Raw genomic sequence first — 54,364 nt, 5'->3', positions numbered from 1 at the left:
GGTAGACCCTCGGCGGCCGTTATCGGCGCCGAATCCAGAGTCCTGCACTGTGGCGCACTGCCAGTATGGTCGAGCGCATATGGGCTAGACGGGTGAGCTATCTGGAAGAGCAAGCAGCGCTTCACCCTTGGCGGCAGCCCTTTGAAAGGCATCTCGCTGGGTAACCCTGCCAACATACTCCAGGAAGGCGTCACGCTTGGGCAGCGTCCCGAGCCCCAGACCCCAGCCAATATGCGATCCGACGTAGACGTCGGCTGCAGTGAATCGCTCTCCGGCAATGAAAGTGCTTGAACGCACTGCGCGTTCGAGTTGGTCCACCGTGCGCTCATAGCTGCCGTGGCCGAAGAAGAACTCCTGCTCCGCAGCCGGCACGAACCCGGCTCGATGGTTGGTGACAGCCTGCTCGAGCGGTCCCGCAGCGAAAAACATCCACCGGTAATAATCAGCGCGCTCCGCTGCAGTGGGCGCCAGCCTTGCGTCCGGGAAGGTCTCGGCGAGGTACGCGCAGATGGCAGCACTTTCGGTTATCACGCGGCCGTGATGCACGATCGCGGGCACCTTGCCCATCGGGTTTACCTCCGTGAAGAAACGACTGCGCTCGTCAAAAACGTCATACGAACGCGCGAGCGCTGCGCCACCCCATCGGTCCGCCTCGCTGGAGCGTTCGTAATCGAGCACAACCGTTTCGTACTCGCACCCTGCCTCTTCGAGCATCCAGTGCACAATGCGGCCGCGGGAGTTGGGGTTGGTGTAAAAGGTCAGTGGCAACGTTCCACTCATCCGAACCGAATCTTTTGCTCCGTTACGCTCTCTCGCCTGCATGGTTACTCTCCTCTGGACATTCCGCCCGCTACGTGGGTGACGGGACAAAGATAAAACATTGACCGCATGGTCGCATCGACTTGACACGCCAGATAACTTGCGGAGTACGCCAATCGCGAATACAGTGCGGTCCATTGCGCGATTGCAGACGAAAGTTGCGATCAAATCCTCGCTGAGCGGACGGCCTCCTCTATCCAGCACGGGCGCAGCGAAGGGTTTCTTCGCGTTCGCGAGGAATCTTCGATGTGGGCGGGGACCAGGCAGTCGAAGCCCTTGATTGCACATGGCGCCATCGAAGGGAAACTCAATGAAGGATGTTCGCGGGGAACGTTGCAAAGTGCCGGAGGCCTTCTGGCGAGCCGTTGAGCTACAAGGACTGCGCGCCGAGGCGGTCCTTAGCGCGGCCGGTCTTCCTGTCATGCTCCGCCACGATGCAGCGGCGAGCATCAGCACCGCTCAGCTGTTCGCAATTTGGCGAGCCATCGAATTGCTGTCAGGTGATGCAAGCTTCGGCATCAAGATGGTTCGTGACACCAGCACCGCAACGCATAAGCTTGCGTTCCTCGCCGCGACCTATGCCGAAAATTATCGTGATGGTCTGGCGAGGGTTATACGATTCAAGCGGCTTTGCAGCCCCGATAAGCTCCATTGCGACGAGAAGAACGGCCGGGTCTCGATCACGATCGAATGGCCGCCGGGCACGGAGCCGGAGCCTGATCTCTCAGTCGATGCCAGCTTTGCAATGCTGATTGAGTTGGGACGGCGAGGAACGGGTCAAAATCTAGCCCCCGTCGCGGTTGAGTTCAAGCGGGCCGGCCCCGTCATGGACTTGCACGGCACCTACTTCGACTGCCCCATCCGTTTCGGGGCGGCACAAAACCGGTTCGTTCTGGCTTCCGCCGATCTTGATCGGCCGTTTATCCATCACAACCCGGAGCTGTTGAATATGCTAGCCCCCGCCCTTGCGCAAGCGATGGGCGAACTGGAAGCGGAAAGCACGTTGGTGGAGCAAATCAAAACGGTGCTCAAGCGGATTATGCCGAGCGGCCGTCCCGAGATCGCCAGTGTCGCTCGCGAGATCGGCATGAGCGAACGCACTTTACAGCGTCGGATCACAGCGGAAGGCACGACGTTCCGTGCGCTCATCGGCGATGCTCGTCAGGAGCTTGGCATGCAACTGCTGTCGGACCCCGCTTTGGATATCCAGGAAGTAGCTTGGCTCTTGGGATACCAGGATACAAACTCGTTCTACCGTGCCTTCCGGGAATGGGCGGACACGACGCCAGGGAGATGGCGTCAAATGAAACAACGATCGGCAAATAGCAGAAAGCACCTTGGTTGAGCAAATCAAGACGGTGCTCAAGCGGGTTATGCCGGGCGCGACGTGCGACGTGCGGGGATTCGCATGTAGCGATGGCGGCCACGCCGCCGCCCTGCCTCATCCTTGCAAACCGGACCGGCATCGCGCCCGGATCGCCGCCGTCGCACCGTCCGGTCAGAATGCGTAGTTCACCGATACCAGCGTGACGAGCGGATCCAGCGTGATCTTCGCGACGCTCTTGACCACGGCACCGTTCGGCAGCCGGGTGGTCAAATTGGCTTTCGTTCCGAACGGCAGGTACGAGACTGACAGCCCGGCCGACCAATGCTTGTTGAACTGGCAATTCAGTCCCGCGTTGAAGACCGGCGACCATGCACTGTCGACGTCCGCGCTCGTCGACAGGCCCGTCGTCGCGCCGTGCGTCAATTGCGCGCTCAACGCCTGCTGGAACGCGGGACCGACATGCGCATTGGTGAACCAGATGTAGCTGACGCCGATGCCGAGATAGGGTCTCCATCGGGCATCCGCCTGGCCGAAATAGTATTTCAGCAGCAGCGCCGGACTCCACTGGCGAACATCGCCGAGCGGATTGATCGCCGCGGACGACAGCACACCGGTGCCCGAGAACTGGAATTTCGGCGGAATGCCGGCGACCGTCTCCACGGCGACATGGTCGGTCAGGAAATGTGTAAACGTAATACCGAGCGTGTCGGCGTTATCGACGCTCGCGCCCGTATCGGGCACGGCGTGCCCGCCGATTTCAAGCGGATCGCTCGAGGTTTGAGGGGCGATTCTCAACCACCCCATTCCCATCACGTTACTTCCCGCGGACTGCGCATGCGCTGCCGCACTCGCAACCAGCATGGCGGCAGCCGCCGCCAGTTTCATCGACTTCATCGAGCGGTATCTCCATATTTATTTTCTCGACACGGGCGCGTATGCCGGCCGTGTCGTGCCGCCACTATGGCGGCCGACCGGGGCTTTGGAAATGTTTGAAACGGACGCGAAAATTGTCCGCGTTCGCTACCACACGGAACCGGCGGATTGCCGTAACGTCGTCACTGCGGACGCAGCCTGCGGCGCATCGATGCACGGCATTGCCCGATTCCGGGCCGCGACGAGAACCGACGACCAGATGCAAGGATGAGCAGCAGCACCATGCGATTGAACCCGACGCAAGCCGGCCCTGGCGCCGGCCTGCCGTCGTCGCCCGTCGATCTGGCCACCCTGTCGGAAAAGCGCGCGTCCCCGTCGAAGCTCGCGGCGCTGATGGAAGTCGCGGCGCATCTGGAACTCGACACGTCCGCGGTGCTCACCGGGACCGACCTCGATCCGAACGACGTGTCGAACCCGTTCACGCTCACGTCGGCGCAACAATTCCTGACGGCCGTGCGCAATGCGCTCCGGTACTATCCCGGCTCCGACCTGGGTGTGCGGGTCGGCAGGTTGCTGCATGCGTCGAGCTACGGGATGTACGGGTATGCGACGCTGTGCGCCGAAACGCTGGGGGAGGCGTTCGATGCGGCGGTCCGGTTCCACCGGCTCGCGAACGGCCTGCTCGGCATTCGCTGGGGCATGGAAGACGATCTGGCGTCCTGGCATTTCCCCGCCCGCGAAGACGTGGCGCTGCCCGAACTCGACGCGCGGCTGTACGCGTTCCTGCTCGACATGCAGTTCGTGCTTCACGCGACTTTCGTCAAGGACGTGATGGGATCGTGGTGCGTGCCGGTCCGCGCACGGTTTGCATGCAGGCAACCGGCCCATGCGGCACTGCTTGCCGAAGCGCTCGACTGTCCGGTTGCATTCGATCAGGAATGCCATGCATTGAGCTATCCCGCCGCGTGGCTGTCGAGGGCGCCGCAGCTTGCCCACCCGATCACGGCGGCCCAGGTCTCGCGGCACTGCGCGCAACTGCTCGACGAACTCCAGGATCGCTCCGGAATCACGCTGCGTGTCTACGACGAACTGACGCGCATCCCCGGCAGATTCCCGGACATCGATGCGATCGCCGGCACCCTGCACATGACGTCAAGGACGTTGCGCCGCAAGCTCGACGCCGCGGGCACGTCCTACAACGAACTGCTGACGGGCGTGCGCAGGGCACTGGCGATCGACTATCTCGGCACGACCGCGTTGAGCACCGAAGACATCGCATCGGTATTGGGATTCAGCGACGCCGCGAGTTTCCGGCATGCATTCAAGCGCTGGACCGGCACGACGCCGAACGAGGTGCGCGGCAACGCGGATCCAGCGCCGCGGCCGTGGAGCACGACGGGTTGACGCCGCGATCGCGGCGTTATCGCCGGCATGGCGGATGAAGCGGCACGCTACGCCAACGCCCGCCGCTCGTGCAGCCGCAACGCGGCCCACGCGATCCCGGCCGAGAAGATTCCGACCACCCCGCCGAACGTGCCGATCCACGGCAGTCCGAACGCTCCGGCGATATGGTTGCCGAGCAGCGCGCCGGCGCCGATCCCGACGTTGTACAGCCCGGAAAAGATCGACACCGCGAGATCGGTCGCCTCCGGTGCCAGCTTCAGCACCCACGCCTGCATCGCGAGACCGAAGCAGACGATCGCGCCGCCCCACACCAGCGTGTGAACCGACAGCGTGACGATGTTCAGCGCGCTCGGGAACAGGATCAGCAGACAGGCCGACAACGCGATGATCGACGCGAGCAGGAAGTCGGCCGGCCGCTCCGGAAACACGCGGTTGAAGCAGATCGCGGCCGGCATGCCGGCGACGCCGAACAGGATCAGCACGTAGGTAATCCGGCTGCTGCTCGCATGATTGACGCTCTGCACGAACGGCTCGATGTACGTGTACGACGTGAAATGCGCGGATACGACCAGCACGGTGATCGCATACAGCGTCACGAGCGCGGGCTTCCTGAGAAACGTACCGATGCTGGACAGCGACCCGGCGCCCTGGCTGGGGAGTGTCGGCAACGTCGCGCGCAGCAATAGCAGCGCGACGGCCGCCGCGCCGCCGATCACGAGGAACGTGTCGCGCCAGCCGAGCGCCTCGCCGATCACGCGTCCGAGCGGAATGCCGGCGACCATCGCGATCGCCGAGCCCATCGCGAGCAGGCTCAACGCGCGGCTTTTCCGGTCGCTCGGCGCGAGGCGCACGGCCAGCGGGACGGAAATCGACCAGAACACCGCGTGCGCGCACGCGATGCCGAGCCGGCCGATCATCAGCACCGTGAAATTCCACGCGACGCCGGTGACGACATGGCTGCCGACGAACACCAGCAACGCGCAGCTCAGCAGCTTGCGGCGCTCGACGTGACGCGTGACGAACGTCAGCGGCAGCGACACCACGGCGACGGCCCACGCGTAGATCGTCAGCATCAGGCCGACGGCGGTCGGCTGCATCTGCAGGCTGTCGCCGATCGCGCTCAGCAGCGCGACGGGCACGAACTCGGTGGTATTGAAGATGAAGGCAGTGAGTGCCAGGGCCAGAACGCCCCACCACGACTGTTCGGAACTGACGGCGTCCGGGGTTGCCATACGGGAATTCGACGAAGGTTGGGTGCGCGGGCAGCCGGCCCGGCGCATCGGCGCGATTGTACCAGCGGCATATGACACGCCGTGGCGGGCCGCATCGCCGCGACATGGCGATGACACGGCCATGCGCCGATAATGTGACGAATTGGGTTTGACGGACGATTCGCCCGAACACCATCGGGCCAGGAGATTCACATGCGCATTGAAACGTCGTTTCTGTTCGATCTCGACGGCACGCTCGTCGACAGCGTCTATCAGCACGTGCTCGCGTGGAAGGAAGCGCTCGATGCGGAAGGCATCGAGCTGTCGGTGTGGCGCATCCACCGCAAGATCGGGATGAGCGGCGGCCTGTTCCTGAACCAGCTGCTGCGCGAGACGGCCGGCGACATCGACGCCGAGCGCGTCGAACGGCTCGCTCGGCTGCATGCGGCCGCATACCAGCGGCTGCGCGCGCAGGTCCGGCCGCTGCCGGGCGCGCGCGAGCTGCTGGCCGCGCTGTCGAACGCGGGCATCCGCTGGGCGATCGCGACGAGCGGACGGATGGAAACCGCCGCGATCAATCTCGAAGCGCTCGGCGTCGATCCGGCGAGGAACGTGGTCGTCACGCGCGACCAGGTCAAGTATGCGAAGCCGGACCCCGACCTGTTCCTGACCGCCGCCGCGAAGCTGAACGTGCCGATCGAGCATACGGTCGTGGTCGGCGACAGCATCTGGGACATGCTCGCCGCGAGCCGCTGCCGTGCGCTGGGCGTCGGGTTGCTGTCGGGCGGTTACGGCAGCGACGAGCTGGAACGCGCGGGCGCGCTGCGCGTGTATGACGATCCGGCGGATCTGCTGTGGCATCTGGACGAGATTGCGGCGCGGCCGTAGGCCATTCGCCTGACCCGCATCGCCCGGATCGCCGCCCCCCTTCGTCGGATTCAGTCCCTTCGGACCCGCGTCCGGACAGTTCCCGATCGTCCGGCCGCGAACATGCGCAAGCGCCGCGCCGGCCGGATCGCGCCGGCTCAATCGTCGTCGACCCGCTTGTCCACCAGATAGCGCCCGCGCTCGACGCCCGCCCGCAGCGCCTCGTCCTCGGTCGGCCATTCGAGACCGGCCGGCTCCGGCACGATCAGCTCGATGCGCGCGCCGTCGACATACACCTGCACCTCGACGTCCCACGCGCCGCGTTCGTTGCACCGCGCCCATACGCGAATCTCGTGACCGCGATACGGGTCGCGAACCTGTGCGTCCGGTTGATGTTGCATCCTGGCCCCCTTGTACTTATCTGCGATGGCGATGCAAAAAATGCGCGCCGCATGATCGCCGCGCGCGCCGCGGGCCCCGTGCGCACGCGCCGTGCCCGGTATCGGCCGGCCCGGCACGCGCCTTGCGTCCCTTTTGAGCATCGAACGCTCCAGAACACCCGACAAAATAAGGAGGCCACGATGATCGGCCATATCGAACTCCTCGGACGCCTGCTGCTCGCCGCGCTGCTCGGCAGCGTGATCGGACTCGAACGCGAGCGGCTCAACTGGGCGGCCGGATTGCGCACGCACATGCTGGTGTGCGTCGGCTCGGCCCTCGTGATGCTGGTTTCCACGTTCGGCTTCGAGGATGTGCGCGGGCAGAACGGCGTCGTGCTCGATCCGTCGCGGGTCGCCGCGCAGGTGGTATCGGGCATCGGCTTTCTCGGCGCCGGCTCGATCCTGCTGCGCGGCGAAGTCGTGCGCGGGCTGACGACGGCCGCGAGCCTGTGGGCGGTGGCGGGCGTCGGTCTGGCAGCGGGCGGCGGCATGTATGTCGCGGCGCTCGGCGCGACGGCGATCGTGCTCGTGATCCTCGCGGGCGTGAAGCCGCTCGAGCACCGCTTCATCGCGCAGCGGCAGCAGCGCACGCTGCGGCTCGTCGTCGAGCGCGGCGGCCTGACGCTCGGCGCGCTGCACGACACGCTCGGCACCGGCCGCGTGCGCGTGAAGCGGTTCATCGTCCAGCAGTCGGACGACGATCCGGATACCGACGACATCTCGGTGTCGTTCTCGCGCACGAGCGGCGCGGAATTTGCGGCGATCTGCGAGGCGCTGCAAAGCATCGCCGGTGTGCGGACCTGTCATCCCGACACCTCGACAAGGAGTCTCGCGTGACCCAGACCGACCTGCTCTCCTACCTCGTGACGAGCCAGCTGGCCGCGCGCATGCGCGGCGGCGCGTGGCTCACGACCAGCCAGGTGGTCGGCGCGCTGCGTGCGTGGCTCGCGTGTCATCACGCCGAATGCGGCTGGCTCGACCGGATCAGGATCGCCAACGCGTCCGCGACGATCGCGCAAGGCATCCACGAGATCGTGGCCGCGCACGGCGATCCCGACAGCGGCGCGGGCACGCTGCGCGTGGTCGTGACCCACCTCGGGCTGTCGGCGAACGAACGCAGCGCGCACGTGCAGCGGCTGCTCGCCGCGTTCGGCACCGGCGCGATGCCGGTGATCCTGATGGGCGGCATCAACGCGTGGTTCGTGCGCGGCCGCGCGCTGCAGGCGCTCGTCACGCGGTTCCGCCGCGCACCGGCGCCGCGCACGTTCCCGACGCTGTACCCGGTGTTTTCGCTCGACCGTATCTGGATCCATCCGGGTGAACTGCTGGTCGATGTCAACGTACATCGCAGCGTGCGCGCGCGGCACGCGTCGGATCACTATCCGCTCGTCGCGAGGATGCGTGCAACACCGGGCACGCCGCTTGCGCGCTGAGCGCCCCGGCCTGACGGAACCTCATGGAGCTTGCCGATGCGAACCGACGAACTCGCCGGAACGGCCCTCGGTTACTGGTGCGTATCGAGGCGCCGGACGGCACGATGCGGCTCGATCGGTGTCTTGCGGCATTGCCGGTCGCGGTGCTCGTGGCAACCGATACGAAGGGCCCGCAGCCGTAATCGATTTGGTGCAAAGACGGGTGGCACCCGAGACCCACCTTCTCGCTGCGTTCCAGCAAGTCCGCTCAACACGCCAACAACATCGCCGTGGCCGCGTCCGGACATACGCCTTGAAACTGGCTCGACGCCAGCAGCGGCCGCGGGACATCCTCGCGGGCAACGGGCACGAAACCAAAACCGGTGAAATAGTCTTCCGCGGTCGTCGTCAGTAACCCGATCGACCGGACGGCGCGAGCGCGGCACGCCGCGATCAGCCGCGCAACGATCGCGCGACCGAGGCCGTTCCCTTGCGCATGCGATGCGACGGCAATCGACCGAATCAACGCGAAGTCTTCGTAATATTCGATACCGCCGCATCCGGTCACGTCAGGCGGATCGGCGAGCACGATGAAGTTTCCGAGGTGCTCCGCGACACCCGCGACAGGCAGGTTCGACGCGCGAAGCAATGCCTCGATCGCGGCCAGGTCGGCCAACGCTGCAGAGCGAAGTTGCATGACATCGACTCCCGATTGGTTCGGCGGCACCGGTACGGTTCAGATCCCGCGCTGATTCACCCGCTTCGACAACGCCTCCGCGCTTTCCTTGCGCTCGCTGTACCGATCGACCAGATACGGGCCGATGTCGCGCGTGAGCAGCGTGAACTTGACCAGTTCCTCCATCACGTCGACGACGCGATCGTAATAGGCCGACGGCTTCATCCGCCCCGCTTCGTCGAATTCCATGAACGCCTTGGCCACCGACGACTGGTTCGGGATCGTCAGCATGCGCATCCAGCGGCCCAGCACGCGCATCTGGTTCACCGCGTTGAACGACTGCGAGCCGCCGCTGACCTGCATCACCGCGAGCGTCTTGCCCTGGGTCGGCCGCACGGCGCCGACCGACAGCGGAATCCAGTCGATCTGCGATTTCATGATCCCCGTCATCGCGCCGTGCCGCTCCGGCGAGCACCACACCATCCCTTCCGACCACAGCACCAGCTCGCGCAGTTCGACGACCTTCGGATGGCTCTCCGGCGCATCGTCGGGTAGCGGCAGGCCGCTCGGATTGAACACGCGCACCTCGGCGCCCATCGCCGTAAGCAGGCGCTCGGCTTCCTCGACCAGCAGCCGGCTGAACGAACGCTCGCGCAGCGAGCCGTACAGCAGCAGAAGACGCGGCGGATGGGTGGACGGCGATGCCGGCCGCAAGCAGCTCGCGTCCGGCACGCGGAAGAGTTCAGGATCGAGTTGCGGCAGATCGGTCAGTCGGTCAGTCATGAATGGATTTCCGTGGTTGGCTCAGGCACGCTCGTACCAGCCCTTCGACCGGTTCACGATGCGCACCACCAGCAGCATGACCGGCACTTCGATCAGCACGCCGACGACGGTCGCCAGCGCCGCGCCGGAGTGAAAACCGAACAGGCTGATCGCGGCCGCGACGGCGAGCTCGAAGAAATTGGACGCGCCGATCAGCGCGGACGGGCACGCGACGTTGTGCTTCTCGCCCACCGCGCGATTGAGCCAGTACGCGAGCGCCGCATTGAAGAACACCTGGATCAGGATCGGCACCGCGAGCAATGCGATCACCAGCGGCTGCTTCAGGATCGCTTCGCCCTGGAACGCGAACAGCAGCACGAGCGTCGCGAGCAGCGCGGCGATCGACCACGGGCCGATCTTCGCCATCGCGGCATCGAACGCGGCCTGTCCGTTGCGCAGCAGCCGCTTGCGCCAGATCTGCGCGAGGATCACTGGAATCACGATGTAGAGCACCACCGAGGTAAGCAGCGTCGCCCACGGCACGGTAATCGCGGACATCCCGAGCAGCAGCCCGACCAGCGGCGCGAACGCGATCACCATGATGCTGTCGTTCAGCGCGACCTGCGACAGCGTGAACAGCGGATCGCCGCCCGTGAGCCGGCTCCACACGAACACCATCGCCGTGCACGGCGCGGCGGCCAGCAGGATCAGGCCGGCGATATAGCTGTCGAGCTGGTCGGCCGGCAGCATCGGCGCGAACAGCTGCCGGATGAACAGCCAGCCGAGCAACGCCATCGAGAACGGCTTGACGAGCCAGTTCACGACGAGCGTGACGCCGATCCCCTTCACGTGCTGGCGCACTTCATGCAGCGCGCCGAAGTCCACCTTCACGAGCATCGGCACGATCATCACCCAGATCAGCAGCCCGACCGGCAGGTTGACCTGCGCGTACTCGATGCGGCCGATCCGCTGGAACAGGCCGGGCAGCACCTGGCCGAGCGCGATGCCGGCGACGATGCACAGCGCGACCCAGACCGTCAGGTAGCGTTCGAAGAAGTTGATCGCGGGCCTGGCAGCGGCGTGGCGAGGCGGGATGACGTTGGATGTGTTCATCGGACAGGATTCGGGCTGGAGAAAGGCACGCGGCACGCCGGTTCACGCATGCCGCCGTGCGACCGCTCAGTTACGGGAGATGGCGACCAATGCCGCCTGCAGTTCGGTGTCGCTCATGCGCTCGAGCGGCAGCGCGAGCAGCTGCAGCATCCGGAAGCCGAGCGCCTCGCGCGTCAGTTCGAACGCGAGCTGCTTGCCCGCATCGCCGCCCGCCGCGTTCGACGGATCGGCGTAGCCCCAATGGACTTTCACCGGACTGCCGGGCCAGTACGGGCACGTCTCCGCGGCCGCGCTGTCGCATACCGTGATGACGATGCGCATTTCCGGCGCGTGGTCGCCGACGAATTCGTCCCAGCTCTTGCTGCGGTATCCGGTGACGTCGACGCCGGCGCGCGTCAGCGCGTCCAGCGCGAACGGATTGAGCCGGCCGCTCGGCGCGCTGCCGGCGCTGTAGGCGCGCACGTCGCGGCCGAGCTTCGCGGCCCAGTGGTTGAGCATGCCCTCCGCGAGCACGCTGCGCGCGGAGTTGTGGGTACAGAGGATCAGGACGTTGGTGGTCATCGGCGGGGGCGTGAACGTGTGCTTACGTTGGGTCGGAACAGGAGGTCGAACAGGCGGAAGCCGGCGAGCACGGATTGCCGCCGCAGCAGTTCTCGGTGAGGTAGCCGATGAGCCCGTTCATCGTCGCGAAGTTCGCGCAATAAAACACGAAGCGGCCTTCCTGGCGGCTCGTGACGAGCTGCGCGTGGGCCAGTTCCTTCAGATGAAACGACAGCGACGACGGCGGCACGTCGAGCAGCGTCGCGATCTGCCCGGCCGCCAGGCCCGACGGGCCGGCCTGCACGAGCGCGCGGAAGACGGCGAGGCGCGACTCGTGCGCGAGGGCCGCAAGTGCGGCGATGGTCTGGTTCGTTTCCATGTTTCGATAATACTCGAAATATGGAAGCGATGGAAAGCGGCGCGCAGGTTGCCGATGATTGCCCCCTTGATTCCTGCTACGTAATCGATCTTGTGCAAATCGGCCCGCGCATGATCGTTTTTGTACGCCCGTAATCGGTTTGCGCACGGAACGTGCCGTCAATGATCGATTTTGCGCGGCGACGTCACGACCACTCTTCCGGCGGCATCGCGCCGCCGTCGTCCTCCCAATGCGGGTCGCCCGTCTCCGCACGCCCGCTCGTCGTCTCGGGCTCGTTCGTGCCGCCGTGTTCGGTCCGCTGCTTGCCGCCGCGCGACGTTGTCGCACGCACGCGTGCCCGCGTGCGCGTCGGCGCCACGGTTCGCTGCTCGCCGCCGCGGCCCTCGCCCGTCGAAGCCGCATCCTGGGTCTGTCGCGCATTCGAAGCTGCGTTCATTTCGCTCTCCGATGTGATTGAAGGAAGCCGATCGCCCGAATGCGGCAAGTTCGGTGCCGCGCGCCGGGCAAGCGCCTTGCTGCCCGCGTTCGTACCGCGCCCCTTGCCGGCGGCGACCTGTACCAGGCGTACCTGAGCGCGTACAACCATCACCGCCGGCATGTGCCGGTGCGCGGCACCGTCACGCACGCGTACCGGGTCGACGGCACCTACTACTCGGTCGCCGAGGCGGAAGGCCCGGACCCGGCCGGGCTCAACGACTCGCAGGGCTACATGACGGCCGTCGCCGCGCGCGCGGTGGTCGCGATCGAGAGCAACGATCCGGGGATCGGCACGGTCGCGGCCGTGTTCGTCGGGATGGGCGACGTGTCGTCGTGCGTGATCGAGGTCGTGCCGGGGCAGCGCGTCGACAAAGGCGCCGAGATCGGCTGTTTCCAGTACGGCGGCTCGACCTGCTGCCTGCTGTTCGAGCCCGGCGTGATCGAGCGCTTCCTGTACGCGCCGCCGTTCGACGGCGATACGCCGGTCGTGCAGGTCAACGCATCGGTCGCGATCGCGCACTGAGCGACGCGGAGCGACCTCATGCGTCGGCACTGCTGAATCCGCGCCCGACGTGCCGCTGCATGCACTGCACGATCGACAGCCCGTTCGGCGTCAGGGCAAACCGGCTCGCGCCCGATTCGTCTGAATGCATCTCGATCAGGTGTTGCTCCATCAGCGAGACAATATCTTCGTGGTCGGCCCGGATCTGTTCCGGCGCGCGGTGTACCAGGAACAGCGCGGCAAATTCATGTGCGGTCAGCATGTTGTCTCCCTATTGACTGCGTGGGGCGATACGGCGGCTGCATCGCGATGGCGCAAGCGCAAATCGTGCGCCGCAATCGGGGATACACGCAGGGAGCGTGCCAGTATGTGGGACGAAGAAGCCCCATGAGCAGCCGGCGCCCGGCGCGATGTGTCACTGCAGGCCGTTCGGGAGCCGCTGCAAAGTTTTCAACGGCGTGTAATGGCGCGCCAAGGGGGCACGATGCGTTGCATGCGCGCAACCCGCGCCGCGTGAATCACGACTTCCGCGAGCGGATCAGCCCGGCGCGTGCCGTCTTGCCCGCCGCCTTATCGCGCACGCGGAAGTAGCCGCTGTGGAGCTCTACGCCACCCTTGCCGTCGGCGAGCACTTCCGCGCACGCGGCCTCGATGCGGGAGCGGCCGCGGTCGAACGCGTCGCGCAGATCGGCTTCGAGCGCGGAACGCGCGCCGAAATGATCCTCGAGCGCCTCGACCGTGATCGCGCAGGTGTGCGGCTTCCCGTCGACCTCGACGACGAAGCGCATCTGCAGCGCCGCGCCGTCGAACACGGGCGGAGCGTCGGTCAGCGTCACGCGGCGAACGGAATCGGCCGGCATCGCTCATCCCCCCCGCGACGCGAGGCACTGCACCAGCGCGCCGTTGAATGCGGGCAGGTCGTCGGGCTTGCGGCTCGTGATCAGGTTGCCGTCGCGCACGACCTCCTGGTCGACCCACTTGCCGCCCGCGTTGCGGATGTCGTCCTGCAGGCTCGGCCAGCTCGTCATCGTGCGGCCCTCCACCAGCCCGGACGAGACGAGCAGCCAGCCGCCGTGACAGATCGCCGCGATGGGCTTGCCCGCGCCGACGGCCGCGGTCACGAATTCGCGCGCGGCCGGCAGCATCCGGATCGCGTCGCCATTGACGACGCCGCCCGGCAGCACGACCGCGTCGTAGCCGCCTTCGCGCGCATCGTCGAACGTGCGGTCGACCTTCACGCGATCGCCCTTGTCGACGTGCCTGAATCCCTGGATCTCGCCGCGCTGCTGCGAAATCACGTCGACGTGCGCGCCTTCGGCCGTCAGCGCGCGCTGCGGTTCGACGAGCTCGGCTTCCTCGAAGCCGTCGACCGAGAGTATCGCTACCTTGCATTGATCCAGCTTGCCGATCATGGAACGCTCCCTGTCGTGTTGCGGCACCGGTCGCGCAGCAATCGGCGTGCCGCGCCCCCTGTGGACTCAAACCATACGACCCCGCTTCGGTGGGGCGCGACCCGCAATCGGCGAACGATGGCGTGTGCATGTGCCGCCCGGTGGTGTGTACGGGCCGTGTGACGTCACGCCGTGCGGCGTCTGCAAAGATTTCAACGGAATGTGTAACGCGTCCGCATTCAGCGGGGCCGCGAGCGGCCTTCGTGCGAGGCTGCGCGCCCGGACCGCCCCGCCGCGCTCACTGCAGGTGACGCGCGGCGTCGAGCATCGCGTCGGTCAGTTCGACCGTCAGCGTCAGGTCCTCGGTCACGTCCGGCAGCGCATCGAGCGCGGCCTGCACGCTCTCGTGCAGCATCGCGTGCACGCGCATCCGCGCGCCGTCGTCGAGGTCCGCATAGCGCTCCATCGTGTCGCAGTCGAGCGCGAGCACGACCGCGTGCCGCGCGGTATCGGGCGGCGCATCGGGCACGAGCACCCACGCCGCCTGAAACGTGATCCTGCCGGTCTCGACGTCGAGATGCACCGTCGTATCGAGATCGTCGGTGTCGACCGCTTCGGTGTCCTGCTCGTAGTCGTCGAGCGAGATCCGGTCATTCGATTGCATGATGTCCTCCTGCGTGGTGGCGGCGCGCCGCGGCGATCAGCGCGACGGCCGCGCACGCGAGAATCCGGCGCGCGGCGGATTTCGATTCGGATGCTGCGTTCATGAAACGTTCTCCCTCAATGGAACCGCTGTCGTGAAGTTCCTGCGCATACGGTTCAGCAAGGCCCGTGCCATCGGCGATGGGCGGCACGCGGTTTGCGGCGCTCACGCCCAGCGATCCATCTCGATCCCGTACGGAGCCCGCCATGCCTTCAGCTTCCGCTTCCCATCCGCACGGCAAACGCGCGACGCGCCGCCCGGGCCATGCGCGCGGCCACGATCCGCATCACCGCAAGCGCTGGTCCGCCGAGGTCATGCAGAAAAGCGATGTGCTCGACATCGAGCCCGAAATCTTCAAGTCCGACGACCCGGGCAAGATCGCCGCGTCGCTCAAGCGCTCGGCCGAACACAGCCGCCGCCGCAAGGGGACGCCGTTCCAGTCGGCGATGTCGATGCTGAACTTCTATGTGAACCGCGCGGGCCGCAACCTGCCGAAAACACGCCGCGCGACGCTCGAACGCGCGAAGCGGAAACTGCGCGAGGCGTTCGGCCGCAAGCTGTGACGGCACCCGATTGCCCGCATGCATGAAACGCTGTGGTATCTGATCGTCGGCACGGTGCTGCTGGGCATGGGCGTCGCGACGTCGGCGCTGCGCCCACAGCTCTTCCTGCCAGCGCAGCGTGTCGAGCGCGAGCAGCGGCCCGACCGGAATCAGCGCGCCGAGATGCTGGCGGTCGCGCATCACGACGAGCGCGATGCCGATCTTGCCGCTGTCCTTCAGCGCGTCGCGCAACAGCGCGTAGACCTTCTCGCCCTTGCGGTCCGGCACGAGGTAGCAAGGTGGTAGTAAGGCGTGTCGAGATACAGGAACGACACCGCGCCCTCGTCGACGAACGTGAGGATGTCGACGGTCTGCGTCGATTCGGGGTTCGCCGCGCGGATCTCTTCGTCGGTCAGGACGACGTAGCGCTCCTTCTCGTACTCGTAGCCGCGCACGATGTCCTCGCGCATGACTTCCTTGCCGGTGCGCTTGTTGATCTGCCGGTAGCCGACGGGGTCCATCGAGCGCTTGTCGAGCAGCCGGAACGACGGCTTCACGGTGCGCGTCGCGGGAAACAACTGCACGGGCACATGAACGAGCCCGAAGCTGATCGCGCCTTTCCATATCATCCGCGGTGCCATGTCTGCCCTCCTTTGCTGCGTGCGTGCGCGCCGCCCGAAGCGGCGGGCGCCCGTGCGCCGCTACGCCGGCGGCTCGGTCGCCTGCTCCTCGCGCGCCCGCACGCGATGCCGGCCAAGGTCGTCCGGGAACGCGCGGCGCGGTGCGTCGGGATCGGCCGCACGCCCGACCCATTCGGGGAGCCATGCGGGAGCCGTTCGGGGGCCGTTCGGGGCCCCGTTCCGGGATCCGTCACGGACGAGCCGTGCGGCGCGTACCGCCGCGGTCCGGCCGTGGTGTCGCTGCGGTGTCGCTGCAGGCTGCGTCAGCTGCGTCAGGGCGCGCGCAATGCGCGATCGAGTTCGGCGCGCGTCACGTCGAGCGCGACGTTGCATTCGATCTCGGCGTCCTCGACGCGCGGCTTTTGTTCGTCCACCGCGCGCCGCGCGAGGTCGCACAGCTGGGTGCGCACGCGCAGCCGGTCGGCCGCGCCAAGTGACGCATAGCGCGTGAGCACATCCGGATCGAAGCGCAGGTCGACCACGCAGCGCCATTGACGCGCGTTTTCCTCGGCCGGCACGCGCACCCACGACACCTGGATCGTCAGTCGCCCCGATGCGTCGTCCGCGTGCACGACGAGGGTCGACTGCGACGGAAATCCGTTCGCGAGCGCATGTTCGAGTTCCGCGATGCGCTGCGAACGGTCGGGGGCGACCGTCATCGTCGCACGACGCCCAGCAGCAGCGTGACCAGGAAGATCACGACGAAAATGTAGAACAGGATCTTCGCGATCTCGGCCGCGCCCGCCGCGATGCCGCCGAAGCCGAACAAGGCGGCGACGATCGCGATGATGAAGAAGATGATGGCGTATCGAAGCATGAATGCCTCCTGGAGTCCTGAAGAACGGCGATCGTCGACGCGTGTCGCCGTCGATCAGGAATCGTGCTTGTGCCTGGGTTTGCCATGGATCGGCGTCGACGCCATTTTCTCGAGCTCCTTTTCGGTCATCGACTTGGCCATCGACTTCGAAGGCGGCTTCAGGTCCTTCATTTTCGTTTCGCCGCGCTTGGCCGACAGGGCGGCCCCGGCGGCGCGCTGCTGTGCCTGGGACTTGGCTGGCATGGCTTTCCTCCTCTCGGTGGCGCGCGCGACGGCCGCAGCCCGCGGGCCGCGCGCGGTTCGGACGGCATCGTCACGCGGGGTCGCGCCGGCGCAGTTCGGCCGGCGGAATCTTCATCGCCTGGCGATACTTGGTCACCGTACGACGCGCAAGAAGGATGCCGCGGCCCGCGAGGTTCTGCGCGAGCGCGACGTCGGACAGCGGCTCGGTGTGGTGCTCGGCCGCGATCATGTCGCGGATCAGCACCTTCGCGGCCGATGCCGAACACACGCCCTTGCCGGCCGCCTCGAGCTTGCGCGGGAAGAAGTGCTTGAACTCGAACGTGCCGTGCGGCGTGGCCATGTACTTGTTGCCCGTCGCGCGCGACACGGTCGATTCGTGCAGGTCGAGTTCTTCGGCGATGTCGCGCAGCACGAGCGGCTTCATCGCGATCTCGCCGTAGCGGAAGAAGTCGCGCTGCCGCGCGACGATGCATTCGCCGACGCGCTGGATCGTGTCGAAGCGCTTCCGCACGTTGCGGATCAGCCAGCGCGCTTCCTGCAGCTGCTGGCCGAGCGGTGAATCGCGCTCGCCGCTCGACTGCGCGAACAGCGTCGCATAGCGTTCGTGCAGCCGCGCACGCGGCAGCACGGCCGGGTTGATCGTCACGATCCATTCGTCGCGCACCTGGCGCACGATCACGTCGGGCACCACGTAGTCGCCGCGTGTGCTGCCGTAATGGTTGCCGGGGCGTGGATCGAGCCCGCGTACCAGCGCGCACGCGGCATGCATCGTCGCCTGGTTGCAGCCGACGCGCCGCTGGATCTCCGCCGTTTCGCGCCGCGCGAGCCGTTCGAGATGTTCGCGCGCGATCGCCTTCGCTTCCGCGAGCGCCGGCGTGCCGGCCGGAATCGCGTCGAGCTGCAGCACCAGGCACTCGGACAGCGAGCGCGCTGCGATGCCCGGGCGATCGAGCATCTGCACGAGCCGCAGCGCGACCGCGAGATCCTGTTCCGACAGCAGCAGCGCCGGATCGGCCGCGACCAGCAGCTCGGCCAGCTCCTGGCGCAGGTAGCCGTCTTCGTCGAGCGCGTCGATCACGATGCGCGCGGCCTCGCGATCGCGCTTGTTCAGCGGATAGAGCCGCAGCGCGTCGTGCAGCTGCTGGTGCAGCGACGGCTCCGCCGCCATCCATTCGCCGGGTGACAGGTCGCCCGCGTCGTCGGCCTGGCGGCCCGTGCCGCGCGGCGCCGGGGCGGCCGTGTACGACACCTCGCCGTCCGGCGGACGCACCTCCTCGCGCTCGGGCACCGGCTCGGGTGCCGCGGCTTCGGCGGTACGTTCGGGTGCGTCGGCGGCGGCTTCGTCGTCGCCCTGCCCGTCTTCGAGAAATGGATTCGAGTCGAGCGCCTGCCGCAATTCCTGCTGGAATTCGAGCGAAGACAACTGCAGCAGGCGAAGCGACTGCTGAAGCCTCGGCGTGAGTGCCAGATGCTGCCGCATCTGCAGCGCAAGCGTGACTGACATCGATGCCCTCCTGACGGTGTGCGCAATTCGCATACGGGAATCCACGCAGCTTCCATGCCAGCCGGGCAAATCGCCGTCCGGCGCGGTTCTCGTGCGTTCGTACCCCGTCGCGCCGCGTCGTCGGAGCCGCTTTTTTACAAGCGGCGGGAAGTTAGGGGGCACGGAATTCGCGCAGGGCCATGCGTGGGCGCCCCCCGGGGTGGCCGGTGCGTTGTGTCGCTGCCGAACGGTTCGCGCGGTCTCGCCATCGCGCTCCTCAGCGCGCATCACGCTGCGCAGCGCGTGACGCGCGCGCGGCGTCCGGTCAGTACAGCGCCGGCGGCGGCGTACCCGGCATCGACTGGCCACCCTGCACGCCGTTCGGCCCGGGCGGCGGCACGTCGGCCGCTTCGCCGCCTGTCGCGCCCGGAGGCATCTTGTTTTGCGGCGACGGACGCGTGTCGTAGCGCGTGTTCGCATCCGGCATCGTCGTGGTCGGCGACGCGCCATGGCCGTCCGGCGGCGCCGGCGGTGCGCCGCGCGTGCCGTAGGTGGCTTGCGGTTGCGTGCATGCGCCCAGCGCGCACGCGGCGGCGAACGCACAGGCGCCCATGCGTAGCGTCTCGATCGGTTTCATCGGAATCCTCCCTGGAGTCGGCGGCACCGGAGCCGGCCGTGACGGCACGGCTCAGAGCCGGTTGAAATGGAAATCGCCCGCATACGCGGTCGGCGCGCGGCGCGCCATCATCGTGTCGAACTCGGCCGCGACGCGCGTCAGCGCGCCGCGTTGCCGCTCGACATCGGCCTGTTCGAGCGCCGCGAACGCATCGGCATCGAACGTGACGGTCAGCGACGCCGGATGGCCGTCGACACGAAAGCCGAAATGCAGTGCGCCGGCCGGCTGCTCCTCGACATGGAACGGCATCGCGCGTGCCTCGAAATGGCGACCGAGCGTCTCGGCCACGTCGCGCAGCATGCCGGGTTTCACGGTGATGCTCATCGTGTGCCCTCCGTGGATGGGATAAACGCCACCGGCGGCACGCCCGTCGGCGGCGCGTGAATCGGCGGCTCCCGCGTCGGCGGCTCGCGTTCCGGTGGCGGGTGCTCCGGCGGGTCGCCCTCCGGATCGTGATACGGTTCCGGCGTGCCGGGCGGCACGTCGTCCGGCACGGGCGGCACGGGAACCGGGTCGACGTTGGGCACCGGCGGCTCGGGCCGGTGCAGCGACTGGGTGGGGTCTCGGTTCATGGGCATTCGATCGTTGCGTCGTCCTCACGGGACCGGATCGCTTGCGCGGCGTGCGCCGCTCGATGGTCCGCGTACGGCAATGCCGCAAACTGCGTGCCGTCTTGCGCGCCGCCTTTCCGCGCGCCGACGCGCGACCGCGCATGCCACCGCGCCGTACGCCGTGCCTTCGCTACACCGCGCGCTGCAATTCTTTCAAGGGCATCGCGCTACGCTTCGTACGCGGCCATCACGAGCCACAGCTCGTGGTCGTCGTCGCGCACGCGCGCGGCGAGCGCATACGGATCGGCCGGCTCGCACGCGCGCTGCAGCGCGAACCGCGCCGGCTCCGTCGAGCCGAACGTCTCATCGAGCGGCCGCACATCGGCCTTGCCTTCGAACATCCGGCGATCGGGCCGGTAGATCAGCGGCTCCGGCTTCCATGCGCTGAAATGGCTCTTCACCGAGTCGAACCTGCCGCCGCATACGTTGACTTCGTAGCGCACCCCAGGTCGCCGTTTTGGAATCGTCATCGTGCCTCCCGCTTGATCCGCGTGTGTGTGCGGCGCGTCGCGCCGTGCGTTGTCGTGTCGTCACTTGCCAAAGCGGCAAGTCGCGTGCCGCCTGAACGCAGCGGGCATGGCCGTTGCGCGCTCAGCGCGTCATCGTCACCGACACGGAGGCTTGCCATGAAGGATTCGACCCGGTCCGGCCGCGACGCGCCGGCGCACGAACAGCATCCCGACCCGTCGCCGCCGCTGAAAGACCAGGACCAGACGAAGACGCGCCACTCGGAGCGCCATATCGACAAGCAGCTCGAGGACACGTTCCCCGCGAGCGATCCGCCCGCGACCGGCGGCGTCACGCGCATCGAACCCGACACGCCGCCGGGCACGCACGACGACGGCCCGTGGCAGGACCCGGCCAAGCGCCGCGGAGAATGACGGCCGATACGATGCGGCACGCCGCTTGCTGAACCGGACAGCGCCGCTTCAACTCGCAAGGAGAACTTCATGCATCGCGTCAACGAAATCATGTCGCAGGACGTCGTGCACATCGCGCCGACCGACTCGATCCGTCATGCGGCGCAACTGATGGAGCGCTACGACATCGGCGCGTTGCCCGTATGCGACAACAACCGGCTGATCGGCATGGTTACCGACCGCGACCTCGCGGTGCGTGCGATCTCGGCCGGCAAGCCGCCGGAAACGCGGATTCACGAAGTCGCGTCGGCTCCGATCGAATGGTGTTTCGAGGACGATTTGCTGGACGAAATCCAGCACTACATGGCCGACGCGCAACTGCGCCGCCTGCCCGTCGTCGACCACGACAATCGCCTCGTCGGGATGCTGTCGCTCGCGGACATCGCGACGCGCACGGCCGGCTCCGCGCGCGACGACGTCGCGAACACGCTCGAGGGCGTATCGCAACCGAAACGGACGTGACGGGGCGACCCTCGCCCCGCCTCGACCACCCGCGCGACCCGCAGGGCCCATCCCGGGCACGGTCGCGCCCCATGCAGCCTGGAGGACAACCATGCAGACTCCCGATCAAGGACGGACCCGCATCATCGGCAAGGGCGCCGCGACGGCAGCGGGCCCCGGCCCCGACGTGATGGCAGCCGACACGCTCGAAGGCGACAAGGTCTATACGACCTATGGCGACGACGTCGGCAAGATCAAGGACATCATGCTCGACGTGCGCTCGGGCCGCGTCGCGTACGCCGTGCTGTCGAGCGGCGGCCTGCTCGGCATCGGCGACAAGTTGCTCGCGATCCCATGGAGCGCGCTCACGCTCGATACCGAACGCAAGTGCTTCCTGCTGTCGGTATCGTCCGAGCGGATCAAGAACGCACCCGGATTCGACAAGGACCACTGGCCGGCGATGGCCGACCCTCAATGGGCCGAGCCGCTGCACGAGTACTACGGCAGCACGCCGTACTGGAGCGGGGGCGACGAGCTCGGGCTGACCGATCCGACCGAGGAACTGAACGATCCGCGCACGCGCGGGCGGCATTGACCGGTCACGATTTGGCGGTGGTTTAGCCGACAGGCCCCGCGAATGCGGGGCTTTTTTGGGGTTCTTGGGTGGATTTCGGCGCCGGCAACGGCCGGTTGAGGGTGGCGGCATCGGGCCACGCCGCGGCAGGGGGATTCAAACTTATGTGCGACTCAGCATGATGGCCGTCGTGCCATAGGCGGGCCACTGAACAAAGGCACATGGAGAGGCAAGAAGCCGGCCTTGAAACGAGGTCCCCGCGACCCCGTCCCAACACCGTTGCGGTCGGTCTTGTCCCCCTGACAAATGAATCGGCGGCTCATGCTGGAAGCCCGTTGGCTGGAGTCTCTGCATTGCAAGCCCGCTCGACCTCGTCTGGCCACACAGGTTCACGGCACGTCAGTTGCGCGACGTAATACATGGTGGCCTGGATAAGACTCGGCATGGTGGTAACAGCTAACAGGAGCCACAAGATGGGATTGTTCGAACGGGTTATGTCGGAGACATCCTCAAACTGCATTCGCAGAGAATTCCGGAACGATACTTCCGTGGAGAGAAACTCAGCGACCGGCGGCACCGATGACGGACCTCCCTCCATAAACCGCCGGTAGTATTCGAAGTCTTGGTATAGCTCTTCCATGACTTGCTGGCCGGCGTTGGTGTTTTCAGCGAACGCGAGTACGACTCGTTTTCCGATGGAGAATGTGTCCACAACTTGCCCGGCTTCATCGAGGACGAGACAACGCACGACCCGAGGTGCGGTTCCCGCGAGCCCAGCTTTAGGTTTGCGTTCAACGTAAAAAAACGCACGTTCCCATGGAACCGAGAGAACGCCTCCCGGCCCGTTGTGGCGAAATGCGTATATCGTGCGGTTCAGACGGTTAAACCGTATCGGCTTGCGGGTGTAATTGAAGCAATCGACGAGCAGCGCTCGCACCGTTACTGCAAACCCACCGATGCCAGCCAAGGTGAAAACGACCAGCAGGATGTATAAGATATCCTCCTGCCCTTTTGCACGGACAGCGATCGGAATATGTGTCGCCATCCACATAAACATCACGACTAGACCTAAGAAGACGGTACCGGCGGTCAAGAATGTAATTAACCCCCAACCCTTTTCGCGATAGAGTCCGTCACATACTTCGAGATAGGAGTCTGTCGCCTTGAAGACCGTACCCACGCTCTTTGGCGTCTCTGCGCAGCGTTCGGTCACCAGAAGCCTTGCCGACGACTCAGAATCCATTATCGGTCTCTTGAGCCTGTGCCCTTCTTGACGAATGCTCCGTCGGCTCATGCTGTGAGTCCATTAGTTGATTGCTCAGCGCTACACGCGCGTTCGATACTTTCGGGCCACACCGGTTCTCGGCAAGTCAGTTGGGCGAACCACTGCATCAGGGAGAAAATGAATGCGGGAAGTACCCCAATCCCCATTAGCAGCCACACCATCGGATTGCGCGAGTTAGTCAGGGCAGACCAGCCTTCAAAATTCAACCTAAGCGAATTGCGCAGGGATGCTCCCTTCGGCAGGAACTCTGTCACGGCAGGCACGGAAGCGGGGCCTTCCTCCATAAACCGCCGGTAGAACTCGAAGTCCTGGTAAAGGATTTTCATGACCTCCTGGCCTCCGACACTGTTCTCATCGAATGCCAAGACGACTCGTGTTCCTACCGAAAACGTGTCCTTGACCAGTCCCTTGTCGTCAAGAACAAGGCAGCGAACCATACGCGGCGCGGTGCGCGCGAGGCCCTGTCCGGGTTTGCGTTCAACGTACAGGAAGGCACTATCCCAGGGTATCGATACAACCCCGCCAGGACCATTGTGCTTGAACGCATAAATCATCCGGTTTCGCCGGTCAAAGCGGACGGGCTTGCTGGTGTAGTTGAAACAGTCGCGCGTCAATGCCCAAATGCCAAGCCCCGAGAAACCGAACCCGACAAGCAGGAAAAAGCCCAACGCACCATAGATAAGGCCCAGCTGTCCCCGCTGCTCATAGATTGGAGGTATATGAGTCAGCATCCAAAGCAGACCTGCAGTGAACGTCAACGAGCCGAGCCCCGGCAGCATAAACGCAAAGACCCCCCAACCCTTTTCCGAGTAGGTTCCATTGCGCACCTCGAGGCATGTATCGCTCATCGAGAATACGGAACGGTCATCCTTGGGCGTGTCAGACGCGCGCTGTGCGATTGCGAGGCGAGCCGCCTGTTCTTCCTCGCTTACCGGCCGATTCAGGCGGTACCATGAGAGTCCATCAAATACCATCTCTTTTCACCATCACGACAGTCACGTCTTAATGGAACCCAGAGTCTGGGATGCAACCAGCTTCGGTAGCGGCTCGCATTTACATTGGCACAAATCGTTCTCCAATGCGACCTGCATACCCATCATCGTCATCGTGCGCGGCGAACCGTCGCTTATGATGACGCCCGTCGTGCCGCAAGCGGGACACTGAACCAAGGCGCCCAGATAAGCGAAAGGTTGGCCTTGAAACGAGGTCCCAGAGATACCGTCAACCACAACACCGTTGCGGTCGGTCTTGTCGCCCTGACGAATGAACCGACGACTCATGCTGTGAGGCCGCTAGACGGCGTCGCAGCATTGCACGCCCGCTCGACGTCCTCTGGCCACACAGGTTCACGGCAGGTGAGTTGCGCGATGTAGTACGCAACCGAAAGGATGAACGTCGGTAGCACAGCAATAACCGTCACCAGAAACATTACCGGATTCCCCGACTTCAACAGGTCTGATGCACCATCGAACTGCAACCTTAGAGAATTTCGGAACGAGACCTCTGTAGTGAGGAATTCGGCTACCGGAGGTACCGCGGATGGCCCCCCTTCCATGAAACGCCGATAGTATTCAAAGTCTTGGTAGAGATCTTCCATCGCCTGCTGTCCAGCCGGGCTGTTCTCGTCAAATGCCAGTTCTACATACTTCCCGACAGAGAAGGTGCCTACAACCAATCCCTTGTCGTTAAGCACAAGGCAACGGACCACACGAGGTGCCGTTCCCGCGAGGCCGGCTTTGACCTTGCGCTCAACGTACAAAAATGCGCTATCCCACGGAACCGAGACGACGCCGCCTGGCCCGTTGTGACGAAAGGCATATATCGTGCGGTTCTGACGGTTAAATCGTATCGGCTTGCGAGTGTAATTGAAACAATCGACGAGAAGCGCTCGCACTGTTACTGCAAGTCCACCGATACCAGCTACGGTGAAAACGGCCAGCAGGATGTATACGATACCCTCCTGCCCTTTTGCACGGACCGCGATTGGCATATGTGTCGCTATCCACATAAACATCGCGATCAGACAAACGAAGAGGACGCCGGCTGTCGAAAACACCAGTACCCCCCAGCCCTTTTCACGATACAGGCCGTCACATACCTCTAGGTAGCAATCGGTTGCCTTGAAGACCGTGCCCACGCTCTTTGCCCTGTCAGTGCACGGCTCGTTTATGTGCAGCCGTGCCGATGACTCCGTTTCTGTTACCGCTCGATTGAGCTTGTACCGGGAATGTCCGTCAAAAGCCATACTGGCTCCAGTCAAGAAAAAATTACAGAGAATGCCTTCCGGTCTTCTTCCAGGCGCTCAAATCTTTCGCTAGTCGCCTTGATACCGAAATAGCACTGCTCGAGCCAATCGTCCACTTCGCGACTCTTAAAATAGTTGATCAACACGCCGATAAGAGCAGCGAGAAGGAGCAACGGCAAAGTCAAAACACTTCCTAAAAACGCGGCGACGACCAAAGCCCCCCCGACAAATGCCGATGTAGTGTAGAGCACAAACATCAGAATGTTGCCGTGCTCGAGTTCATCGTAGGCGTGGTATGCATCGATAGCTGCTGATACCAACCCGACAATAGCCCCACCGAATCTCGCAACGATTCCCAGCAACCGCCCCATCTTGGCCACGCCTTCGGATAGCTTGACGCCGGTTTTCTCCAACTGCTCAAGCGCAGATGAACCATACTGCGCAACGCCTGCCACGAGTCCACCAACTGCGTTGTCAAATTTGATGCCGGCTTCCGTTCGATTGAACCGGTTCGCTTTCTTCAACTCCTCGCGAGCAAAACGAAGATTGATTGCGCTGAATATCGCACCAACACCCGCAAACCCGGGCTCTCCCTTCGTCATAAGCCGGAATTTCGGCATGTAAATCGTCTCGACCACATCGGGCGTCAGCGTCGCGCTGGCCAGCTTTTCGAAGCCGGGTTTTGCCTTGACGCTTGCCAGGGCAGTTGCCTCTGTCGCCGGGCTTTCGACTGGCACGAACTGCTTCGCCTTGATTTGCGGGTCGGCATCCCCGCCTACGGTGGCCTTGTCCTGAAGCTGCTTTTTCAAGTCCTGCACACTGACCTTCTGCCGTCCCGGCATCATTTCCTGCATCTGCATGGCGATGTAGTTCACCCACTGGTTGGCTGAACCGTAGACGGCCTTAAACTCAAACAGCTGTTTCGTTCGCATGCACAGCGTGACGTACAGCGCCTTCGCCGCCGCCGTCTCCACCCCCGTACTGACCGCTTGAACGACCGGTCCGCCTGTCTCGTGCAGCAGTCGCGCCAACGCCTTCGCAACGGCCACCTTGATGCCCTTATCCTTCGACTCTTCTACCTGCTCGATCTTGCTGAATGACTCGATGAGCTTCGCCACAAACTCCCTCAGCTCCATGTACGGATAACCGGAAACTTCCTTGACCTTTTCCGCCAGCACCGGACTATTCAGAACAAACGCCCTCAGCAACGGATTGCGAGTATCGGATACGCTGCCTTTGGCCCATTTGACAAGCACGTCGACCGTTTCCTTGCGGTCCGCCGAGCCTTCGATGCATCGCGTAAGTGTGTTGGTGTAGTTCAACCCGCAACGCCAGTTCCCCGGCTCATAATCCAACTCGAAAACATTCAACAATGCGGAACTGGCCAGCCACGCCTGATGGTCCTGCGACAGCGGCACAAGCGTACTCGTCTGTTCCTGCTTCAGCGCCTTCGCCATCTTCTCCCGAAAGTCGACGATGGCCTGCTGCCGATAGTGGGTCGTATAGGGTTTCCATGCCTCCGGCCCGGCGGTAGCAAGCTCCGCGTTCTTCTTCTCCTCAATACTTTTCAGTTGCTTTTCGAGTGCCTTGCCACCATCAAACAGCGCACCGAGCCCCATCCCCTCATAGGTGTTGGCTTCCAGCATGCTGGCGCCACGCTCCACGTCCTCTTTTGCCGAAACCGCGACCGCTTTTTGCAGTGCGTCGATTGCGCTAGCTGCCCAGATGCCGTGCTCATACGGCTCGAGCGCAGCCCCGAAAGCGAGTCGCTGCTCGAAGTTGAGCTCCTGCGTGATACCAACCGGATCCCACAACGCAAAGAACAGCCCCTTGTTCGGCAGGATGGAATCCATCGCCTTTTTCAGGGCCGGCTGCTGTCCGGCACGGTCATGGTACGGAAAGCATCCCGTGACGAGCGCATCGGGACGGCCGCCCTTGTATTCGCTCAGTAGTCCATCAAGATGATCCAGACTATCCGCGTGCGGCTGGTTCATGCTGCCGTTGTACCAGGCGGTCGCATCGAACTTCTGCATCCGCTTGTCACGGCAACCCATGAAATTCTTCGCATAGGTATCGCGGACTCTCTGCGTCCAAAGCTCGTCGCTGAACGCCAGATACACAATTCCGGCATGTTCCGCGTCTTCAATGGTGATGCATTGGGCCAGTTGCGCATGCCCGGGTTGTTGACAGCTGAATGGCTTCTCGAAGCTACGGTCGAGCTTGATGCCGACCGGATAGTCGTACAAGTACCCTTCCGCCGTAACCGCATAGATCTGCCACCGCTGTGTTTTCGGATAGAAGATATACACGTAGCCGTAGCGCAGGGTGCGCAGCGTGTACTTCGCCTTCTTGAGCGCGATGCCGACGACGCCGTCGCCAAACTTGCCGCCCATGAGCGACATCGCGCCAGCAGAGCTGTGAGCCTTGGAGGTGGCCACGACCCCGTAGCGGACGGGCAGGATCGGCAACCCCTTCTTCTTGCACATGTTGCATGAATTCGGCGCGCGCGAGCTTGTCTGCATCGCGGATTGCGTGAGCTGGGAAATACTCGCAAAGTTCGTGTCGAGTGCCATTCTTTTTCTCTCTTTTGCCGCCACCCGGGCTCATTGATATTGGATGCTCTCACGCGCAATCGTTTCCCAGTCTGCCGCGCTCCAGTTCGATACCGCTTCGGTATACGGGCCTTTCCGCGGCGTTTGCAGGACGGACTGGACACGCGGGTGACGATCGAAGCACGGGGAAACGAGTGTGCCGTGAAGGGCAAAAGCAAGCAGGTCCCCGCCGGCGAGTCCATGAGATTCACCTTTCGCCAGCTGTGCATCGAGCAGCGCCGGCATATCGGGACGAGACACCGTACCGTTGCACCGGAGCAGGTCGAGCGCGCGCTGAACCAGCTCGATGCGGGCAATTCGCGCGTGCTGGTCTACGGTAGTGCCGAAATCCGCGTCCGGTTCGGCTACGCCGCTCACCACCGCCCAGTCGCCTGCAGGATCGAGGTACGTCCACGTTTCAACGGGCCCCAGAAGCGCCCCCATCTGCTCGGCCTTGAGAATGCGGCGCAGGTGCGGAAACACGCGCGGGTCGTAATAGCGGAAAACCGCATCGCCCGATGTCGGTGCCTGCAGTATCAACCGGTCAGCCAGATGCCGCTGCAGCCGGCCCGTCGCCTTTCCGCATTCGACAATCGCGCAAACGACGGGCGGCAAACCATTCTCCAGGTCCGACTCGGCGCGTTCTCTCAGCGCTGGCAATTGCAGTTCGGGATGCTCGGCGCAGTACAACACGGGAGCCACGCCCTCGAGCTCGGGACGCGCCTCCGGAACCAGCTCACCGACTTCATAGATCGGCGGCACGCCAGACAGCTCAAGCTTTCCGTTGACAGCCTCAACGATGACGTAATGAACCATGCCCATGCCCTACACGAGCGCCGAGCCGGCCTGCGCTGCGGCGGCGAACTGTTGGGCGCACGACTTCGAAGACGCCAACTGCGCCGACACGTTTTCGCCAGCCGGGCCATCGAAGACGAGGGGGCTGCCCTTGACCTCGACCGTACCAGGCGCATGGACGTAGATGTTGCCCCCGGCGATGCGGATGGTGGCACCGCCGGCGCTCAGCGTGATTTCCTTCTCGGCCAGCACGTTGACGGCATCTGCAGTGGAAACGACCTTCACGGTCTTGTCGGCCGTGATTTCGATGTTGTCCGACTGTGCCTGCACTTCGACCTTGCCTTTGCCGGCAAACAGCTTGATACCGGCGTTCTGCACGAAGAAGCTCAATTTCTCGCCAACGCTGGCAATCCACGACCTGGCCGCCGAAACGTAGGTGCTCTCGCCGCTGACCAGATTGACGTGCTGGGTCGCTGCCGCATGGAGCGACTTCTGCGTCGACAGGCCCATGTCCGCCGGGCTCGCGAGCAGCATGACGGGTTGCGAAAACGCGTTGGCACTCCCCGTGCCTCCGCCCGCTGTCCTGCCCCCCGCCATATTGCCCTGCGCATCGCTCTGCGTCGCCGCGGCGAAGTCCTTGATGGCGTCCTGTGCATCGTCCAGGGTGTCGGCCTTGCCGTCGGCTGCTGCAAGCGACCGATGCTGAATCACGCCGCTCGAATCGAGAAGGTGCTGCGTGGCTTCCTTCACATCCAGCGGCTGACTCGACGTGCCAGCGCGGGCATAGGTCGACACGTACAGTCCATGTCCGGCCCGCAGCGCGCCTGACGCCTCGGTCTTCAGCTCGAAGCCCGTGCCAAGGTAGTTGCCGCGCGAATTGCCGTTGTGGTCGATGAGATAACCGACGTGCAGATACGAATTCGCCGTCGAACTGTAAAGCTGCGCCCGGTTCTGCGACGTGGCGTCGTCGAATACGAGTTGATTGAAACCTTGGCCGCCGTACTCCTGTGACTTGAAACCGGACAGCAGGCCATTCGAATGCCAATGCGGCGAATTGACCGAGTGAAAGAGCACGCCGCTGACGACCGGGCGGTCGCAATCCCCGTCGAGGTAGTTGACGGCGACTTCCTGACCGATTCGCGGGACGAACACACCGCCGAATCCTTTGCCGGCGTGCGGCTGTATCACGCGCATCCAGCAGGACGACGCCTCGTTGCTGCTGCCCAGACGGTCCCAGTGCATCTGCGCCTTCACACGGTTCAGCTCGTCCGTGTACACCTCCTCACCCGCCGGTCCCACGATAGTGGCCGTCTGCATGTGCATGACCGGCTTTCTGTGCTCGAACGGGCTGCGGAACGGTACGGAGCGGCGCTGCACCTCGATTTCGGCCAGCACGAAGCTTTCATTGCCTAATGGGTCTCTGGACACGAATGCGGCTTGCCGGTCCTTGTACTCGGCACGCAGACGCGACAGGCGCCGCTGCAGGCTGCCCGGGAACGGGCGGCTGTTGCCCAGCGGCAGATTGTTCTGGATAGCCCAACGCACGCCGAGAATCGCAAACTCGCGGTCCTCGGGCTTGTCTTCGTTGTGCTCGGGATGGTCTTCGAGCGAGAACCATCGACCGGCGTCCATGCACGGCACACTGCCCACGCCGAAAAACCGCTTGCTGCGGGAGGCCATCTCCTCAACGCGAATTCGCATGGCACGCTCGCCACGGTCGCGTGAATCGCCGGTAACCGGGAAGCTATAGTGACCTGCGTATTCGTAGACCTCCAGCTGCTGCGGGATCTCGCCTTGGTCGACCGAGGACAGGTCCGCCCGCTGCAAGGCGCGTGTCGGACGTTTGTAATCCACCGTGCTGAACGCATAGCCGACGCTCTGCGTCCTGCGTTCGCCGCCCCATTCGACGAGCGTGCCGGCCTGACCGTCCCGGTCACCGCGATAGAACGGTACCCGCTGGGTTGCGAGAGCCTTGCCATTCAGGAGGTCGTCGGACACCACAACCGTATGCGACTTGCCGTCCTCGGCATGCTCGACATACGTGAACCATCCCTCCGACTCCATCAACCGATGGACGAAATTGTGGTCGGTTTCGTACTGTGTACAGTAGGATCGCACCGCGCCCGGGTCTTTCACATCGAGCCGGAAGTGTCCGCGTGCCTGCGCATGGCCGTTGAATACCGCGGTCAGGATGTCTGCGGTCGTCAGTTCCTGAAAGATGCGCGCATCCTTTCGATACTGAAGGAAACGCATCCATGATGCGAACGAAAGCTGGTAGTAGCTGAGCCCTCCATCCGCGCCGAGACGTCGCGTCGCATGGACGTAACCGTGCCACGGAAGGTACGAGTCGTCGGCCTGACGCACCCATAACGTGACGGGTTGTGCCATCAGCCTCTTCAGTTGGAGCGCATGCTCCTTCGAAACAACGTCGACAATGAGTTCGAAGTCCCTGCCCAATCGGGATTCGCCGACAACCCGCTGCGGCAAAAGCACTTTCGCCCCGAGGGGAGTGTCCAGGATGAGCGTCCGGTCCGTCTGCTCGATACCAGCATCGAGCATCAACGAATTGGGCAACCTACCCATATCGAATATCTCCTCGGGCAATGAAAATAAATATAAATTGGGGAAGCCGAATGGCAGACGAGATTTTGCCACACTGCCCAACCCCATTTCATAACAAACGTTAAAACGTCAGCACAGAAAACCGGCAACATTTCCCGAATCAGCAGATTTTCGATCGCGGCCCAACAGTATTGGTATTTTTTACCTTCTTCACGGCTGAAGCAGTTCGAGAGCCAATCCGGCGCAGTTCATGATGAATCATCTGGCGCGCCCATCGAGCTGTAAGCGGCATTCCGCAAATGTTTCCTATATCGACTTCCGCAGAATTCCGAGTAACCATTTGGTTTCCAGGAAAACATTGCCCTTACAGGTCGCATTTAACTGTCAACTGTCGGAAATAACAGGCCATGGAAGTCTCATAAGGTATTGCCTTCCGATGGCGTCGGCGGTGCTTGAATTGCGCACCTTCGGACTGCTCGATTGTGGATCGCCGCGGACAACGAGTATCTCGTTCGCCAGCACGCCAGATCAGTCACCTTTTTGTCCGCGAGCGCTCCGCCGCGGATACGACTACCTGGCTCGCATCCCCCGTCCCCACGCATCCATGCCTCATTGATAACCAAACAACATCAATCCTTCCAAAATTCGCACTTAACGTTTCCCCGTCTCCGGGCGAACATTGCCGAAACGACAATCGACCGCTCCCCGCGCATTTTCCCGATTCCCTGGAGACACCCTGATGCACCCCTCGCCCAGCCTTCCGACCGGACGTTCGAAGGCCGCCGCGGTATTCCGCGTGACGGCCGGCAACTTCCTCGAGCAGTTCGACTTCTTCCTGTTCGGCTTCTACGCGACGCAGATCGCGGCCGTGTTCTTTCCGGCCGCGAGCGAGTTCGCGTCGCTGATGATGACGTTCGCGGTCTTCGGCGCGGGCTTCCTGATGCGGCCGCTGGGCGCGGTCGTGCTGGGCGCCTACATCGACGACGTCGGCCGCCGCAAGGGCCTGATCGTCACGCTGGCCATCATGGCCAGCGGCACCATCCTGATCGCGTTCGTGCCGGGCTACGCGACGATCGGCCTGCTCGCGCCCGCGCTCGTGCTGATCGGGCGGCTGCTGCAGGGCTTTTCGGCGGGTGCCGAGCTGGGCGGCGTGTCGGTCTATCTCGCCGAGATGGCCACGCCCGGCCGCAAGGGCTTCTTCACGAGCTGGCAGTCGGCCAGCCAGCAGGTCGCGATCGTCGTCGCGGCCGGCCTCGGCTTCGCGCTCAATCAATGGCTGAGCGCATCGGCGATCGCCGCGTGGGGATGGCGCGTGCCGTTCTTCGTCGGCTGCATGATCGTGCCGTTCATCTTCATGCTGCGTCGCAACCTGGAGGAAACGCAGGAGTTCAAGGCGCGCCGGCATCGTCCCGGCATGAAGGAAGTGTTCGGCACGCTGCTGCGGAACTGGGGCGTCGTGGTCGCCGGCATGATGCTGGTCGCGATGACCACCACGAGCTTCTACCTGATCACCGTCTACGCGCCGACCTTCGGCAAGACCGTCCTGCACCTCAGCACCGCCGACAGCCTGCTCGTGACGCTGTGTGTCGGCGTGTCGAACTTCGTGTGGCTGCCGATCGGCGGCGCACTCTCGGATCGCATCGGCCGCCGGCCGCTGCTCGTCGGCATGACGTTGCTCGCGATCGCGACCGCCTATCCGGCGCTGTCGCTGCTCGCTCACGCGCCGTCGTTCGTCAACATGCTGCTCGTGCTTCTGTGGCTGTCGTTCATGTACGGGATCTATAACGGCGCGATGGTCGTCGCGCTGACGGAAGTGATGCCGGTGGAAGTGCGCGTCGCAGGGTTCTCGCTCGCCTACAGCCTCGCGACGGCCGTGTTCGGCGGCTTCACCCCCGCGATCTCGACGGCGCTCATTCACATGACCGGCGACAAGGCCGCCCCCGGCTACTGGATGAGCCTCGCCGCGGTGTGTGCACTGCTGGCGACGTTCGTACTCTATCGCCGCCAGCCGGCGACGCTGACGCCGGCGCACTGAAGCCTCAGGCCGAACAACCTGCCCCGACTTCGCACGACCCAGACCACGTCCACGACCATGAAAAACCCGCTCCTGAAACTGTGCGCGACCGCGCTCGTCGCCACCCTCGCAGTCACCGCGAACGTGCAGGCCGCCGACCTGCACGTGATGAGCTCGGGCGGCTTCACCGCCGCCTACAAGCTGCTCGGCCCGCAGTTCGCGTCGAACACCGGCAACACGCTCGACACCGCGCTCGGCCCGTCGATGGGCAAATCGCCCGAAGCGATCCCGAACCGGCTCGCGCGCGGCGAGCCGGCCGACGCGGTGATCATGGTCGGCTACGCGCTCGACGATCTGATCAAGCAAGGCAAGGTGATCCCCGGCTCGCGCGTCGAGCTGGCCGATTCACGGATCGGCATGGTCGTGCGCGACGGCGCGGCGAAACCCGACATCAGCACGGCCGAGAGCCTCAAGCAGGTGCTGCTGCATGCGAAGTCGATCGCCTACTCGGACAGCGCGAGCGGCGTCTACATCGAGCGGGAATTGTTCAGGAAGCTCGGCATCGAGGACCAGGTGAAATCGAAGGCGAAGATGATCCCGCGGATTCCGGTCGCATCCGTGGTCGCGAACGGCGACTACGAGATCGGTTTCCAGCAGGTGAGCGAACTGCTGCCCGTCCAGGGCGCGACCTTCGTCGGCAAGATTCCCGAATCGCTGCAGTCCGTCACGCGCTTCGCCGCCGGCGTTCCTGTCGGCGCGCAACATCCGAAGGAAGCGAAGGCGCTCCTCGACTATCTCGCGTCGCCCGACGTGCAGCCGGAAGTGAAATCGACCGGGCTGGATTCCGTCTCCGCTCGTTGAGCACGAACCGCGGGAAGGCGTGCATCAGACAGCCTTCCCGTCGCGCCCGGCATCGTCGATACCGTTCGGGCCCGCCGGCCCGGCCGTGCTCAGCATCAGTGCGAGACGCGCACGATCGCACGCCCCTTCCCACGACGACACGAAGATCACCGCGCACGCATTGCTGATCACGCTCGTCAGCGCGCGCGCTTCCGACATGAAGCGATCGATGCCGACCAGAAGCGCGACGCCGGCCACCGGCAGGTCGGGCATCACCGCGAGTGTCGCGACGAGTGCGACGAGCCCGCTGCCGGACACGCCGGCCGCACCCTTCGACGTCAGCAGCATCAACGCCAGCATCGCCGCGATTTGCGGCGCGGAAAGCGGCACGTCGCACGCCTGCGCGATGAACAATGCGGCGAGCGTCAGGTAGATCGCGGTGCCGTCCAGGTTGAATGAGTAGCCGGCCGGCAGCACGAGCCCGACGACACCCTTGTCGCAACCCAGCGACTCCAGCTTGACGATCAGCCGCGGCAATACCGGCTCCGTGGACGACGTCGCGAGGACGATCAGCAATTCCTCGCGGAGATAGCGCAACAGCCGCCACAACGCGAAACCGTGCAGTCGTGCGAGCGGTGCGAGCACCAGCGCGACGAACAGTCCGCAGGCCACGTAGAACGACGCCATCAGCCGCGCGAGCGAGCCGACCGAGCCGATGCCGAAGCGGCCCACCGTAAACGCCATCGCGCCGAATGCGCCGAGCGGCGCGAGCCGCATGATCATCGCCAGCACGCGAAAGACGACCTGCGCGACACCGTCGATCAGCGCCAGCACGGGCCGCCCGGCCTGCGGATACGCATTCAGCGAAAAACCGAACAGCAGCGACAGCAGCAGCACGGGCAGCACCTCGCCCTTCTGGAACGCGCCGAGCATCGTGTCCGGGATCACGCTCAGCGCGAACTCGACGAGCCCGTGCGGCTGCGCATGCTGCACGTATTGCGCCAGGATGCTCGAATCGAGATGGCGCACGTCGACGTGCATGCCGGCGCCGGGCCGCAGCACGAACGCGGTGACGAGCCCGAATGCGAGCGCGGCGGCGGTCAGCAGATAGAACAGCGCCAGCGCGTGGACGATCGTACGTCCGATGGCTTTGCCGTTCGCGAGCGACGTGATGCCCGAGACGATCGTGCAGAACACGATCGGCGCGATCATCATCCGCACGAGACCGACGAATGCATCGCTGAGCGGCTTGAGCATCGCGCCCGCCGACGGCCAGACGTGGCCGACGCTCACGCCGAGCACCATCGCCAGCAGCACCTGCACGTAGAGCGAACGAAGCGGTCTTGCCAGCCTCACGATGCGGTCTTCCTCGATGTTCCTGTTGTATCGGTCGTATGCGTCACTGACTTCGATCCATCGCCGCGCGCGGTGCCGCCGCGCTTCGCGCCGACGACCGCCCGGTGAAACTCCTCCGCCGCCGGCGTCAGCGGGCGTCCCCGCCGTTTCACGATGCCGACCCGGCGCTTGACCACCGGCTCGACGAGCGGCACGCTCGTGAGCAGCGGATGATCATCGCCGGGCATCGCCATTGACGGTACCGCGGCAACACCGAGCCCCGCCTCGATCAACCCGAGCATGGTCGTCACGTGGCGCGTCTCGCACACGCTCGGCGCGCGCGGCGCGACGGCCGTCAGCGCCTGGTCGAGCAACAGTCGGTTGCCGGACGTCTTGTCCACCGACACATACTCGTACTCGTAAAGCTCGTTCCAGGTCACACGCTTCTTGCGCGCGAGCGGATGGTCGCGCCGGCACGCGGCGACGAACCGCTCCTGCAGCAGCAGCTTGAACTCGATCTCGGGCTCCTGGCTGCCCATGAAACTCACGCCGAAATCGGCCTCGCCGCTGATCACGGCACTCAGCACCTCGTTCGCGCTCGCATCGAGCAGCTTGACCCGGATGCGCGGAAAGCGGCGATGATAGCTCGCGATCACGTTGGGCAGAAAGTAGTAGGCGACCGACGGCACGCACGCGATCGTCACGTGGCCGAGGCGACTCGATGACACGTCGCGGATGCCGAGCAGCGCGACGTCGAGATCGTCCAGCAGTTGCTCGGCGCTCGGCGCGAACACGCGGCCGACGGTGGTCAGCGTGACGCTGCGCGTGGTGCGCTCGAACAGGCGCACGCCGAGCGCTTCCTCCAGCTTGTCGATCCGGCGACTCAATGCGGGCTGCGAAATGCTGATCGACTCGGCGGCCTTCCGGAAGCTGCCCAGCTCCACCACGGCGCGAAACGCCTGCAAGTCGGTCAAATCGAAGTTGATTCCCACGGGGCTGGTCTCCGCATCTCAGATGGCGGGTATTGTGCATGATCCGGGCACGCGCACCCAGCCCGGAGATGCCCGGCTCCGACGCCCCGCTATGCCCGATGCCGCAACGCATCGATCACGATCGAGAACGCACGCGACGCCTGGCGGCGGCTCGGATAATACGCGTGATAGCCGGGAAACGCCGGACACCAGTCCGGCATCACGATCCGCAGCCTGCCGTTGCGCACGTGGTCGAGCACGATGCCCTCGGTGACGAACGCGATGCCGACTCCGTCGAGCGCCGTCTGAACCAGATGCGCCTCCGTGTTGCAGGTGATTCGGCCGTTCACGCGCGCCTGGATTTCGTTCCGGCCTTTCTTCACTTCCCACGCATGGATGCCCTTCGTGGTCGAGCGCCGCGCGCGGCTTTCCCGGCACAGTGCCGGGCGTGGCAATTGCTGACGGCACACACAACGAGGCCCGTCGGTGCGTCCCGACATCGGGAGCACCACCAGGAAAGGGATCTCGCTGATCAGCGAAAAGGGGGCCCGCCCGGGATGAGCGGCGGCGTCGAAGCCGGTGGGAGGTCAGTCGTCGCGCTGCGTCACGAGCGCGATCTTGTGCGCGAGCTCGCGCACGTCGACCGGCTTGCACAGATAGCCGTCGAAGCCCGCCGCGAGCGCACGGCGCTCGTCGGCGAGGCCGGCATGCGCGGTCACCGCAAGCACCCGCAGGTCGGGCGGGCTGCCGCCATTCGCGCCGCCGCGGCGCAACGCGTCGAGCAGCCAGAAACCGTCGCCGTCAGTCATCGCGAGATCGGACAGCACGACAGTCGGCTTCATGTCGGCGGCAACGGCGACCGCTTCGCGGCCCGACGACGCGATGGCAACGGCTGCCCCCAGCGTCGTCAGTGCGGCGGTCAGGCTCGCACGCGTGGTCGCGTCGTCGTCGACGATCAGGATGCGCTGCGAATCGAGCATCATCGGATCGCGCCGACCGTCGGCGTGCATGCCGCCCCACGCCATCGCGCCCATCGGCTGCCAGCCGGCCGGTAGCGTGACCGTAAACGTCGCGCCGCGATTGCGGCCTGCGCTCTCCACGCATACCGTGCCGCCGTGCAGCTCCGCGATGTGCCGCACGATCGACAGGCCGAGCCCGAGCCCGCGCCGCGACGATGCGGGCGAATCGTCGGCACGGCGGAACATGTCGAACACGTACGGGATGAACTCGGGCGCGATGCCTTGCCCGGTATCGGCGACGGTCAGCATCGCGTGCGCGGCGTCGCGCGACAGCGTGACCGTCACCGTACCGCCGTCCGGCGTGAATTTCAGCGCGTTGGACACGAGATTCGAAAGCATCTGCCGCAATCGCTCCGCGTCGCCCGACACCACGCAGGCATGCGCGGTGCAGTCGAATTCGAGCGCGATGCCGGCCAACGATGCGGCCGTCCGGAACGCGCCCGTCGCATCCGCGAAGAGCCGCACGACGTCCACCGGCACCGCGTCGAGCTGCAGTTTGCCGGTGGCCAGCGACGACGCATCGAGGATGTCGCCCACCATGCGCGTGAGCGAACGCGCGCTGCGGTCGATCGCGTCGATCGCCTGCTGCTGCAGCGCGTCGTCGCCGGAATTGCGCAGCACCTCGATCCAGCCATAGATTACGTTCAGCGGCGTGCGCAGTTCGTGCGACACAGTCGCGAGCAGTTCATCCTTCAGGCGATTCGACGTATCGGCCTGGTCGCGTGCGTCGCGCGCGCCCTGCAGCGAGCGCTGCGTGCGCAGGTCGCGGCGGCGCTGCGCGCCCGTCTCGCGCAGCGTCAGCGACAGCGCAACGCAACCGCGCGCCTCGCCGCGCACCGGACACGCGGACACGGTTGCCCGAAAGCGCCGGCCGTCGCGTCGCACGCACAGCAATTCGAGCGGGCCGATCGCGTCGCGCATCGCGTCGAGCGACTTGGCGAGCGGCTTGTGGCGCAGCCAGCGCATTGCAATCAGCGTTTCCAGCATACGACCGCGCGCGTCACTTTCGTCATACCCGAAGATCCGCTGCGCGGCCGGGTTCCAGCTGACGATGCCGCCATGACTGTCGATCCCGATGATCGCGTCCGGCGATGCGTCGACCACCGCGCGCTGAAGCCGCGACGCATCGGCAAGCGCGCGCTCCGCGCCGCCATCGCGCAACAGCAGCACCGCGCCGTCGATATTGCCGTTCGCGTCCGCGATCGGCGATGCGGTCTCGACGATCGGCACCGGTGCGCCGCCGTCGGCGTCATGCAGACAGTGGCGGTCGGACATGACGTGCGCACCGCCGAGCGCACGATCGAGCGGCGTCGTCCGCACAGGCCGGTCGTCGCGATCGAACACGCGCAGCACGTCGCGCACGGGCCGGCCCGCCGCGTCGTCAATGTCGAAGCCCGCCAGTTCTCCCGCGGCCGCATTCGCATAGGTCACCCGGCCCTTCGCATCGATCGCGATCACGCCGTGCGGCAGCGCCTGCAGCACGGCTTCGAGCTGCCCCCTCGCGGCGGCCTCGCGCCGGCGAGCGAGGTCGTTCGTGAGCCGCGCGTGACGCAGCATCGCCGCGACCGCGCAAACCAGCGCGCCCACCAGCATGAAGGTGCCGAGGCGCACGAGACGGTTCGGCAGCGGTTCGGTATACGAGGCAGGATCGGACAGGAACAGCGTCCACACGAGTAGTCCGCTGACCGCGGTCGACACGATGCCGAACAGAAATGACGTCAGCCATACGGCACCCGCGAGCAGCGGGTAGTACAGGACCAGCGGCAGATTCACGCCGCCGAAGCGGATCGCCAGCGCTTGCAGCACCGTCGCGGTCGCGACCAGCATCACGGCGGTAGCGTAATTTCCGGCCTGCGGCCATGCACGTTCAATCATCGGACACGCTCCTGCCGGATGACCGGCGGCCGCCCGCCCGGGTGAAGGAACAGGCGCGGCAGATGCTCGCAGACCGCCACCACTGCCTCGCCCGCTTACCCGGGAGGCTCACCACCCGACCGCATGCGTCGCGGCATCAGGCGTCCGGCTTTTCCGCTTCGTCTTCCAGTTGCGCGAGCCGGTTGTAGATCGTCTTCAGGCTGACGTCGAGCACTTCGGCCGCCTGCGCCTTCACGCCGCCGCATTGCGCGATCGTGCCGAGAATCAGCTTGCGATCGACTTCCTCGAGCGGCGTGCCGAACGGCACCGTCACGCGATCCTCGTGCGCGTCGACCATGTTCGAGAGCTCGTCCATGATCGGCGGCGGCAGCGTGTCGATCACGTCGGTGTCGCTGAAGATACTCGCGCGCTGCACGAAGTTGCGCAGTTCACGCACGTTGCCGGGCCACGCGTAGGTCTTCAGCGCTTCGCGCGCGGCCGACGAGAAGCGCAGGTTGCGCCCGCTTTCCTCGTTGTAGTGCTGCAGGAATGAGTCGGCGAGCATCGGGATGTCGTCGCCGCGCTCGCTCAGCGACGGCAGCGGAATCGGGAACACGTTGATCCGGTGATAGAGGTCGGGCCGCAGCTTGCCGTCGGCCATCGCAGCTTCCGGATCGCGATTGGTCGCCGCGACGATACGCACGTCGACGTCGATCTCGCGTGTCGAGCCGAGCCGCGTAAGCCGCCCGGTTTCCAGCACACGCAGCAGCTTGACCTGCGATTCGACCGGCATCTCGGTGATTTCGTCGAGGAACAGCGTGCCGCCGTCCGCACGCTCGAAGAAGCCCTTGTGCTGCCGCTCCGCGCCGGTGAAGCTGCCGCGGTCGTGGCCGAACATCTCGCTTTCGACGAGGTTCGCGGCGATCGCGCCGCAGTTCACCGCGAGGAACGGGCCGCGCCGGCGCAGGCTCAGGTCGTGCACCGTCTGGGCGGCGAGCTCCTTGCCGGTGCCCGATTCGCCGGTAAGCAGCACCGACGCTTCGGTCCGCGCGACGCGGCCGATCGCATCGTAGACGGCCTGCATCGCGGGCGAGCTGCCGAGCATCCGGCCGAAGCGCCCGAGGCGCTTCAACTCCGAACGCAACTCGGCGATCTCCTCATGCAATGCGGTGGTGCGCGGCACGCGCGCGAAGATGCTGTTCAGCCGCTGCATGTTGAGCGGCTTCACCAGGTAGTCGGTCGCGCCGCGCCGCAATGCATCGATCGCGGTTTCGAGGCTCGCGTGACCGGTGGTCAGCACCATCTCGCAATGCCCGCGCTTGGGCAATGCGTCGAACAGATCCATCCCGTTGCCGTCCGGCAGCACGAGATCGCACAACACGAGATCGGGGGTATTCGTCGAGACGAGCGTGCGCGCTTCCTCGAGCGTTGCAGCCGTGTCGCACACGAGCTGCTGCGTCTGCGCGAGCGTCGCGAGCATCGCACGTGTATCGGCATCGTCTTCGACGATCAGGACGTGAGGCATCGAAGCTCCTTGGGATGCGGCCCGGCAGATGGATCGGCCGAAACCGCCGCGGGCATGCGATGCGGGGTGCGACACCGGGCATTCGGCGACACATCCGCACACCGCCCGAACGAGCGGCCAGGCTGTTCGGCCGGGACCAACAAGTGCTTAGCAGTATAGAAGAAGCGTGTCGTGCATTCGCGGCTCATCGAATAATTCTATCCGTCCGCGGTGGTCGCATTGCGAGATTCAATCTCCCGCGATCGGTATGACCGTATGTATTTTTCGCGGAAGGCGTGGCATTCCACGTCATTTCTTCACCTTGTCTCGCCCGAATCGGCCAAAACTGCGCGCCACGGCGCGGTCGTCAGTCGGCGACTGCGTCGTCGCCGTCTCGCGCATGCGAGATCGCTTCGACGCGTTTCCGTTCATCGTCGATCAACAACGTGGTGTCGGTGACTTCGCCGCCGAGCGGTGCGAGCGCGACGCTCAGCGAATGGACATCGCGCTGCGTCCCGGCAACGTCGAGCGACACGGTGCCGGGCCGAGCCTTGCGCGCGATGCGCTCGATCAGCGCATCGTCCACCGGCCGCTCGCGCGATGTGTCGAGTGCCGTTTCGATGCGTGCGATCGCGACCTTCAGGTTCGCGACGATCATCTTCATCGCGATCGCCGCGAGAATCATCTCCATCAGCTGCTGTGTGACGGCCGTCACGCGTGGCGACACGATGCAATCGATCGTCACGCCGACCGCAGCCGTCAACCTTGCTGCGCGCGGTGTCGGCCGCGTCTTCGGTCAGCGACAGGAACACCTTGATGGAGAAACTGAAGTCGAGGTTCCTGGACGGGCCCCGTCGGTGCAACGCGTATCGAATGCCGGTTTCGGTGCGCGCGTCGCACGATGCCGCGGCACGTCACCGAACCATCCCGCCATCACACGTGCGGCGCGCCTTGCTTCTCGAGCGCTGCTTCCGCCCGCAGGCAGTCGAGATCGCGGCCGATCGTCGCGACCGCGAGCCGTGCATTGCCGCGCCAGAACGCCACCGAACCGTCATGCGCGCGCAAATCGCCGTCGATCTCGACGCGGTCCCATTGCTCCGCATGTCCGACATAGCGGACCGTCTGGTCGTAGTGCTGGCTCCAGAAGAACGGCACCGCGTCGAACGGCCGCTGCTGGCCGAGCATGTTGCGCGCCGCGGCGATGCCCTGCCGCTCCGCGACGACCCAGTGCTCGACGCGAATGCGATCGCCCGTCAACGGATCGGGCCAGCGCGCGATATCGCCGGCCGCGTAGATGTCCGGTGCGCTCGTCTGCAGGAAACGGTCGACCGTCACGCCGCGATCGACGGCCAGCCCCGCGTCCTGCGCGAGCGCGACGTTCGGGTGCACGCCGATGCCGACCACCACCACGTCGGCCGGCAGCGCGTCGCCGTTCGACAGCGTCACGCGGTCCGGCGCGATCTGCGTGGGCGTCGCGCCGAGATGGAACACCACGCCGTGCGATTCGTGCAGTGCACGGATCGTGTCGCCGAGCGCGTCGCCGAGCACCTGCGCCATCGGATGTGCATCGGGCGCGACCACCTGCACGTCGAGCCCGCGCGTGCGCAGCGCGGCGGCCGCTTCGAGGCCGATGAAGCTCGCACCGACCACGACGCAGCGCTGCGCGGTCTTCAGCTTGCCGATCAGCGCATCGCAATCGGCACGCGAGCGCAGCACGCACACGTGCGGCAGATCGGCGCCCGGGATGGTCAGCCGGTTCGGCTCGGCGCCGGTGGCGAGCAGCAGCGCGCCGTAGCCGAAGCGGCTGCCATCCGCGAGTTCGACCGCGTGCTGCGAGGGGTCGATCCGCGCGACGCGTGTGCCGCAACGCACGTCGATGCGCTGGTCGGTATAGAACGACGCACCGCGCAGCGGCAGCCAGTCGGCCTCAGCCGTGCCGGCCAGATAATCCTTCGACAGGTTCGGCCGGTCGTACGGCGGCTCGCTGTCCGCGCTCAGCAGCGTGATCGCGTGCGGATAGCCTTCCTGTCGCAGCGTCACGGCCGCCGCGATCGCGGCCGCGCCGCCGCCGACGATCACGACCGATTCGGGCAGCCCGGCCGCGTTCAACACGGGCGGCGACGCGGCAGGCCGCGCATCGAGCACGACCGCTCGGCCGTCGCGACGCTCGACGCGCCAGCACGTGAGGCCGTCGAGGGCCGGCGCGCGCAGCAGTTCGCCGGTGCGCAAGCAGAACGCCGCGTGGTGCCACGGGCAGCGGATCGTATCGCCGACCAGTAGCCCTTCGGCCAGCGGTGCGCCGTAGTGCGGGCATTGCCCGCCCACGGCGAACAGTTCGTCGGCATGGCGCACCAGCAGCACCGTTGCGTCGCCGACCTGACCCTCGATCATCGCGCCGTCGGCGAGGTCGTCGAGTGCAATTCCCTGCGAGAGATCGGGACGTGAAGACGCGGCGTCGCTTCCGGACATGGCGTGGCTCCCGGAGTGAGAGGTAACAATCTTATTATCGGCGTCCTGCCTGAAAAGAACAGGTACGGACTGCCCCGCAGCGCACGCAAACACGGACCGTGGCCTGTACGCGCTCCACGACCGGCGTAGCACGTCATCGACGTTGCGGCGCAACACGCCGGATGCGCATACGCGGGTGTCCTGCAACCGAAGCAATCCACATGCCGCGCCGTCAGTCCATGCAGGCCGTCGCGAGCTCGCCGACCGTGACGATCGCCCGCTCGATCTCCGGCGACCACGGGCTGCTGTAGTTCAGCCGGATGAAATTGCGGTAGGTGTCCGTGATCGAGAACATGTAGCCCGGCCCGATCGTGATCCCCTGCTCCGGCGCGAGCTGGTACAAACGCATCGCATCGTCGAGAACGATGCGCAATGCAGCACGATCCCGTTGCGGTCGCAGGACTTCAGCGCGCTGGGATGCGATTCGCCGAAATACAGTTCGTTGTACACGCCGCTCTCGATCACGGGCATATCAGACTTCGTTGCGAATTCAACCAGTTCGCGCTTGCGCTCGTCGGACATCTGGAAACCGAGCGGATTCTGGAAGTTCGGCATCACCATGCATGCGGCGATCGGCTGCGACTTCGCGATCGCCGCCAGCGCCCCATGCCGATCCGTGCTTCACGATGCGCGGCGTCGCACGTTACCGCCGCGCATGCGCATCCTCCTCGACATCGTCGACTTCCGCCGGAAAGCGATGCTGACCGAAGCTGAGGATCAGCACCCCCACCGCGAGCAGCACGATCCCGAACGTGGTCATCAGCATCCGCTCGGGGCTGTCGGTGGCGCCGCGCAGGATCAGGTCGCGCGCGAGCGACGTCATCGCGATGAACAGCGGAAAGCGCACCGGCAGCCGGCCGAGCCGCAGGTAACGCACGTCCATCGCGAGCACCTCGAGATAGAGAAACATCAGCAGCAGGTCGGTCAGCGACACCTCGCCCGCGAGCACGACCTTCCACGCTTCCTGCGTCATCGCGAACGCGGTCGCGAGACCGATCACGATCAGCCCGGCCAGCTCGGCTGCATGGAGGAAGTGTCCGAAGCGGCGGCGGATGCGTTCGGCGGCCGTATCGGCGGAAGCAGTGGACGTATTCAAGGCGATGACCGGTGCAGTGACGTGTGTGCCGCGCTCGACGTTCCGTCGACACGGCGGAGGGTTTCGGGCGGCGGGAAGCCCGCGACGGATGCATCGGGAACGGTTGCGCACGCACCGGCCGCGGTGCTGGCCTGCGCGATCGCGGCAAGCGTCCGCCGGCAGCACTGGTGGAACGCGACGCCGGCATGGGTACACGCCACGTCGTCGCCCGCGCGCTCCAGCAACAGCCGGCGGCCGAGATACCGCTCGAGGCAGTCGAGCCGCTCGCCGACTTGCGCGTCGCCGAGCTTCAGTTCGGACGCCGCGCCCGACACCCCGCCATGCTCGACAACCGCGACATAAATACGCATCGCTTCCAGCAGGTTCATCATGATGGTCCTCGTCGGCGGGCGGAGCGAACCTAATCTACTGCACGCGCCACACTCGCTCAAGAGCACAGCGCCGCGGGTTTCAGGAGTACAGCTGCACATCCGCGACGCACAATCGACCCCCGATCAATCCATTCGAATGACAGATTGCCGATACGTGTTCCAAAGACCCGCCGAAGCTGCTAGATTGCAGGCTCGACGACGTTACGCGGTGCGGAAGGGTCACGCGCAGGGCGAACGCGCGGCCACCCTGTCTGCCTCCCCGTTGGCGCGCCCGGGCGGCAGGCCGCCGCCGCCGCGGCCCGTTGCGCGATGCCCGCGCAACGTCCTTCATCCGCATGTCACAAAGAGAACCGTCGCATGACACAGTCCAACCGTTCGTCTTCGCGCGCCGCGGCAATCGCGGCCCGTCCGTCCCGACATGACTGACCGGCAGGCCGCGATGCAAACCCGTCCCCCGCTTTCCCAGGCCGTTCACAGCCCGATCACGCGCAGCGCGATCTTCCTCGTCGCAACCGTCAACCCGGGCGCCGACCGCGCCGACACGATCCGCGCGTGGTGCGGCGACATCGCCGCGCTCGTGCGCTCGGTCGGCAAGCGCGTGCCGGGCGGCAACCTGTCCTGCGTATGCGGCTTCGGCGCCGACGCATGGGATGCGCTGTTCGGCGATCGGCGCCCCGCGTCGCTGCATCCGTTCCGCGAATTCGGCGCCGGCCAGCGCGTGGCGGTCGCGACGCCGGGCGACATCCTGCTGCACATCCGCGCCGACGCGATGGACCTGTGCTTCGAGCTCGCAACGCAACTGCTCGGCGCGCTCGGCGACGCGGTCACGGTCGTCGACGAGGTGCACGGCTTCCGCAACTTCGACCAGCGCGCGATGATCGGCTTCGTCGACGGCACCGAGAACCCGGAAGGCCGCGAGGCGGTCGACTTCACGGTGATCGGCGACGAAGATTCGGAATTCGCCGGCGGCAGCTACGTGATCGTGCAGAAATATCTGCATGACATGGCCGGCTGGAACGCGCTCGCGGTCGAGACGCAGGAGCGCATCATCGGGCGCACCAAGCTGTCCGACATCGAGCTGGCGCCGGACGTGAAGCCGTCGTGCTCGCACAGCGCGCTGACCACGCTCGACGAAAACGGCCAGGAAGTGAAGATCCTGCGCGACAACATGCCGTTCGGGCGCCCCGGCTCCGGCGAATTCGGCACCTATTTCATCGGCTACGCGCGCTCGCCGGCGCCGATCGAGCAGATGCTCGAGAACATGTTCGTCGGCCGCCCGCCCGGCAACTACGACCGGCTGCTCGACTACAGCCGCGCGGTCACCGGCTCGCTGTTCTTCGTGCCGTCGGCCGACCTGCTCGAAGCGCTCGCCGATCGCGCCGTGCCGGCCGCCGACGCCCCCGCCGCCGCGCAGCCGGCACCCACATCGCCCGAGTCGCGTCGTGACGGCTCGCTGAACATCGGATCGTTGAAAGGAGCCAAGGCCCATGAATAACCTGCACCGCGAACTCGCGCCGATTGCCTCGTCCGCCTGGGAGCAGATCGAGGAAGAAGTGGCACGCACCTTCAAGCGCTCGGTGGCCGGGCGCCGCGTGGTCGACGTCGAGGGCCCGGCCGGCCCCGAGCTGTCGGCCGTCGGCACCGGGCATCTGCGCGAGGTCGCCGCGCCGCGCGAGCTGGTGGGTGCAAGGCTGCGCGAAGTCCGCACGATCGTCGAGCTGACGGTGCCGTTCGAGCTGAGCCGCGATGCGATCGACAGCGTCGAGCGCGGCGCACGCGACGCCGACTGGCAGCCGGCGAAGGACGCCGCGCAACGGCTCGCGTTCGCCGAAGACGGCGCGATCTTCGACGGCTATCAAGCCGCCGACATCGTCGGCATCCGTGAAGGCACGTCGAACCGCAAGCTCACGCTGCCGACCGACGTCAGCGCGTACCCGGACGCGATCAGCGATGCGCTCGAAGCGCTGCGGCTCGCCGGCGTCGACGGCCCGTACTCGGTCGTGCTCGGCTCGGACGCCTACACGGCGCTCAGCGAAGCGCGCGACCAGGGCTATCCGGTGCTGGGCCACATCAAGCGCATCGTCAGCGGCGAGATCATCTGGGCGCCGGCGATCAGCGGCGGCTGCGTGCTGTCCACCCGCGGTGGCGACTATGAACTGCACCTCGGCGAAGACGTGTCGATCGGCTACACGAGCCATACCGACAAGGTCGTTCGCCTGTACCTGCGCGAAACGTTCACGTTCCTGATGCTGACGAGCGAGGCATCGGTGGCCGTGGCGCCGCAGGCCAACGCGGCGACCTGACGTCCCGCCCGCGCGCGAGGCCTGCCGGGTGTCGCGCGCACCGGTCGCATGGCCGGCCGCACGTTCGTCGCCGACCGAACCCTCCTGCATGGAGCGTGACATGAGCGAATCGAATGACGCATTACAGGCGCTGCAAGCGTCGGTCGACAGCCTGAAGCAGGCCGTCGACGCGAACGCGAGCCGCCAGGCCGGCGACACCGCCGTATTGTTCACCGTGGTGTCGCTGATGCTGGCCGAACTGCCGCCCGATACCCGCAACCTGATCGAGGATTCGTTCTCCGTCTGGGCCAATGGTCTGCCGAATGCGCCGCTATCAGCCGACGTGAAGCAGATCGCACGGCATCGGCTCGCGATGAAACTCTCCGACTGACACCGGTTCGCCACGGTTGCGCCATATCCGGCCGGCACCGTGCAACCCGCCTTCTTCGTCTTCGGCCCTGCGCCACGCACCGGTTACGGTGCGCGCGGGGCCCGGCGAAACCCGCCCGAACACGCCACCGCACCGCGTCATCGCACCCATGCGCTTGCGCAGCCGCGTTTCACTTCGCGCACGCCGTCCCGTTTGCTCTCCACCGGCGCCCTGCGCGCCGATGTCGCACCGCGCTTCGCGCGCGTCGCGCGCCGCCACGTTTCCGTCTCTCGCATGCCGCACCCGCATGCGCGCTCGTCTGTACTCCTTGCGTCTCATGCTCGCACGCATGTGAGGGTGCAATTCCCGGCCGGGCCGATGCGGAACTGTGTCTTGGAGGCCATTGTTCGATTCGCTATTTTGAACGGAGTCGAAGTGACGCCGCGGGCCGAGCGAAACACCGGTGTTGCCGGCGTCGAACGCGGCCGGTATTCCGGCTATCAACCGGAATTCGGCGCGCGCGAACTGAAGCGGCAGGTGTGCCAGATCATCGAGACGAAGCTCGCGAAGGACATCCTTGCGGACGAGCTGACCTTCGGCGATCACATCGAGGTCGATTACGACAAGGCGAGCGGCGAAGGCATCGAAAGATGAAAAGGATGACGAAGCGAAGGCCGAGACGCCCCCGCCGGTCGCGAAGGCATCCGGAAAGAAGTCGTCCAGTGCGAAGAAGGACGCACCCTGAATCACCGATACCAGGCGGGCCCGAACGCACGGGCTCGCATGACCGGCGCCGTCCGCCCGACGGCGCCGCCCCACGCCGCGACGCGGCGCAACCCGAGCCGCCCGCAGCGGGACAAGGCTCATGGAGACTCAAATGACAAATCGACGCGAAGTGCCAGGCATCAGGAAGTACGATGGGCCCGCCGGCGGTTGGGGCGCGCTTCGCGCGACAGCCGAGGCCGTGCGCACGCAGATGGAAACCATCGAGGCGCCGATCGTGCTGATGCGGACCAACCAGCCCGACGGCTTCGACTGTCCCGGCTGCGCGTGGCCCGACAAGGAACACAAGTCGACGTTCCAGTTCTGTGAGAACGGCGCGAAGGCCGTCACGTGGGAAGCGACGACCAAGCGCGTGACGCCCGAGTTCTTCGCGGCGAACACGGTATCGTCGCTGCTGCGGATGTCCGACTACGCGTTGGAGAACATGGGCCGGCTCACGCATCCGCTCGTCTACGATCGCGCGACCGACACGTTCCGCGCGGTCGAATGGGACGACGCGTTCGCGCACATCGGCGAGGTGCTGCGCGCGCTGCCGCCCGAGCAGGTCGAGTTCTATACGTCGGGCCGCGCGTCGAACGAAGCCGCGTACCTGTATCAACTGTTCGCGCGCGAGCTCGGCACCAACAACTTCCCCGACTGCTCGAACATGTGCCACGAGCCGACCAGCGTCGGCCTGCCGCAATCGATCGGGATCGGCAAGGGCACGGTGTCGCTGGAGGATTTCGACCACTGCGAGCTGATCATCTCGATCGGCCACAACCCGGGCACGAACCACCCGCGGATGATGGGCACGCTGCACGAGTGCTCGCGCCGCAACGTGCCGATCATCGTGTTCAATCCGCTGCGCGAGCGCGCGCTCGAACGCTTTGCCGATCCGCAGGACATGATCGAGATGGCGTCGTTCGGCTCGACGCGTATCGCGTCGACGTACTACCAGGTCGACGCGGGCGGCGACGCGGCCGCGCTGAAGGGCATCATGAAGGCACTGCTGCAGCTCGAGGCCGAGCGCGGCGACGTGCTCGACCGCGACTTCATCGCGCAGCACACCAACGGCTTCGACGCGTTCTCCACCGACCTGCAGGCCACGTCGTGGGACGACATCGAGCGCGCGAGCGGCCTGAGCCAGGCGCAGCTCGAGCAGGTCGCGCTCGCCTATGCGAAGTCGAACGCGACGATCGTCACGTACGGGATGGGCGTCACGCAGCACAACAAGGGCACCGCGACCGTGCGCCTGATCGCCGACCTGCTGCTGATGCGCGGCAACTTCGGCAAGCCCGGCGCGGGCGTGTGCCCGCTGCGCGGCCACTCGAACGTGCAGGGCAACCGCACGGTCGGCATCACCGAGAAGCCGTCGGCCGAGTTCCTGCAGAAGATCGAGGACGTATGCGGCTTCAAGCCGCCCGCGCATCACGGGCACGACGCCGTGCAGGCGATGCAGGCGATGGTCGACGGCCAGGCCAGGGCGCTGCTGTGCCTCGGCGGCAACTTCGCGGTCGCGCTGCCCGATCCCGAACTGTCGTTCCCCGCGATGGCGAAGCTCGACCTCAGCGTGCATCTCGGCACGAAGCTGAACCGCTCGCATCTGCTGGTGGCGAAGGAAACCTATATCCTGCCCGTGCTCGGCCGCACCGAGCTCGACATGCAGGCGAGCGGCCGGCAGTCGATCACCGTCGAGGATTCGATGTCGATGGTCCACGCGTCGGCCGGCAAGCTCAAGCCGGCGTCCGACCAGTTGCGCTCGGAGCCCGCGATCGTCGCGGGGATCGCCCATGCGACGCTGCCGGCCAGCAAGGTCGCGTGGCTCGACCTGATCGCCGACTACGACCGCATTCGCGACCTGATCGACAAGACGGTGCCCGGCTTCGAGGCGTTCAACGAGCGGATCCGCACGCCGGGCGGCTTCCGCCTGCCGCTGCCGCCGACCGAGCGCGTGTGGCCCACGCCGACCGGCAAGGCGATGTTCTCGGTCTACAAGGGCGTGAAGGAAGACGCTGACGTGCTCGGCGCCGAGCAGGTGCTGCGGCTGATCACGCTGCGCAGCCACGACCAGTACAACACGACGATCTACGGGCTCGACGACCGCTATCGCGGCGTGTTCGGGCGTCGCGACGTGCTGTTCATGAACGCGGCCGATCTCGCGAAGTACGGGCTCGAACACGGCGACCTCGTCGACATCGAGACGATCACCGCGTCTGGCCGCACACTGCGCCTCGAGAAGATCACCGCGATCGAGTACGACATCGCGCCAGGATCGGTCGGCGCGTATTACCCGGAGGCGAACGTGCTCGTGCCGCTCGACTACATCGACAAGGAAAGCGGCACGCCGTCGTACAAGTCGGTGCCGGTGCGGGTCGCGCGCTCGGCGGTCGTCTGATCCGCGGGCAGGCTGGTTCGCGACGCATGGCACGCTGCGCCATGCCGCGAACCTGAACCTGCCCGTTCCCCTCTCCCGGCCGCGGCATCGCATCCAATGCCGCGGCCGCGTCGGGTAACGGTATGACGACTGCTTGATTCGCCACGCGCCTTTCGACGGTCACCTCCGGTGAATCGCACGAGCGCTCAACGACGCCTCCATCGCTGTACCTCGGAGCGCATGCGTATCCAGCCTGCGGCGACGGAGACATTGTGCGTTCCGACACCGGATCGGCACTGGCGTCGAAGAGACGCGGCGGCATGGTTGAACTAGCGAGCGAAGCGTCTGCCGCTCCATATGGGAACAAATCATGCTCGTCTTCAGGTATTTAATGGAGGAGAGCACGATGAAACCCATGACAATGGCAATACGTCGAATTCTGCCGACACTCGTGGCAGGCGGCACACTCGTCGCGGCCAGCGCGGCCTTCGCGCAAGTCTACGTTGCACCGCAGCCCGCGTACGAAGAGCGTCCGGCCCCGGCGGCGGATGTGTCGATCACGATTGGCATGCACGGCGACCGCTACTGGGACGGCCATCGCTACTGGGAGCACGACGCGTGGATGCATCGTCATCCGCGTGAACGTGATCCGTGGCGCGAGCACGAACACGAGCGCGACCGCGAGCATCGTGACTATTGACGCCCCGCCGCCTGAGACGGCTCCTGCTCAAAATTTACGTAATTTCGCACTGCGTGATTTCTTCTGACCATTTCAATCCTGGAGAATGGCCCCGGTTGCTTCGGTTGAACAATACCGCTGCTTGAACGGGTCGGGCGTCGAGAATCTCGATGCCCGTCCGACCGGGGATGACGATTGGCGATTCCCGCCATGCATACCGCGAGCCGATCGCTCAGAGCTGGCTGTTGGTGTTTATGCCGGCGCTAACCGCTACGCCCTCGTCACGCTTCGACAGTTAAATGCAGACTTTCCGAACCGCCTGACCGCAGCAATTCGTCAGGTGGTGCCCCCCCGTATCACCAGAGCGCGGCTACCGCTCGGTTAGTGCGAACGTACCGCCGGTCAGTGACGAGCGACAATGTTGTCAGGTGCGCAAACGGGGCCAGCAACAATTTCAAAGACACATCCCGCGCCCCCGAGTTGCAGCAACGCATTCAGCCGCCGGCATCGCCTCAATACCGCATCGAAGCTATAGCACTCCTGGAACAAACTCATTTGCAGCATACGCGGCTTGATCGCAAGGCGAGACGCGAGCGCGCTGATCGTCCATGGATACTCCGGCAACAGAAACATATTCTGCGCAAGAACAAATCCCAAGCCACCTTTACCGTTTTCATAGGCTGCCGCAAGCGCGCACCAATCGGGTTCGCTGTTTCCGCCTTGCGCAGGAAGGTCGAGTTGCAGTTGCCCAGCGACCGCGCCCGTCTGATCAGGGCTCATCGCGACATCAAACAATTCCTCGCGTCGAACATGGGCGAAACCGTCTCGGCGAACCAGTTCGCTGCCGTACCTTTTCGACAACTTGACAACGCCACGCTCTGAGTACCATCGTGCTGTAAACGGGAATCGAAGATCCGTCAGCGTGACTTCGCGCAGCGCAAAAAATTGATATGCCAACACACCTAATCATGCTGTCAAATGATTGAGATTGTCCGGCACCGATCCGGCGCGGGGCTGCCGGGTCAGATTCGGTGCGACGTGTCTGCAGAAGCAGCGACGCATCGCACCATCCTGCTTGAATGATCCCGGCGAAACGTATCGGGCTCAGACGCGATAGCCGCCGCCGTCGCGATCGAGAAGACGCAGCAACGCAGTCCACTCCCGATCGAGATGCACCGTATCCAGGTACGCGTAATCGTCGTGTTGCTTGGCCGCGTGCTCGCATACTTCCGGCGAAGGAATCGTCACCTTCTGTCCCGCCGACAACGTTGCCACCTGGATCTCGCACGCCTTGTTCAAGTAGTACATGCGCGTGAATGCCTCTGCGACCGAGCGTCCCGTCGTCAGCAGCCCGTGATTGCGCAGGATCAGGTAGTCCTTTTCCCCGATCGATTTGACAATGCGCTGACGTTCGTCGAGATCGAGCGAGATTCCCTCGTAGTCGTGGTAGGCGACACGATTGTAGAACTGCATGCTGATCTGGTTGAGCGGCAACAACCCGCACTCCATCGCCGCGACTGCCATCCCGTACGTGGTATGAAGATGGACGACGCACTCCACATCGTGCCGCGCCTGATGAAGTGCGCTATGGATGGTGAAACCTGCCGCATTGACTTCGAACCGGTCGTCGCCAATCGGTTTCCCGTTCACGTCGATCTTGACGAGCGACGATGCCGTAATCTCGTCGAAGAACCAGCCGTGCGGATTGATCAGGAACTGGTCATTCGTACCCGGTACGCGCGCCGAAATATGCGTATAGATCAAGTCCGTCAACTCGAACTTTGCCGCCAGACGATATGCAGCAGCGAGTTGCACGCGCGTATCCCATTCCGCCTGAGAAATATTGCGCGGTTTGCGATTGATGTGCGGATCGGTAGTGGAAATCATGAGGAATACTCTCCATTAAATGCGGCTATCGCCGCTGACGATTTGATGCGGCTGACTAGGTTTGAATCCGGAATCTGACATCGTCCGGATTCGCGGAAAAATGCAAAAATCGTTCTACAGGATCTCGATCAACGCAGGCACCGCGTCGAACAGGTCGCTCACCAAACCGTAGTCGGCCACACTGAAGATCGGCGCTTCCGGATCCTTGTTGATCGCGACGATCACCTTCGAATCCTTCATGCCGGCCAGGTGCTGGATCGCACCCGAGATGCCCACCGCGATGTACAGCTGCGGCGCGACGATCTTGCCGGTCTGGCCGACCTGGTAGTCGTTCGGCACGTAGCCAGCATCGACTGCCGCGCGCGAGGCACCGAGTGCTGCCGACAGCTTGTCGGCCAGCGGCTCCAGCACCTTCGTATAGTTCTCGCCGCTGCCCAGACCGCGGCCGCCTGACACGATGATGCTTGCGGACGTCAGTTCCGGACGATCCAGCTTCGTCACCTCACGGCTCACGAACTGCGACTTGCCGGCGTCCGCTGCCGCTTCGATCTTCTCGACCGCCGCGCTGCCGCCTTCGGCTGCAACCGGGTCGAAACCGGTCGCACGCACCGTGATCACCTTGATCGGATCGCTCGACTGCACCGTCGCGATCGCGTTGCCCGCGTAGATCGGGCGCTCGAACGTGTCGGGCGAATCGACCGCCGTGATGTCCGAGATCTGCGCGACGTCCAGCTTCGCGGCAATACGCGGCGCGATGTTCTTGCCGTAGGCCGTAGCCGGCGCGAGGATGTGCGAGTAATCCTTCGCGATGTTCAGCGCGGTCGCTTCGACGTTTTCCGCCAGGCCCGCTTCGAGCTGCGGCGCGTCGGCCAGCAGCACCTTCGACACACCTGCGATCTTTGCCGCTGCGTCGGCTGCCGCTTGCGCATTGTGGCCCGCGACCAGCACATGAATGTCACCGCCGACGAATTTGCCAACCTCGGCTGCCGCTGCCACCGTATTCAGCGTCGCGGCCTTGATCGACGCGTTGTCGTGTTCTGCAATCACCAGAATCGTCATCTCTTTCCGCTCCCTCTTACAGCACCTTGGCTTCGGTCTTCAGCTTCTCGACCAGCGTCTTCACGTCCGGCACCTTCA

The 54,364-nt window shown here is 65.1% G+C and carries 58 protein-coding genes and 6 pseudogenes; 20 read left to right on the top strand and 44 right to left on the bottom strand.

Annotated elements, in window-relative coordinates; all coding sequences use genetic code 11:
• Positions 1-84: 84 nt before the first annotated feature.
• Positions 85-822 (bottom strand): glutathione S-transferase family protein, encoded by a 738-nt coding sequence (locus tag DIE23_RS10550; RefSeq protein ID WP_124612068.1) that lies wholly within the window; start codon positions 820-822, stop codon positions 85-87.
• A 307-nt stretch (positions 823-1,129) separates the two neighbouring features.
• Here DIE23_RS10550 and DIE23_RS10545 point away from each other — a divergent pair, with 307 nt between their 5' ends.
• The gene (locus DIE23_RS10545) at positions 1,130-2,164 is read left to right on the top strand and encodes an AraC family transcriptional regulator (RefSeq protein ID WP_124612067.1); all 1,035 of its coding nucleotides are present in this window, start codon (positions 1,130-1,132) and stop codon (positions 2,162-2,164) included.
• Between the two features lie 153 nt (positions 2,165-2,317).
• On the opposite strand, the gene DIE23_RS10540 is transcribed toward DIE23_RS10545, so the two are convergent.
• A complete protein-coding gene (locus tag DIE23_RS10540; RefSeq protein WP_260436038.1) occupies positions 2,318-3,007 on the bottom strand; it encodes an OmpW family protein in 690 nt (229 codons plus the stop codon).
• On the opposite strand from DIE23_RS10540, the gene DIE23_RS10535 reads away from it, so the two are divergent.
• Together DIE23_RS10535 and DIE23_RS10530 are read left to right on the top strand one after the other, a co-directional pair.
• The gene (locus tag DIE23_RS10535; protein WP_124612066.1) at positions 3,006-3,290 is read left to right on the top strand and encodes a hypothetical protein; all 285 of its coding nucleotides are present in this window, start codon (positions 3,006-3,008) and stop codon (positions 3,288-3,290) included. The genes DIE23_RS10540 and DIE23_RS10535 overlap by 2 nt on opposite strands.
• A complete protein-coding gene (locus DIE23_RS10530; RefSeq protein WP_124612065.1) occupies positions 3,287-4,423 on the top strand; it encodes an AraC family transcriptional regulator in 1,137 nt (378 codons plus the stop codon). The genes DIE23_RS10535 and DIE23_RS10530 overlap by 4 nt, the downstream gene beginning before the upstream one ends.
• Positions 4,424-4,470: 47 nt before the next feature.
• Here DIE23_RS10530 and DIE23_RS10525 read toward each other — a convergent pair whose 3' ends face one another.
• A complete protein-coding gene (locus DIE23_RS10525) occupies positions 4,471-5,655 on the bottom strand; it encodes a sugar transporter (RefSeq protein ID WP_124612064.1) in 1,185 nt (394 codons plus the stop codon).
• 192 nt (positions 5,656-5,847) lie between these two features.
• On the opposite strand from DIE23_RS10525, the gene DIE23_RS10520 reads away from it, so the two are divergent.
• Positions 5,848-6,522: an HAD family hydrolase gene (locus tag DIE23_RS10520; protein ID WP_124497714.1), complete on the top strand. Its 675-nt coding sequence runs from the start codon at positions 5,848-5,850 to the stop codon at positions 6,520-6,522.
• A gap of 137 nt (positions 6,523-6,659) precedes the next feature.
• Here the strand turns inward: DIE23_RS10520 and DIE23_RS40705 are convergent, their stop codons facing one another.
• Complete coding sequence (locus tag DIE23_RS40705; protein ID WP_124612183.1) at positions 6,660-6,902, bottom strand: DUF6566 family protein; 243 nt, start codon at positions 6,900-6,902, stop codon at positions 6,660-6,662.
• A gap of 180 nt (positions 6,903-7,082) precedes the next feature.
• Between DIE23_RS40705 and DIE23_RS10510 the strand changes: the two genes are divergently transcribed.
• From DIE23_RS10510 to DIE23_RS39480, 3 genes and pseudogenes are all read left to right on the top strand, one after another.
• On the top strand, positions 7,083-7,778 hold the full coding sequence (locus tag DIE23_RS10510) for an MgtC/SapB family protein (RefSeq protein ID WP_124612063.1): 696 nt from the start codon (positions 7,083-7,085) through the stop codon (positions 7,776-7,778).
• Positions 7,775-8,005, top strand: a pseudogene (locus DIE23_RS39485) (hypothetical protein); the annotation flags it as partial. The gene DIE23_RS10510 and the pseudogene DIE23_RS39485, both read left to right, overlap by 4 nt.
• Positions 7,997-8,374: pseudogene (locus DIE23_RS39480) on the top strand (endonuclease/exonuclease/phosphatase family protein); the annotation flags it as partial. The pseudogenes DIE23_RS39485 and DIE23_RS39480, both read left to right, overlap by 9 nt.
• A gap of 247 nt (positions 8,375-8,621) precedes the next feature.
• Here DIE23_RS39480 and arsN2 read toward each other — a convergent pair.
• The 6 genes from arsN2 to DIE23_RS10475 form a co-directional block, all read right to left on the bottom strand.
• Complete coding sequence (gene arsN2 / locus DIE23_RS10500) at positions 8,622-9,029, bottom strand: arsenic resistance N-acetyltransferase ArsN2 (protein ID WP_260436028.1); 408 nt, start codon at positions 9,027-9,029, stop codon at positions 8,622-8,624.
• A 60-nt stretch (positions 9,030-9,089) separates the two neighbouring features.
• Positions 9,090-9,812, bottom strand: coding sequence for an arsenical resistance protein ArsH (gene arsH / locus DIE23_RS10495; RefSeq protein ID WP_124612061.1), 723 nt, complete (start codon positions 9,810-9,812; stop codon positions 9,090-9,092).
• A gap of 21 nt (positions 9,813-9,833) precedes the next feature.
• The gene (gene arsB / locus DIE23_RS10490) at positions 9,834-10,904 is read right to left on the bottom strand and encodes an ACR3 family arsenite efflux transporter (protein ID WP_124612060.1); all 1,071 of its coding nucleotides are present in this window, start codon (positions 10,902-10,904) and stop codon (positions 9,834-9,836) included.
• Positions 10,905-10,970: 66 nt separating this feature from the next.
• Positions 10,971-11,465: an arsenate reductase ArsC gene (locus DIE23_RS10485; protein ID WP_124612059.1), complete on the bottom strand. Its 495-nt coding sequence runs from the start codon at positions 11,463-11,465 to the stop codon at positions 10,971-10,973.
• A gap of 22 nt (positions 11,466-11,487) precedes the next feature.
• Entirely contained in the window at positions 11,488-11,823 is a 336-nt protein-coding gene (locus tag DIE23_RS10480) for a helix-turn-helix transcriptional regulator (RefSeq protein WP_124612058.1), read from the bottom strand.
• A 184-nt stretch (positions 11,824-12,007) separates the two neighbouring features.
• Positions 12,008-12,259 (bottom strand): hypothetical protein, encoded by a 252-nt coding sequence (locus DIE23_RS10475; protein ID WP_124612057.1) that lies wholly within the window; start codon positions 12,257-12,259, stop codon positions 12,008-12,010.
• 108 nt (positions 12,260-12,367) lie between these two features.
• Here DIE23_RS10475 and DIE23_RS10470 point away from each other — a divergent pair.
• Positions 12,368-12,823 (top strand): annotated as a pseudogene (locus tag DIE23_RS10470) (phosphatidylserine decarboxylase); the annotation flags it as partial.
• Positions 12,824-12,839: 16 nt separating this feature from the next.
• Here DIE23_RS10470 and DIE23_RS10465 read toward each other — a convergent pair.
• The 5 genes from DIE23_RS10465 to DIE23_RS10445 form a co-directional block, all read right to left on the bottom strand.
• Positions 12,840-13,064: a hypothetical protein gene (locus tag DIE23_RS10465; RefSeq protein WP_124612056.1), complete on the bottom strand. Its 225-nt coding sequence runs from the start codon at positions 13,062-13,064 to the stop codon at positions 12,840-12,842.
• Between the two features lie 256 nt (positions 13,065-13,320).
• A complete protein-coding gene (locus tag DIE23_RS10460) occupies positions 13,321-13,662 on the bottom strand; it encodes a DUF1488 domain-containing protein (RefSeq protein ID WP_124612055.1) in 342 nt (113 codons plus the stop codon).
• Positions 13,663-13,665: 3 nt separating this feature from the next.
• Positions 13,666-14,214 carry a type 1 glutamine amidotransferase domain-containing protein gene (locus DIE23_RS10455; RefSeq protein ID WP_124612054.1) on the bottom strand — a complete coding sequence of 183 codons (549 nt, stop codon included), beginning with the start codon at positions 14,212-14,214 and terminating at the stop codon, positions 13,666-13,668.
• Positions 14,215-14,491: 277 nt separating this feature from the next.
• A complete protein-coding gene (locus DIE23_RS10450) occupies positions 14,492-14,857 on the bottom strand; it encodes a DUF3022 domain-containing protein (protein WP_124612053.1) in 366 nt (121 codons plus the stop codon).
• Entirely contained in the window at positions 14,844-15,104 is a 261-nt protein-coding gene (locus DIE23_RS10445; RefSeq protein ID WP_124612052.1) for a hypothetical protein, read from the bottom strand. The genes DIE23_RS10450 and DIE23_RS10445 overlap by 14 nt, the downstream gene beginning before the upstream one ends.
• On the opposite strand from DIE23_RS10445, the gene DIE23_RS10440 reads away from it, so the two are divergent.
• On the top strand, positions 15,103-15,459 hold the full coding sequence (locus DIE23_RS10440; RefSeq protein WP_124612051.1) for a DUF3175 domain-containing protein: 357 nt from the start codon (positions 15,103-15,105) through the stop codon (positions 15,457-15,459). The two genes, DIE23_RS10445 and DIE23_RS10440, sit on opposite strands and share 2 nt — an antisense overlap.
• 96 nt (positions 15,460-15,555) lie before the next feature.
• Here DIE23_RS10440 and DIE23_RS10435 read toward each other — a convergent pair.
• The 9 genes and pseudogenes from DIE23_RS10435 to DIE23_RS10395 all read right to left on the bottom strand — a co-directional run.
• Positions 15,556-16,079, bottom strand: a pseudogene (locus DIE23_RS10435) (Ku protein); the annotation flags it as partial.
• A 311-nt stretch (positions 16,080-16,390) separates the two neighbouring features.
• Positions 16,391-16,777, bottom strand: coding sequence for a DUF3022 domain-containing protein (locus DIE23_RS10430; protein WP_124612050.1), 387 nt, complete (start codon positions 16,775-16,777; stop codon positions 16,391-16,393).
• A complete protein-coding gene (locus tag DIE23_RS10425; RefSeq protein ID WP_124612049.1) occupies positions 16,774-16,935 on the bottom strand; it encodes a DUF1328 family protein in 162 nt (53 codons plus the stop codon). The genes DIE23_RS10430 and DIE23_RS10425 overlap by 4 nt, the downstream gene beginning before the upstream one ends.
• A gap of 54 nt (positions 16,936-16,989) precedes the next feature.
• The gene (locus DIE23_RS10420) at positions 16,990-17,178 is read right to left on the bottom strand and encodes a DUF3008 family protein (protein WP_124612048.1); all 189 of its coding nucleotides are present in this window, start codon (positions 17,176-17,178) and stop codon (positions 16,990-16,992) included.
• Between the two features lie 70 nt (positions 17,179-17,248).
• A complete protein-coding gene (locus DIE23_RS10415; RefSeq protein WP_124612047.1) occupies positions 17,249-18,682 on the bottom strand; it encodes an RNA polymerase factor sigma-54 in 1,434 nt (477 codons plus the stop codon).
• Positions 18,683-18,986: 304 nt separating this feature from the next.
• Positions 18,987-19,298, bottom strand: a complete 312-nt coding sequence (locus DIE23_RS10410; protein ID WP_124612046.1) for a hypothetical protein — start codon at positions 19,296-19,298, stop codon at positions 18,987-18,989.
• A gap of 51 nt (positions 19,299-19,349) precedes the next feature.
• A complete protein-coding gene (locus DIE23_RS10405; protein WP_124612045.1) occupies positions 19,350-19,661 on the bottom strand; it encodes a hypothetical protein in 312 nt (103 codons plus the stop codon).
• Positions 19,658-19,915, bottom strand: a complete 258-nt coding sequence (locus DIE23_RS10400) for a hypothetical protein (protein WP_124612044.1) — start codon at positions 19,913-19,915, stop codon at positions 19,658-19,660. The genes DIE23_RS10405 and DIE23_RS10400 overlap by 4 nt, the downstream gene beginning before the upstream one ends.
• Positions 19,916-20,115: 200 nt before the next feature.
• Entirely contained in the window at positions 20,116-20,418 is a 303-nt protein-coding gene (locus DIE23_RS10395) for a hypothetical protein (RefSeq protein WP_124612043.1), read from the bottom strand.
• Between the two features lie 156 nt (positions 20,419-20,574).
• On the opposite strand from DIE23_RS10395, the gene DIE23_RS10390 reads away from it, so the two are divergent.
• From DIE23_RS10390 to DIE23_RS10380, 3 genes are all read left to right on the top strand, one after another.
• The gene (locus DIE23_RS10390) at positions 20,575-20,829 is read left to right on the top strand and encodes a hypothetical protein (protein ID WP_124612042.1); all 255 of its coding nucleotides are present in this window, start codon (positions 20,575-20,577) and stop codon (positions 20,827-20,829) included.
• Positions 20,830-20,898: 69 nt separating this feature from the next.
• Positions 20,899-21,330 (top strand): CBS domain-containing protein, encoded by a 432-nt coding sequence (locus DIE23_RS10385; RefSeq protein ID WP_124612041.1) that lies wholly within the window; start codon positions 20,899-20,901, stop codon positions 21,328-21,330.
• 91 nt (positions 21,331-21,421) lie between these two features.
• Positions 21,422-21,904: a PRC-barrel domain-containing protein gene (locus tag DIE23_RS10380; RefSeq protein WP_124612040.1), complete on the top strand. Its 483-nt coding sequence runs from the start codon at positions 21,422-21,424 to the stop codon at positions 21,902-21,904.
• A 298-nt stretch (positions 21,905-22,202) separates the two neighbouring features.
• Here DIE23_RS10380 and DIE23_RS10375 read toward each other — a convergent pair whose 3' ends face one another.
• Genes DIE23_RS10375 through DIE23_RS10345 form a run of 7 tightly spaced genes read right to left on the bottom strand, consistent with a single transcriptional unit; the run spans position 22,203 to position 31,382 of the window.
• The gene (locus DIE23_RS10375) at positions 22,203-23,126 is read right to left on the bottom strand and encodes a DUF6708 domain-containing protein (RefSeq protein ID WP_260436027.1); all 924 of its coding nucleotides are present in this window, start codon (positions 23,124-23,126) and stop codon (positions 22,203-22,205) included.
• A 47-nt stretch (positions 23,127-23,173) separates the two neighbouring features.
• Positions 23,174-24,142 (bottom strand): DUF6708 domain-containing protein, encoded by a 969-nt coding sequence (locus tag DIE23_RS39475; protein ID WP_185646421.1) that lies wholly within the window; start codon positions 24,140-24,142, stop codon positions 23,174-23,176.
• Between the two features lie 21 nt (positions 24,143-24,163).
• The gene (locus DIE23_RS10365; protein WP_124612039.1) at positions 24,164-24,448 is read right to left on the bottom strand and encodes a PAAR domain-containing protein; all 285 of its coding nucleotides are present in this window, start codon (positions 24,446-24,448) and stop codon (positions 24,164-24,166) included.
• Positions 24,445-25,413, bottom strand: coding sequence for a DUF6708 domain-containing protein (locus tag DIE23_RS10360; protein WP_124612038.1), 969 nt, complete (start codon positions 25,411-25,413; stop codon positions 24,445-24,447). The genes DIE23_RS10365 and DIE23_RS10360 overlap by 4 nt, the downstream gene beginning before the upstream one ends.
• An 11-nt stretch (positions 25,414-25,424) precedes the next feature.
• A complete protein-coding gene (locus DIE23_RS10355) occupies positions 25,425-27,986 on the bottom strand; it encodes a T6SS effector BTH_I2691 family protein (protein ID WP_124612037.1) in 2,562 nt (853 codons plus the stop codon).
• A 30-nt stretch (positions 27,987-28,016) separates the two neighbouring features.
• The gene (locus tag DIE23_RS10350; protein WP_124612036.1) at positions 28,017-28,820 is read right to left on the bottom strand and encodes a DUF4123 domain-containing protein; all 804 of its coding nucleotides are present in this window, start codon (positions 28,818-28,820) and stop codon (positions 28,017-28,019) included.
• A 9-nt stretch (positions 28,821-28,829) separates the two neighbouring features.
• Positions 28,830-31,382 carry a type VI secretion system Vgr family protein gene (locus tag DIE23_RS10345; RefSeq protein WP_124612035.1) on the bottom strand — a complete coding sequence of 851 codons (2,553 nt, stop codon included), beginning with the start codon at positions 31,380-31,382 and terminating at the stop codon, positions 28,830-28,832.
• 718 nt (positions 31,383-32,100) lie between these two features.
• Here DIE23_RS10345 and DIE23_RS10340 point away from each other — a divergent pair.
• Complete coding sequence (locus DIE23_RS10340) at positions 32,101-33,396, top strand: MFS transporter (RefSeq protein WP_124612034.1); 1,296 nt, start codon at positions 32,101-32,103, stop codon at positions 33,394-33,396.
• Between the two features lie 57 nt (positions 33,397-33,453).
• On the top strand, positions 33,454-34,236 hold the full coding sequence (locus DIE23_RS10335) for a substrate-binding domain-containing protein (protein WP_124612033.1): 783 nt from the start codon (positions 33,454-33,456) through the stop codon (positions 34,234-34,236).
• A gap of 24 nt (positions 34,237-34,260) precedes the next feature.
• Here DIE23_RS10335 and dctA read toward each other — a convergent pair whose 3' ends face one another.
• From dctA to DIE23_RS10280, 10 genes and pseudogenes are all read right to left on the bottom strand, one after another.
• Positions 34,261-35,571 (bottom strand): C4-dicarboxylate transporter DctA, encoded by a 1,311-nt coding sequence (gene dctA / locus DIE23_RS10330; protein WP_124612032.1) that lies wholly within the window; start codon positions 35,569-35,571, stop codon positions 34,261-34,263.
• Positions 35,568-36,542 (bottom strand): LysR family transcriptional regulator, encoded by a 975-nt coding sequence (locus DIE23_RS10325; RefSeq protein ID WP_124612031.1) that lies wholly within the window; start codon positions 36,540-36,542, stop codon positions 35,568-35,570. Before DIE23_RS10325 ends, dctA begins: the two co-directional genes overlap by 4 nt.
• An 89-nt stretch (positions 36,543-36,631) precedes the next feature.
• Positions 36,632-36,976, bottom strand: coding sequence for a LysR substrate-binding domain-containing protein (locus DIE23_RS10320; RefSeq protein ID WP_260436026.1), 345 nt, complete (start codon positions 36,974-36,976; stop codon positions 36,632-36,634).
• 132 nt (positions 36,977-37,108) lie between these two features.
• Positions 37,109-39,415, bottom strand: coding sequence for a PAS domain-containing protein (locus DIE23_RS10315; protein ID WP_124612030.1), 2,307 nt, complete (start codon positions 39,413-39,415; stop codon positions 37,109-37,111).
• 136 nt (positions 39,416-39,551) lie between these two features.
• Complete coding sequence (locus tag DIE23_RS10310) at positions 39,552-40,919, bottom strand: sigma-54 dependent transcriptional regulator (RefSeq protein WP_124612029.1); 1,368 nt, start codon at positions 40,917-40,919, stop codon at positions 39,552-39,554.
• Between the two features lie 346 nt (positions 40,920-41,265).
• On the bottom strand, positions 41,266-41,661 hold the full coding sequence (locus tag DIE23_RS10305) for a hypothetical protein (RefSeq protein ID WP_260436025.1): 396 nt from the start codon (positions 41,659-41,661) through the stop codon (positions 41,266-41,268).
• 170 nt (positions 41,662-41,831) lie between these two features.
• On the bottom strand, positions 41,832-43,367 hold the full coding sequence (locus tag DIE23_RS10295) for an FAD-dependent oxidoreductase (protein ID WP_124612028.1): 1,536 nt from the start codon (positions 43,365-43,367) through the stop codon (positions 41,832-41,834).
• A gap of 211 nt (positions 43,368-43,578) precedes the next feature.
• Positions 43,579-44,009 (bottom strand): annotated as a pseudogene (locus DIE23_RS10290) (hypothetical protein); the annotation flags it as partial.
• Between the two features lie 40 nt (positions 44,010-44,049).
• Positions 44,050-44,502 carry a phosphate-starvation-inducible protein PsiE gene (locus DIE23_RS10285; RefSeq protein ID WP_124612027.1) on the bottom strand — a complete coding sequence of 151 codons (453 nt, stop codon included), beginning with the start codon at positions 44,500-44,502 and terminating at the stop codon, positions 44,050-44,052.
• Positions 44,499-44,873, bottom strand: a complete 375-nt coding sequence (locus DIE23_RS10280) for a LysR family transcriptional regulator (RefSeq protein WP_260436024.1) — start codon at positions 44,871-44,873, stop codon at positions 44,499-44,501. Before DIE23_RS10280 ends, DIE23_RS10285 begins: the two co-directional genes overlap by 4 nt.
• A 418-nt stretch (positions 44,874-45,291) precedes the next feature.
• Between DIE23_RS10280 and DIE23_RS10270 the strand changes: the two genes are divergently transcribed.
• The 6 genes and pseudogenes from DIE23_RS10270 to DIE23_RS10245 all read left to right on the top strand — a co-directional run bounded on the left by DIE23_RS10270 (position 45,292) and on the right by DIE23_RS10245 (position 51,361).
• The gene (locus DIE23_RS10270; protein ID WP_124612025.1) at positions 45,292-46,368 is read left to right on the top strand and encodes a Dyp-type peroxidase; all 1,077 of its coding nucleotides are present in this window, start codon (positions 45,292-45,294) and stop codon (positions 46,366-46,368) included.
• Positions 46,361-47,176, top strand: a complete 816-nt coding sequence (locus tag DIE23_RS10265; protein ID WP_124612024.1) for a family 1 encapsulin nanocompartment shell protein — start codon at positions 46,361-46,363, stop codon at positions 47,174-47,176. The genes DIE23_RS10270 and DIE23_RS10265 overlap by 8 nt, the downstream gene beginning before the upstream one ends.
• Before the next feature lie 100 nt (positions 47,177-47,276).
• Positions 47,277-47,546 carry a hypothetical protein gene (locus DIE23_RS10260; RefSeq protein WP_124612023.1) on the top strand — a complete coding sequence of 90 codons (270 nt, stop codon included), beginning with the start codon at positions 47,277-47,279 and terminating at the stop codon, positions 47,544-47,546.
• Positions 47,547-47,918: 372 nt separating this feature from the next.
• A pseudogene (locus DIE23_RS40085) lies at positions 47,919-48,270 on the top strand (Clp protease ClpC); the annotation flags it as partial.
• A 132-nt stretch (positions 48,271-48,402) separates the two neighbouring features.
• Positions 48,403-50,682, top strand: coding sequence for an FdhF/YdeP family oxidoreductase (locus tag DIE23_RS10250; RefSeq protein WP_124612022.1), 2,280 nt, complete (start codon positions 48,403-48,405; stop codon positions 50,680-50,682).
• A 385-nt stretch (positions 50,683-51,067) separates the two neighbouring features.
• The gene (locus DIE23_RS10245; RefSeq protein ID WP_124612021.1) at positions 51,068-51,361 is read left to right on the top strand and encodes a hypothetical protein; all 294 of its coding nucleotides are present in this window, start codon (positions 51,068-51,070) and stop codon (positions 51,359-51,361) included.
• A 381-nt stretch (positions 51,362-51,742) separates the two neighbouring features.
• On the opposite strand, the gene DIE23_RS10240 is transcribed toward DIE23_RS10245, so the two are convergent.
• From DIE23_RS10240 to DIE23_RS10230, 3 genes are all read right to left on the bottom strand, one after another.
• Positions 51,743-52,300 carry a hypothetical protein gene (locus DIE23_RS10240; protein WP_124612020.1) on the bottom strand — a complete coding sequence of 186 codons (558 nt, stop codon included), beginning with the start codon at positions 52,298-52,300 and terminating at the stop codon, positions 51,743-51,745.
• Between the two features lie 144 nt (positions 52,301-52,444).
• Positions 52,445-53,227 carry a class II aldolase/adducin family protein gene (locus DIE23_RS10235; protein ID WP_124612019.1) on the bottom strand — a complete coding sequence of 261 codons (783 nt, stop codon included), beginning with the start codon at positions 53,225-53,227 and terminating at the stop codon, positions 52,445-52,447.
• Positions 53,228-53,341: 114 nt separating this feature from the next.
• A complete protein-coding gene (locus DIE23_RS10230) occupies positions 53,342-54,286 on the bottom strand; it encodes an electron transfer flavoprotein subunit alpha/FixB family protein (protein ID WP_124612018.1) in 945 nt (314 codons plus the stop codon).
• Positions 54,287-54,364 lie beyond the last annotated feature (78 nt).

Origin of the sequence: Burkholderia sp. Bp9143 (genome assembly GCF_003853645.1) — a bacterium.
In the GTDB taxonomy this organism is placed as follows: domain Bacteria; phylum Pseudomonadota; class Gammaproteobacteria; order Burkholderiales; family Burkholderiaceae; genus Burkholderia.
The sequence above is the reverse complement of the archived record's forward strand: the minus strand, read 5'-3'. Positions and strand labels throughout refer to the sequence as shown.

What these genes read in the sequence shown, in the direction of transcription:
- DIE23_RS10510 (WP_124612063.1), top strand. Translation starts at nt 7,083, where the DNA reads ATGATCGGCCATATCGAACTCCTCGGACGCCTGCTGCTCGCCGCGCTG.
- DIE23_RS10245 (WP_124612021.1), top strand. Translation starts at nt 51,068, where the DNA reads ATGAAACCCATGACAATGGCAATACGTCGAATTCTGCCGACACTCGTG.
- DIE23_RS10545 (WP_124612067.1), top strand. Translation starts at nt 1,130, where the DNA reads ATGAAGGATGTTCGCGGGGAACGTTGCAAAGTGCCGGAGGCCTTCTGG.
- DIE23_RS10445 (WP_124612052.1), bottom strand. Translation starts at nt 15,104, where the DNA reads ATGGCGGGCTCCGTACGGGATCGAGATGGATCGCTGGGCGTGAGCGCC.
- DIE23_RS10460 (WP_124612055.1), bottom strand. Translation starts at nt 13,662, where the DNA reads ATGCCGGCCGATTCCGTTCGCCGCGTGACGCTGACCGACGCTCCGCCC.
- arsH (WP_124612061.1), bottom strand. Translation starts at nt 9,812, where the DNA reads ATGACTGACCGACTGACCGATCTGCCGCAACTCGATCCTGAACTCTTC.
- DIE23_RS10295 (WP_124612028.1), bottom strand. Translation starts at nt 43,367, where the DNA reads ATGTCCGGAAGCGACGCCGCGTCTTCACGTCCCGATCTCTCGCAGGGA.
- DIE23_RS10475 (WP_124612057.1), bottom strand. Translation starts at nt 12,259, where the DNA reads ATGAACGCAGCTTCGAATGCGCGACAGACCCAGGATGCGGCTTCGACG.
- DIE23_RS10540 (WP_260436038.1), bottom strand. Translation starts at nt 3,007, where the DNA reads ATGCTGGTTGCGAGTGCGGCAGCGCATGCGCAGTCCGCGGGAAGTAAC.
- DIE23_RS10465 (WP_124612056.1), bottom strand. Translation starts at nt 13,064, where the DNA reads ATGCTGACCGCACATGAATTTGCCGCGCTGTTCCTGGTACACCGCGCG.
- DIE23_RS10400 (WP_124612044.1), bottom strand. Translation starts at nt 19,915, where the DNA reads ATGCCCATGAACCGAGACCCCACCCAGTCGCTGCACCGGCCCGAGCCG.
- DIE23_RS10360 (WP_124612038.1), bottom strand. Translation starts at nt 25,413, where the DNA reads ATGGCTTTTGACGGACATTCCCGGTACAAGCTCAATCGAGCGGTAACA.
- DIE23_RS40705 (WP_124612183.1), bottom strand. Translation starts at nt 6,902, where the DNA reads ATGCAACATCAACCGGACGCACAGGTTCGCGACCCGTATCGCGGTCAC.
- DIE23_RS10520 (WP_124497714.1), top strand. Translation starts at nt 5,848, where the DNA reads ATGCGCATTGAAACGTCGTTTCTGTTCGATCTCGACGGCACGCTCGTC.
- DIE23_RS10250 (WP_124612022.1), top strand. Translation starts at nt 48,403, where the DNA reads ATGACAAATCGACGCGAAGTGCCAGGCATCAGGAAGTACGATGGGCCC.
- DIE23_RS10380 (WP_124612040.1), top strand. Translation starts at nt 21,422, where the DNA reads ATGCAGACTCCCGATCAAGGACGGACCCGCATCATCGGCAAGGGCGCC.
- DIE23_RS10345 (WP_124612035.1), bottom strand. Translation starts at nt 31,382, where the DNA reads ATGGGTAGGTTGCCCAATTCGTTGATGCTCGATGCTGGTATCGAGCAG.
- DIE23_RS10450 (WP_124612053.1), bottom strand. Translation starts at nt 14,857, where the DNA reads ATGCAATCGAATGACCGGATCTCGCTCGACGACTACGAGCAGGACACC.
- DIE23_RS10260 (WP_124612023.1), top strand. Translation starts at nt 47,277, where the DNA reads ATGAGCGAATCGAATGACGCATTACAGGCGCTGCAAGCGTCGGTCGAC.
- DIE23_RS10390 (WP_124612042.1), top strand. Translation starts at nt 20,575, where the DNA reads ATGAAGGATTCGACCCGGTCCGGCCGCGACGCGCCGGCGCACGAACAG.
- DIE23_RS10405 (WP_124612045.1), bottom strand. Translation starts at nt 19,661, where the DNA reads ATGAGCATCACCGTGAAACCCGGCATGCTGCGCGACGTGGCCGAGACG.
- DIE23_RS10485 (WP_124612059.1), bottom strand. Translation starts at nt 11,465, where the DNA reads ATGACCACCAACGTCCTGATCCTCTGTACCCACAACTCCGCGCGCAGC.
- DIE23_RS10430 (WP_124612050.1), bottom strand. Translation starts at nt 16,777, where the DNA reads ATGACGGTCGCCCCCGACCGTTCGCAGCGCATCGCGGAACTCGAACAT.
- DIE23_RS10235 (WP_124612019.1), bottom strand. Translation starts at nt 53,227, where the DNA reads ATGATTTCCACTACCGATCCGCACATCAATCGCAAACCGCGCAATATT.
- DIE23_RS10270 (WP_124612025.1), top strand. Translation starts at nt 45,292, where the DNA reads ATGACTGACCGGCAGGCCGCGATGCAAACCCGTCCCCCGCTTTCCCAG.
- DIE23_RS10315 (WP_124612030.1), bottom strand. Translation starts at nt 39,415, where the DNA reads ATGATTGAACGTGCATGGCCGCAGGCCGGAAATTACGCTACCGCCGTG.
- DIE23_RS10350 (WP_124612036.1), bottom strand. Translation starts at nt 28,820, where the DNA reads ATGGTTCATTACGTCATCGTTGAGGCTGTCAACGGAAAGCTTGAGCTG.
- DIE23_RS10480 (WP_124612058.1), bottom strand. Translation starts at nt 11,823, where the DNA reads ATGGAAACGAACCAGACCATCGCCGCACTTGCGGCCCTCGCGCACGAG.
- arsB (WP_124612060.1), bottom strand. Translation starts at nt 10,904, where the DNA reads ATGAACACATCCAACGTCATCCCGCCTCGCCACGCCGCTGCCAGGCCC.
- DIE23_RS10550 (WP_124612068.1), bottom strand. Translation starts at nt 822, where the DNA reads ATGCAGGCGAGAGAGCGTAACGGAGCAAAAGATTCGGTTCGGATGAGT.
- DIE23_RS10530 (WP_124612065.1), top strand. Translation starts at nt 3,287, where the DNA reads ATGAGCAGCAGCACCATGCGATTGAACCCGACGCAAGCCGGCCCTGGC.
- DIE23_RS10230 (WP_124612018.1), bottom strand. Translation starts at nt 54,286, where the DNA reads ATGACGATTCTGGTGATTGCAGAACACGACAACGCGTCGATCAAGGCC.
- DIE23_RS10335 (WP_124612033.1), top strand. Translation starts at nt 33,454, where the DNA reads ATGAAAAACCCGCTCCTGAAACTGTGCGCGACCGCGCTCGTCGCCACC.
- DIE23_RS10265 (WP_124612024.1), top strand. Translation starts at nt 46,361, where the DNA reads ATGAATAACCTGCACCGCGAACTCGCGCCGATTGCCTCGTCCGCCTGG.
- DIE23_RS10425 (WP_124612049.1), bottom strand. Translation starts at nt 16,935, where the DNA reads ATGCTTCGATACGCCATCATCTTCTTCATCATCGCGATCGTCGCCGCC.
- DIE23_RS39475 (WP_185646421.1), bottom strand. Translation starts at nt 24,142, where the DNA reads ATGGTATTTGATGGACTCTCATGGTACCGCCTGAATCGGCCGGTAAGC.
- DIE23_RS10340 (WP_124612034.1), top strand. Translation starts at nt 32,101, where the DNA reads ATGCACCCCTCGCCCAGCCTTCCGACCGGACGTTCGAAGGCCGCCGCG.
- DIE23_RS10280 (WP_260436024.1), bottom strand. Translation starts at nt 44,873, where the DNA reads ATGATGAACCTGCTGGAAGCGATGCGTATTTATGTCGCGGTTGTCGAG.
- DIE23_RS10440 (WP_124612051.1), top strand. Translation starts at nt 15,103, where the DNA reads ATGCCTTCAGCTTCCGCTTCCCATCCGCACGGCAAACGCGCGACGCGC.
- DIE23_RS10415 (WP_124612047.1), bottom strand. Translation starts at nt 18,682, where the DNA reads ATGTCAGTCACGCTTGCGCTGCAGATGCGGCAGCATCTGGCACTCACG.
- DIE23_RS10395 (WP_124612043.1), bottom strand. Translation starts at nt 20,418, where the DNA reads ATGACGATTCCAAAACGGCGACCTGGGGTGCGCTACGAAGTCAACGTA.
- DIE23_RS10410 (WP_124612046.1), bottom strand. Translation starts at nt 19,298, where the DNA reads ATGAAACCGATCGAGACGCTACGCATGGGCGCCTGTGCGTTCGCCGCC.
- DIE23_RS10310 (WP_124612029.1), bottom strand. Translation starts at nt 40,919, where the DNA reads ATGCCTCACGTCCTGATCGTCGAAGACGATGCCGATACACGTGCGATG.
- DIE23_RS10535 (WP_124612066.1), top strand. Translation starts at nt 3,006, where the DNA reads ATGGCGGCAGCCGCCGCCAGTTTCATCGACTTCATCGAGCGGTATCTC.
- DIE23_RS10525 (WP_124612064.1), bottom strand. Translation starts at nt 5,655, where the DNA reads ATGGCAACCCCGGACGCCGTCAGTTCCGAACAGTCGTGGTGGGGCGTT.
- DIE23_RS10455 (WP_124612054.1), bottom strand. Translation starts at nt 14,214, where the DNA reads ATGATCGGCAAGCTGGATCAATGCAAGGTAGCGATACTCTCGGTCGAC.
- DIE23_RS10365 (WP_124612039.1), bottom strand. Translation starts at nt 24,448, where the DNA reads ATGAGTCGTCGGTTCATTCGTCAGGGCGACAAGACCGACCGCAACGGT.
- DIE23_RS10420 (WP_124612048.1), bottom strand. Translation starts at nt 17,178, where the DNA reads ATGCCAGCCAAGTCCCAGGCACAGCAGCGCGCCGCCGGGGCCGCCCTG.
- DIE23_RS10355 (WP_124612037.1), bottom strand. Translation starts at nt 27,986, where the DNA reads ATGGCACTCGACACGAACTTTGCGAGTATTTCCCAGCTCACGCAATCC.
- DIE23_RS10385 (WP_124612041.1), top strand. Translation starts at nt 20,899, where the DNA reads ATGCATCGCGTCAACGAAATCATGTCGCAGGACGTCGTGCACATCGCG.
- DIE23_RS10375 (WP_260436027.1), bottom strand. Translation starts at nt 23,126, where the DNA reads ATGGATTCTGAGTCGTCGGCAAGGCTTCTGGTGACCGAACGCTGCGCA.